The 57,671-nt window shown below is 42.8% G+C and carries 42 protein-coding genes (1 of these 42 running past the window's edge); 16 read left to right on the forward strand and 26 right to left on the reverse strand.

Features of this window, described 5'->3' with window-relative positions:
• Positions 1 to 846: 6-carboxytetrahydropterin synthase (locus EAG18_RS05420; protein WP_125251385.1), on the reverse strand; the 846-nt coding region annotated here is incomplete at its 3' end.
• Positions 847 to 1,085: 239 nt separating this feature from the next.
• On the opposite strand from EAG18_RS05420, the gene fabA reads away from it, so the two are divergent.
• The gene (gene fabA / locus EAG18_RS05425; protein ID WP_125251386.1) at positions 1,086 to 1,601 is read left to right on the forward strand and encodes a 3-hydroxyacyl-[acyl-carrier-protein] dehydratase FabA; all 516 of its coding nucleotides are present in this window, start codon (positions 1,086 to 1,088) and stop codon (positions 1,599 to 1,601) included.
• Between the two features lie 273 nt (positions 1,602 to 1,874).
• On the opposite strand, the gene rmf is transcribed toward fabA, so the two are convergent.
• The 7 genes from rmf to lrp all read right to left on the reverse strand — a co-directional run bounded on the left by rmf (position 1,875) and on the right by lrp (position 9,389).
• The gene (rmf, locus tag EAG18_RS05430; protein WP_010372771.1) at positions 1,875 to 2,045 is read right to left on the reverse strand and encodes a ribosome modulation factor; all 171 of its coding nucleotides are present in this window, start codon (positions 2,043 to 2,045) and stop codon (positions 1,875 to 1,877) included.
• Between the two features lie 489 nt (positions 2,046 to 2,534).
• Positions 2,535 to 3,830 (reverse strand): serine--tRNA ligase, encoded by a 1,296-nt coding sequence (serS, locus tag EAG18_RS05435; RefSeq protein ID WP_125251387.1) that lies wholly within the window; start codon positions 3,828 to 3,830, stop codon positions 2,535 to 2,537.
• Positions 3,831 to 3,837: 7 nt separating this feature from the next.
• Positions 3,838 to 4,218 (reverse strand): fluoride efflux transporter CrcB, encoded by a 381-nt coding sequence (crcB, locus tag EAG18_RS05440; RefSeq protein WP_125251388.1) that lies wholly within the window; start codon positions 4,216 to 4,218, stop codon positions 3,838 to 3,840.
• 2 nt (positions 4,219 to 4,220) lie between these two features.
• On the reverse strand, positions 4,221 to 5,561 hold the full coding sequence (locus EAG18_RS05445) for a replication-associated recombination protein A (RefSeq protein WP_125251389.1): 1,341 nt from the start codon (positions 5,559 to 5,561) through the stop codon (positions 4,221 to 4,223).
• Complete coding sequence (gene lolA / locus EAG18_RS05450; RefSeq protein WP_125251390.1) at positions 5,554 to 6,192, reverse strand: outer membrane lipoprotein chaperone LolA; 639 nt, start codon at positions 6,190 to 6,192, stop codon at positions 5,554 to 5,556. The genes EAG18_RS05445 and lolA overlap by 8 nt, the downstream gene beginning before the upstream one ends.
• Positions 6,192 to 8,795 carry a DNA translocase FtsK 4TM domain-containing protein gene (locus EAG18_RS05455; RefSeq protein WP_125251391.1) on the reverse strand — a complete coding sequence of 868 codons (2,604 nt, stop codon included), beginning with the start codon at positions 8,793 to 8,795 and terminating at the stop codon, positions 6,192 to 6,194. Before EAG18_RS05455 ends, lolA begins: the two co-directional genes overlap by 1 nt.
• Positions 8,796 to 8,909: 114 nt before the next feature.
• Positions 8,910 to 9,389 (reverse strand): leucine-responsive transcriptional regulator Lrp, encoded by a 480-nt coding sequence (gene lrp, locus EAG18_RS05460; RefSeq protein ID WP_125251392.1) that lies wholly within the window; start codon positions 9,387 to 9,389, stop codon positions 8,910 to 8,912.
• Positions 9,390 to 9,528: 139 nt separating this feature from the next.
• Between lrp and ald the strand changes: the two genes are divergently transcribed.
• Entirely contained in the window at positions 9,529 to 10,650 is a 1,122-nt protein-coding gene (gene ald / locus EAG18_RS05465) for an alanine dehydrogenase (protein WP_125251393.1), read from the forward strand.
• A 399-nt stretch (positions 10,651 to 11,049) separates the two neighbouring features.
• Here the strand turns inward: ald and EAG18_RS05470 are convergent, their stop codons facing one another.
• The 5 genes from EAG18_RS05470 to EAG18_RS05490 all read right to left on the reverse strand — a co-directional run bounded on the left by EAG18_RS05470 (position 11,050) and on the right by EAG18_RS05490 (position 24,838).
• Positions 11,050 to 20,238 carry an Ig-like domain-containing protein gene (locus EAG18_RS05470; protein ID WP_125251394.1) on the reverse strand — a complete coding sequence of 3,063 codons (9,189 nt, stop codon included), beginning with the start codon at positions 20,236 to 20,238 and terminating at the stop codon, positions 11,050 to 11,052.
• A 136-nt stretch (positions 20,239 to 20,374) separates the two neighbouring features.
• Entirely contained in the window at positions 20,375 to 21,028 is a 654-nt protein-coding gene (locus tag EAG18_RS05475) for a tail fiber protein (protein WP_125251395.1), read from the reverse strand.
• 17 nt (positions 21,029 to 21,045) lie between these two features.
• Positions 21,046 to 21,948: a hypothetical protein gene (locus EAG18_RS05480; RefSeq protein WP_125251396.1), complete on the reverse strand. Its 903-nt coding sequence runs from the start codon at positions 21,946 to 21,948 to the stop codon at positions 21,046 to 21,048.
• Positions 21,949 to 21,957: 9 nt separating this feature from the next.
• Positions 21,958 to 23,202 (reverse strand): hypothetical protein, encoded by a 1,245-nt coding sequence (locus EAG18_RS05485; RefSeq protein ID WP_125251397.1) that lies wholly within the window; start codon positions 23,200 to 23,202, stop codon positions 21,958 to 21,960.
• A 676-nt stretch (positions 23,203 to 23,878) separates the two neighbouring features.
• The gene (locus EAG18_RS05490; protein WP_125251398.1) at positions 23,879 to 24,838 is read right to left on the reverse strand and encodes a DUF4382 domain-containing protein; all 960 of its coding nucleotides are present in this window, start codon (positions 24,836 to 24,838) and stop codon (positions 23,879 to 23,881) included.
• A 158-nt stretch (positions 24,839 to 24,996) separates the two neighbouring features.
• Between EAG18_RS05490 and EAG18_RS05495 the strand changes: the two genes are divergently transcribed.
• From EAG18_RS05495 to EAG18_RS05525, 7 genes are all read left to right on the forward strand, one after another.
• The gene (locus tag EAG18_RS05495) at positions 24,997 to 26,871 is read left to right on the forward strand and encodes a methyl-accepting chemotaxis protein (protein ID WP_275557237.1); all 1,875 of its coding nucleotides are present in this window, start codon (positions 24,997 to 24,999) and stop codon (positions 26,869 to 26,871) included.
• Between the two features lie 70 nt (positions 26,872 to 26,941).
• Positions 26,942 to 27,505 (forward strand): PilZ domain-containing protein, encoded by a 564-nt coding sequence (locus EAG18_RS05500; RefSeq protein ID WP_125251399.1) that lies wholly within the window; start codon positions 26,942 to 26,944, stop codon positions 27,503 to 27,505.
• 107 nt (positions 27,506 to 27,612) lie between these two features.
• On the forward strand, positions 27,613 to 28,650 hold the full coding sequence (locus tag EAG18_RS05505) for an agmatine deiminase family protein (protein WP_125251400.1): 1,038 nt from the start codon (positions 27,613 to 27,615) through the stop codon (positions 28,648 to 28,650).
• 2 nt (positions 28,651 to 28,652) lie between these two features.
• Positions 28,653 to 29,546 (forward strand): carbon-nitrogen hydrolase, encoded by an 894-nt coding sequence (locus tag EAG18_RS05510; RefSeq protein ID WP_185745560.1) that lies wholly within the window; start codon positions 28,653 to 28,655, stop codon positions 29,544 to 29,546.
• A 16-nt stretch (positions 29,547 to 29,562) separates the two neighbouring features.
• The gene (gene mfd / locus EAG18_RS05515; RefSeq protein ID WP_125251402.1) at positions 29,563 to 33,036 is read left to right on the forward strand and encodes a transcription-repair coupling factor; all 3,474 of its coding nucleotides are present in this window, start codon (positions 29,563 to 29,565) and stop codon (positions 33,034 to 33,036) included.
• Complete coding sequence (locus EAG18_RS05520; RefSeq protein ID WP_125251403.1) at positions 33,033 to 33,857, forward strand: CsiV family protein; 825 nt, start codon at positions 33,033 to 33,035, stop codon at positions 33,855 to 33,857. The genes mfd and EAG18_RS05520 overlap by 4 nt, the downstream gene beginning before the upstream one ends.
• Before the next feature lie 12 nt (positions 33,858 to 33,869).
• Positions 33,870 to 34,118 (forward strand): DUF3862 domain-containing protein, encoded by a 249-nt coding sequence (locus EAG18_RS05525; protein ID WP_125251404.1) that lies wholly within the window; start codon positions 33,870 to 33,872, stop codon positions 34,116 to 34,118.
• A 67-nt stretch (positions 34,119 to 34,185) separates the two neighbouring features.
• Here the strand turns inward: EAG18_RS05525 and EAG18_RS05530 are convergent, their stop codons facing one another.
• The 7 genes from EAG18_RS05530 to seqA all read right to left on the reverse strand — a co-directional run bounded on the left by EAG18_RS05530 (position 34,186) and on the right by seqA (position 45,458).
• Positions 34,186 to 37,134, reverse strand: coding sequence for a TonB-dependent receptor (locus EAG18_RS05530; protein ID WP_125251405.1), 2,949 nt, complete (start codon positions 37,132 to 37,134; stop codon positions 34,186 to 34,188).
• A gap of 862 nt (positions 37,135 to 37,996) precedes the next feature.
• Positions 37,997 to 39,568, reverse strand: a complete 1,572-nt coding sequence (locus EAG18_RS05535) for a dihydrolipoyllysine-residue acetyltransferase (RefSeq protein WP_125251406.1) — start codon at positions 39,566 to 39,568, stop codon at positions 37,997 to 37,999.
• Between the two features lie 9 nt (positions 39,569 to 39,577).
• Positions 39,578 to 40,555: a transketolase C-terminal domain-containing protein gene (locus EAG18_RS05540; protein WP_125251407.1), complete on the reverse strand. Its 978-nt coding sequence runs from the start codon at positions 40,553 to 40,555 to the stop codon at positions 39,578 to 39,580.
• Entirely contained in the window at positions 40,555 to 41,772 is a 1,218-nt protein-coding gene (locus EAG18_RS05545) for a thiamine pyrophosphate-dependent dehydrogenase E1 component subunit alpha (protein WP_125251408.1), read from the reverse strand. The genes EAG18_RS05540 and EAG18_RS05545 overlap by 1 nt, the downstream gene beginning before the upstream one ends.
• A 351-nt stretch (positions 41,773 to 42,123) precedes the next feature.
• Positions 42,124 to 43,158: a succinylglutamate desuccinylase gene (astE, locus tag EAG18_RS05550; protein ID WP_125251409.1), complete on the reverse strand. Its 1,035-nt coding sequence runs from the start codon at positions 43,156 to 43,158 to the stop codon at positions 42,124 to 42,126.
• Positions 43,159 to 43,240: 82 nt separating this feature from the next.
• Entirely contained in the window at positions 43,241 to 44,878 is a 1,638-nt protein-coding gene (gene pgm, locus EAG18_RS05555) for a phosphoglucomutase (alpha-D-glucose-1,6-bisphosphate-dependent) (protein ID WP_125251410.1), read from the reverse strand.
• Positions 44,879 to 44,891: 13 nt separating this feature from the next.
• Positions 44,892 to 45,458, reverse strand: coding sequence for a replication initiation negative regulator SeqA (gene seqA / locus EAG18_RS05560; protein WP_125251411.1), 567 nt, complete (start codon positions 45,456 to 45,458; stop codon positions 44,892 to 44,894).
• A gap of 136 nt (positions 45,459 to 45,594) precedes the next feature.
• On the opposite strand from seqA, the gene EAG18_RS05565 reads away from it, so the two are divergent.
• The 5 genes from EAG18_RS05565 (at position 45,595) to fur (ending at position 48,039) form a co-directional block, all read left to right on the forward strand.
• Positions 45,595 to 46,362 (forward strand): alpha/beta fold hydrolase, encoded by a 768-nt coding sequence (locus EAG18_RS05565; RefSeq protein WP_125251412.1) that lies wholly within the window; start codon positions 45,595 to 45,597, stop codon positions 46,360 to 46,362.
• An 86-nt stretch (positions 46,363 to 46,448) separates the two neighbouring features.
• Positions 46,449 to 46,670 carry a DUF2788 domain-containing protein gene (locus EAG18_RS05570; protein WP_010372701.1) on the forward strand — a complete coding sequence of 74 codons (222 nt, stop codon included), beginning with the start codon at positions 46,449 to 46,451 and terminating at the stop codon, positions 46,668 to 46,670.
• A complete protein-coding gene (gene ybfE, locus EAG18_RS05575; protein ID WP_010372698.1) occupies positions 46,670 to 46,948 on the forward strand; it encodes a LexA regulated protein in 279 nt (92 codons plus the stop codon). Before EAG18_RS05570 ends, ybfE begins: the two co-directional genes overlap by 1 nt.
• 14 nt (positions 46,949 to 46,962) lie before the next feature.
• The gene (fldA, locus tag EAG18_RS05580) at positions 46,963 to 47,490 is read left to right on the forward strand and encodes a flavodoxin FldA (protein ID WP_125251413.1); all 528 of its coding nucleotides are present in this window, start codon (positions 46,963 to 46,965) and stop codon (positions 47,488 to 47,490) included.
• 102 nt (positions 47,491 to 47,592) lie between these two features.
• Positions 47,593 to 48,039: a ferric iron uptake transcriptional regulator gene (gene fur, locus EAG18_RS05585; RefSeq protein ID WP_125251414.1), complete on the forward strand. Its 447-nt coding sequence runs from the start codon at positions 47,593 to 47,595 to the stop codon at positions 48,037 to 48,039.
• 276 nt (positions 48,040 to 48,315) lie between these two features.
• On the opposite strand, the gene EAG18_RS05590 is transcribed toward fur, so the two are convergent.
• Both EAG18_RS05590 and glnS read right to left on the reverse strand, forming a co-directional pair.
• Positions 48,316 to 50,145 (reverse strand): protein kinase, encoded by a 1,830-nt coding sequence (locus tag EAG18_RS05590; RefSeq protein ID WP_125251472.1) that lies wholly within the window; start codon positions 50,143 to 50,145, stop codon positions 48,316 to 48,318.
• 58 nt (positions 50,146 to 50,203) lie between these two features.
• Entirely contained in the window at positions 50,204 to 51,868 is a 1,665-nt protein-coding gene (glnS, locus tag EAG18_RS05595; protein ID WP_125251415.1) for a glutamine--tRNA ligase, read from the reverse strand.
• 247 nt (positions 51,869 to 52,115) lie between these two features.
• Here glnS and EAG18_RS05600 point away from each other — a divergent pair, with 247 nt between their 5' ends.
• Positions 52,116 to 53,186, forward strand: coding sequence for a DUF3083 family protein (locus EAG18_RS05600; protein WP_125251416.1), 1,071 nt, complete (start codon positions 52,116 to 52,118; stop codon positions 53,184 to 53,186).
• Positions 53,187 to 53,229: 43 nt separating this feature from the next.
• On the opposite strand, the gene EAG18_RS05605 is transcribed toward EAG18_RS05600, so the two are convergent.
• From EAG18_RS05605 to EAG18_RS05620, 4 genes are all read right to left on the reverse strand, one after another.
• Positions 53,230 to 54,084: a pirin family protein gene (locus EAG18_RS05605; RefSeq protein WP_125251417.1), complete on the reverse strand. Its 855-nt coding sequence runs from the start codon at positions 54,082 to 54,084 to the stop codon at positions 53,230 to 53,232.
• A gap of 92 nt (positions 54,085 to 54,176) precedes the next feature.
• Complete coding sequence (gene fos / locus EAG18_RS05610) at positions 54,177 to 54,584, reverse strand: fosfomycin resistance glutathione transferase (protein WP_125251418.1); 408 nt, start codon at positions 54,582 to 54,584, stop codon at positions 54,177 to 54,179.
• A gap of 100 nt (positions 54,585 to 54,684) precedes the next feature.
• Entirely contained in the window at positions 54,685 to 55,611 is a 927-nt protein-coding gene (locus tag EAG18_RS05615) for an FAD-binding protein (protein ID WP_125251419.1), read from the reverse strand.
• Positions 55,608 to 56,360: an electron transfer flavoprotein subunit beta/FixA family protein gene (locus EAG18_RS05620; RefSeq protein ID WP_125251420.1), complete on the reverse strand. Its 753-nt coding sequence runs from the start codon at positions 56,358 to 56,360 to the stop codon at positions 55,608 to 55,610. The genes EAG18_RS05615 and EAG18_RS05620 overlap by 4 nt, the downstream gene beginning before the upstream one ends.
• 176 nt (positions 56,361 to 56,536) lie before the next feature.
• On the opposite strand from EAG18_RS05620, the gene EAG18_RS05625 reads away from it, so the two are divergent.
• Positions 56,537 to 57,671: the 5' portion of an electron transfer flavoprotein-ubiquinone oxidoreductase gene (locus tag EAG18_RS05625; protein WP_125251421.1), read on the forward strand. It continues 515 nt past the right edge of the window; 1,135 of the gene's 1,650 nt are visible here — the first part of the coding sequence; its start codon is at positions 56,537 to 56,539; its stop codon lies off the right edge, out of view.

A 57,671-nucleotide genomic window follows, 5' to 3' on the forward strand; every position in this document is an offset into this window, starting at 1 on the left:
CACAATCGCTCCTTTACCCACACCTTCATAGGCGCGCACTTGCACATGATCGTTAGGGTGCTGCACTTTTACCTGACCTGCCAAGTATTCGGCAATGCACTCAACGGTGGTATCGCACGGCAAAATATCACAGCGCGATTTACTTATCGCAAGCTCAAAGTAGCCTTGTGATGACGTATAAGCAAACGCGTAATCTCCCTCTTCCGCTACGATAYGTTTGAGCTCTGCTGAGGATATCAAATCTTCCTCACTTGCGAGATATATATCTTGCCATTTATCTGCCCATTGCTTTTGCAATCTCGGCATACTGACGTCGTTTAGCTTGATACCAATCAGTGAACGGTGACCATGAATAATACGCTGACAGTTACCATCATGTTTTTTAAGACCGTGACTATAGTGATAATAGAAGCCGCTTGTCGCCTCTGGTCGTAAAGTGATATCGAGATCTTTCACATTATCCGGTAAGTGAGGCAAGATCACTGATTTGAGATAGGCAATTGTATTTACTTCGTTGACTTCTTCACCTTCAATCATACACACAGCTTGCTCTGGCGCACTCATTGCTAAATGACTATCACCAATATGAAGATCAAGCTCAAATCGACCATTTGTGTGTTTGGTATTAGCGCTAAGCGCGCTAGGTATTGCTAATTTGTGATCTAGCTTTTCATCGATAATTTGTTTGATTTGTTTTTTGACTTTCGCAAAATCTAGCACCATAGACTCAGCGTTTAAGTCGCCATGTAATACGATATCCGTGATCCAACTTTCCCCTACCGCACCACGACGAGGGCAAAGGTACGAAAAATCAATCACGGTTAAAGAGTCAACAAAAAGGATCATAAATTACCCAAAATAGCCTACAAAAAATCAATGTTGATTATAATGATTTTCCCACTATAAATCGCCCCTAATCAGAACTGATTTGCATTTAATCTCTTCAATTTTTTGAAATTTAATCAAATAGACATATCCTTAGCGCAAAGTTTACAAATCAGCGTACGCTTTTTAACTGTTCGGAGTTGTTTAGCGTACATCTGTACGCTAAAGTAGCGTCAATTTGCAAGCTAAGAAGAAAAGTTATGGAACCTAAGAACAGCTATACAAAAGAAGAACTTATTTTATGTGGTCGCGGCGAAATGTTTGGTGAAGGCAACTGCCGACTGCCAAGTGACAACATGCTCATGATGGATCGCATTGTCCAAATTAACGATGATGGCGGTGAACACGGCAAAGGCCAAATCATAGCAGAGTTAGATATCAATCCAGATTTATGGTTCTTCGATTGCCATTTTAAAGGTGATCCGGTTATGCCTGGTTGTTTAGGTTTAGATGCAATGTGGCAGCTAGTTGGCTTTTTCCTTGGTTGGTCTGGTGRCCCTGGCCTTGGTCGCGCTCTTGGTGTTGGTGAAGTAAAATTCACAGGACAAATATTACCGACAGCAAAAAAAGTGACTTACCGTATTGAAATGAAGCGTGTAATAAAGCGAAAACTATTTATGGGACTTGCTGATGGCATCGTTGAAGTAGATGGTCGTGTTATTTATGAAGCAAAAGACTTAAAAGTTGGCCTTTTCCAAGACACCAGCGCTTTTTAATACCAATTTTCTTATTTAAGTAGTCTATTTTGAGGCGAGAAAATTTTGTCGATAACACCGCTTCCGCGCCCTGCTTACGCCGAGGTACCTAAGGCCTGTAGGCAAGCAAAAATTTTGCTCTTTAGTTGTTCTAAATAAGAGATTTTTAACGCGGTTAGCGTCAGATTTACTCCTTAAAATTGAGCAAGTCTTAAGTCAAATTGGTATAATCTCACGATTTTCTGTAAAACGCACAAAGCCCCTAGCGGGGCTTTGTTCTCCTAAAATTCGGTATCAGGTTTTAAAGATGTTGCGATTGTCCATCGCTTCTCGCCATCCGCCTAACCATTCTGATCTGTGTTCTACTTGTTGATAGGGACAATTTTCTTTCGACCGTCCGGCTAATCCTGCCTTAAATCCTTGTGAATGTGCTCTTTCTAAACGGTCTCTTTTCTGTCTCTTCATAGGTAATATCCTCACCTTTTTCTCTATCAGCTTTTGAGTGTACTGATACTGCGTAGTTCAAACTTGATTAGAACAAAACTCACTTTTCCGTATATCCACGAACGTGGTTTTGCTCATCTAACTAATAAACTAAAACTTAGATTTTATTGAGAAAAGTTAAACACTAGCCACATCATAAAAATACAGATGCGCTACTTACCGATGAGATTTGGCCAAACCCATACCTTCAATAAATCATATCTAGGGGAGTCATGCAATGATCATAATTGTAATTCTTGGGTGTACAGCAGCAAAAAGCATAAATTTGCTTCAGATTAATCATAAGTTGGATAGGCAAGCTAAATTTGCATTTAATCTGGGCTTGTTTTTATTGTAATTCCTGTAAAAAAACATTCATAAGATAGTCATAAAAAAAGGCCAGATAGATCCAGCCTTTTTTCAATAACTTGTATCTCAATGCAAGCATTTGCTCGGTTAAGTGCTTGGCACTTAGCTCGCCTTAATCACTTCCAACCCGCCCATATAAGGCTTTAATGCGTCAGGAACAACAATCGAACCGTCTGCTTGTTGATAGTTTTCAAGGATTGCAACCAAAGTTCTGCCAACCGCTAGCCCTGAACCATTTAATGTATGTAATAGTTCTGGTTTCTTTTCACCACTGCGGCGGAAACGAGCCTGCATACGACGAGCTTGGAAATCCCACATATTTGAACAAGAAGAAATTTCTCTATATGTGTTTTGTGCAGGTAACCACACCTCTAAATCATAAGTCTTAGTTGCACCAAAGCCCATGTCGCCAGTACACAAGACTACTTTTCGATATGGTAGGTCTAATAACTGTAAGATTTGTTCTGCGTGCCCTGTAAGCTCTTCTAATGCTGCCATCGAATCTTCAGGCTTAACTAACTGCACAAGCTCAACTTTATCAAATTGATGTTGACGAATAAGTCCACGAGTATCACGGCCATAGCTACCAGCTTCACTTCTAAAGCATGGTGTGTGGGCTGTCATTTTTACAGGTAGCTCTTTTTCATCAAATATTACATCACGAGCGCAGTTTGTGAGCGGAACTTCCGCAGTCGGGATCAAGCTAAAGCCATCTTGATCTTCAGACAAGGCTTCAGTATGAAATAGATCTTCTGCAAATTTAGGTAGTTGACCCGTACCGAATAAGCTCGCTTTATTTACCAAATATGGTACATACATTTCTGTATAACCATTTTGCTCAGTGTGCGTGTTTAGCATCAGCTGAACAAGCGCTCGATGCATACGCGCAACGCCACCGCGCATCACTGTAAAACGTGAGCCACTTAACTTAACACCCGTTTCAAAATCTAGACCTTTGTCCAACGCTTCACCTAGGTCAACATGATCTTTTACTTCAAAATCAAATTGCTTTGGCTCTCCCCAAATGCTGATCTCTACATTTTCAGATTCATCAGCACCTGCTGGAACATCTTCAGCTGGCAGGTTTGGTAAAGACATAGCGTAATCATTCAGCTCTGCCAATACTTTATCTTGTTCTTCTTTGGCTGCACTTAACTGATCACCAAGATTAGCAACAGCATCTAGTAACGGCTGAACATCTTCACCTTTCGCTTTGGCTTGACCAATTGCTTTGGAAGAACTGTTACGCTCGCTTTGTAATTCCTGAGTTTTGGTTTGTAGCGCCTTGCGCTTTTCTTCTAATTCAGTGATCTTAGCAACATCAAGTTCGAAACCACGCTTTTTCAAACGCGCAGCGGCTTCCTCGATGTCTTGACGAAAGTATTTAGAATCTAACATTGTTTTTTTAACCTTTTTGCATGATGAGGCAGAGACCAACCCAGGCCATAAAGATACACGCCACCACATTTAGGGTGACGTTAAACGCCATTTTCATATATTGCCCTTGTTGGAGTAGCAACAAGGAATCCATTGAGAATGTAGAAAAAGTAGTCAGCGCCCCTAAAAAGCCAATACCTATTAGCGTTTTAGCGGGTGAAACTGCAATTACTTCTTTTTCAATTAAACCGTAAAGCACACCCATCAATAATGAACCAAGAATATTAACGATCAACGTCCCAAAAGGGAATCCCTTACCTAAGAGTTTTATTGATATATCGCTGATAAAAAACCGTAACATGGCTCCCAAAGCACCACCAAGCGCAATTGTAAGGTAATTAATAAACATCCTTACTTGTACCTCTTGTTAGTGCTTTGTAGATCTTGCGCTTTCAAATATTCAAGTTTTTCCGCTATTTGTTTTTCCAAGCCTCTTTGCGTAGGCTGATAGTATTGGCGCTCATGAATGGCTTCAGGAAAGTAGTTCTCTCCTGCTGCAAAGGCACCAGGCTCGTTGTGAGCGTAGCGGTATTCCTCACCAAAGCCCATTTCCTTCATTAATTTTGTCGGTGCGTTTCTAAGGTGTTCCGGCACTGGATAATTAGGGTCGCTCTGAGCGTCGTGTTTTGCTTGATTAAACGCCATATACACAGCATTACTTTTTGGGGCGCTGGCTAGATATAGCGTGGCCTGTGCTATTGCACGCTCACCTTCGCTTGGACCTACACGATGATAAATATCCCACGCATTGAGCGCCACTTGCATGGCTCTTGGGTCAGCATTGCCAATATCTTCCGTGGCAATGGCAAGTAGCCGTCTGGCAACATATAAAGGATCGCCCCCTCCTGCTAATATTTTACAGTACCAATAAAGTGCAGCATCAGGAGCACTGCCGCGAACGGACTTATGAAACGCAGAGATTAGGTCGTAATAGAGGTCGCCTTTGTTGTCATAGTTTGATAGTTGACTTGGCAATACCTGCTGCAATATTGCTTCGTTGACTACATAGCGATTTATATCTGGGTCAAATCCTAAGTCTATCGCCTGCTCCAGTAAATTAAGTGCTTTTCTGGCATCACCTGAGGCAGCTTTGGCTATCAGATTTAGCGCATCATGGTCGATTTCAATTGCGTGTTTGGAAAGTTGCACATCTCTGGCTAGTGCATCTTTTTGTACCTGTATTAATTCGGCTTCATCTAGGGGTTGTAAAGTATATACCCGTGCTCGCGATAAAATAGCATTATTCAGTGCAAAAGATGGGTTTTCAGTGGTGGCGCCAATAAAAGTAAAGGTGCCATCTTCAATATGGGGCAAAAAGCCATCTTGCTGCGACTTATTGAATCGGTGAACCTCATCGACAAACAATAATGTTCGTTTACCAGATTGAGCAAGTCGATTTTTGGCATCAATCACCGCTTCGCGTACTTCCTTTACTCCAGCACTGACCGCTGAGAGTTGAATAAGCTCCGCATCTGCGTAATTAGCAATAATTTGTGCAAGCGTGGTCTTACCAACACCTGGTGGGCCCCAAAGAATAAGACTATGGCAGCGACCTGAGGCGATAGCTCGATACAATACAGAGCCTTTTGATAAAATATGGCTCTGGCCAACATAATGCGCTAACGTGGTTGGCCGCATTCTAGCGGCCAACGGTCTAACATCTGGGGTAAAATCAAAGCCTAAACTAGTCAACGCCTGTTTGGTCGTCCACGACCACTCCCTCAGGGATAACAAATTCAAAAGTGCGCTCAGCGACGGGCACATTAACTTTGCTTTGTCTGAAATTAAATGTAGAGATTTGGCCTGAAATATCGTTCACCGTTAATTGTGCAAGCCCCTCATTGGTAGCATCAAACATCAACGCCAATTGCTCAACTTGAGAGTCAACTCTGTTCTTGGGCGTGATTAAGTACGCGTCGCCTTCGCGTTTTACCGCATACTTAGACCACTGGCTATTATCTTGCGTTGTTAACAGAACAAAAGGTGTTGTATCAATCAGTTTAGTTGTATCTAAAATCGTAACCTGTTCTGCAAAGGCATCATAATAATAGGTCGTTGTGCCACYTGAGACAAAAAGCGTATCGTCTGGCATCTCTTGCTGCCATCGGATCTTCAAAGGCTGTGCAAGTACAATGCTACCTGTGCCTGACTGTAATTCATTGCCCTCTTGATCTTTAACTACTTGCGAAAATTCGCCTTGAAAACTGGTTAAATTAGCAAGCTTGGCCTTTAGGCTCTGCATTGCGGCTTCATCGGCCCAAGCTGGTTGCATCGTTATGCTAGATAGCATCACAAGTAATGCTATTTTATTAAACTTCTTCATTAATTGGCTCCGCCTTTTACCAATACTTCTCGTGCGCCATTATGTCCAGGTGCACTCACGACACCAGACATTTCCATCTGCTCTACCAGTCGAGCAGCACGGTTATAGCCCACTCGTAACTTACGCTGAACACTCGACACTGACACTTTACCTGTTTCTATTACAAAGCCAACCGCTTCATCGTACAGCGGATCAGACTCGTCATCTCCACCTTCTGGTGCCTCTCCTGGTAGCAAGATGTCTTCCGTTGCTTCCCCACATAGGATCTCTTCGACGTAATTAGGTTTACCTCGCGCTTTCCAATCATTAACTACCGCGTGCACTTCATGGTCATCAACAAACGCGCCATGGACACGTATTGGTACACTGGTACCCGGAGGCAAATACAACATATCCCCCATACCAAGTAAATTTTCAGCGCCTTGTTGATCCAAAATAGTTCGTGAATCAATCTTGCTCGATACTTGGAAGGCCATTCGCGTCGGAATATTTGCTTTTATTAGGCCGGTAATTACATCAACCGAAGGGCGCTGTGTTGCCAGCACCAAATGTATCCCAGCAGCTCGTGCTTTTTGAGCGATACGCGCGATTAGCTCTTCCACTTTTTTACCAACAATCATCATCATGTCAGCAAATTCATCGATGACCACTACGATGCTCGGGAGCTTATCTAGCATTTCTGGCTCATCCGCCATACCATCAGTGTCTTTAAAAAGTGGGTCAACTATGGGGTGTCCCGCTTCTTTTGCTTCTTTAATCTTCTGGTTGTAACCCTTTAGATTACGCACACCAAGCGCTGACATCAGCTTATAGCGACGTTCCATTTCCCCAACGCACCAACGTAGCGCATTCGCAGCTTCTTTCATGTCAGTGACAACCTCACACAATAGATGTGGGATCCCTTCATAAACAGAAAGTTCAAGCATTTTTGGGTCTATCATGATCATGCGCACATCTTCTGGAGGAGATTTATATAGCAAGCTTAAGATCATGACATTAACGCCCACTGACTTACCAGAGCCAGTGGTACCTGCAACCAACAGGTGTGGCATTTTTGCTAAGTCTGCCACTACGGGTTGTCCAGCGATATCTTTACCTAGCACCATGGTCAGCGGTGATGGGTTTTGTTCAAACTTAGGCGCGTCTATCACTTCAGATAAACGTACAATTTCACGGTGTTTATTAGGTAACTCCAAACCTACATAAGTCTTACCTGGTATTACCTCTACCACTCGCACACTCACCGCTGACAAAGAGCGAGCGAGATCTTTGGCAAGACCAGTAATTTTTGCAACTTTAATACCTGGTGCTAAATCAAGTTCAAAGCGCGTTACTACAGGACCTGGATAAACCCCCACCACGCTGGCTTGGACATTAAAGTCTAACAGCTTGGTTTCTACCAACCGTGAAACCTGATCAAGCTCTTCTTGTGATATTGGGTTTTTAGCTTTATCTGGCCTGTCTAGAAGTTCCAGTGACGGTAATGGGTCTGCCGGAGGCTGTGCTTCTAATAATGCTTCGAACTGCTCTTTTGCGCTCGGTGGTGGCTGATACCCTTTTGTGCTCGTTGTTTCACTGTTTTTTGTTTTGAGTGGCCGTGCTGGGGATACAACCTTAGTTTCATGAACCGGCGCTTCGTCGAGCGCATTAAGCGCAGCTACGGTATCTAATGGTTCATCCTCAATTGCAGAAAAATTAATCTCTTGCTCCAAGATATCATCAAGCTCATCGAAAACGCATGGCTCTTGCTTAGGTGCCGCCTCTGTAACTGTGTCTGACACTGAGGTTTGAATCGCTGTATCGTTGGTTTTTCTGAACAATTTATCTTTTAATTTGCCAAGACCACTTGGTGTCTCTTCATCATTTGTTGACTCCTGGTGGATAATGTCATCGTTTAAGACAGGCTCCATGGCATCACCAAGACCTTCACTGAATTTCGGTTCATCAACAGGCGCGCTAGCAGTTGATAATTCCGGCTCAGTTTTTACAGTATCCAGTTTATCTGCTGGTTGCTCATCTTTAGTGGTAAGCTTGTTTACCAACCAGCGTAGCCCAGCGACGACTTTTTCTCCAAGATAATCAACAAACTCCACCCAAGAAACACCGGTAAGTAATGTCATACCCGCAAAGAAAAAACATAACAGTAATATAGAGGTCCCCGTAAAATTAAAGGCAGGCATCATGGCGCCGGCGACAACATCCCCTACTACACCGCCAGATGAAAAGTTGTAGATATCATCAAAGTTAATACTGCTAATGGCACTTGCTGAGGTGATGAAGAGTGTCGCACCAATAAGGCGTAGCCCAAGGGTTGTATAATCTAGCTGAAGGAGCTTATGTGGCTTTTTAAACAGTAAATAGCCAAGAAATTGCACTGCTGCGGGGATCAAAAATGCCAGCCACCCAAAACTCAGCAACAAAATATCTGCTAACCATGCACCAGCAGCACCGGTTATATTATTTACTTTTACGTATTCGCCGGATTGAGTCCACGCAGGATCTGCTGGGTCGAAGCTTATCAACGCACACAACATAAATATTGCTGCTGCCGTGCTTACAATCAGACCTGTCTCTAAGAGGCGTTGCACACCATTTAAGCGCATTGTAATTAAACCTTTTTTTTGTTTCTTTTCTGGGCATATCAAGCCCAAAATGTCAGCAAATTAGTGATTTGCGTTAGTATTGCTGTATATACTTACACCTTACCAAGAAATACCTCAAGGTGCACAAGGTTTTATTACTTCTCCTTCCTCTCCTTTTACTTCTTCCATCACTACAAAAGTACGGCTCTCACTTATATTTGGCAATTTAAGGAGTATCTCACCTAATACCCCACGGTATTCAGACATATCGGTTACGCGTGTTTTAAGTAAGTAGTCAAAGCTACCAGAAACCAAATGACATTCTATGATCTCGTCATGTTGCTTCACCGCTTGATTAAATCTATCAAACACATCTGGTGAATTTTTATTCACTGTCACTTCCACGAACACTAAAAGCCCTTGCCCGAGTTTAGCAGGATCAACTACGGCTTTATAACCACGTATAAAACCTTCGCGTTCTAACTTTTTGACCCGCTCTAGGCAAGGTGTTGCGCTTAAACCAATGCGTTTTGCTAATTCTACGTTAGAAATTCTGCCATCTTTTTGAAGTTCGACTAAAATCTTTCTGTCGATTCTGTCTAGTTGTTGGTGCATAAGGTAGTTTTTTATCCTGAATAGTTTGTTATTTTAGAGTATATCACTACCTTAAAATATTAAAACAGTGAGACACACTGGCTATAGGTAAATATAATAGTCAAAAATTTTACTCCGTTCTTATTTTGAGGCGAATATTATGATTATTGGTGTACCTAAAGAGATAAAAAATCACGAATACCGCGTTGGTATGGTTCCTGCGAGCGTTCGTGAACTAATCAATCACGGTCACGAAGTTGTTGTTGAAACCAATGCTGGTATCGGCATTGGTTTTACTGACGAAGATTATGTTCAGGTTGGTGCTAAGATTTTAGGCACTGCAGCTGAAGTATTTGCAACAGCAGATATGATTGTTAAGGTTAAAGAACCTCAAGCTGTTGAGCGTGCGATGTTACGTGAAGACCAAATTCTATTCACTTACCTTCACCTTGCACCAGACCTTCCTCAAACTGAAGATCTAGTTAAGAGCGGTGCAGTCTGTATAGCCTACGAGACAGTAACTGACACACGCGGTGGTCTTCCATTACTAGCACCAATGTCTGAAGTGGCTGGCCGTATGTCTATCCAAGCTGGTGCTCAAGCGCTTGAAAAGTCACGTGAAGGTCGTGGTATGCTACTTGGTGGTGTACCAGGCGTTGAACCCGCTAAAGTTGTTGTGATCGGCGGTGGTATGGTTGGCCGTAACGCAGCACAAATGGCGGTAGGTCTAGGTGCAGACGTTACTATCCTTGACCGTAGCATCGACGTACTACGTTCACTAAATGCACAGTTTGGTAGCCAAGCTAAAGTTATTTATTCTACTGCTGATGCACTAGAGAAGCACGTATTAGAAGCTGACCTTGTCATTGGTGGCGTACTAATTCCTGGCGCAGCAGCTCCTAAGCTTGTGACTGCTGAACACATCAAAGCAATGAAGCCTGGTGCAGCAATTGTTGACGTAGCTATCGACCAAGGCGGTTGTATTGCGACGTCTAAAGCGACAACACACGCAGAGCCTACTTATATTGTTGATGACGTAGTTCACTACTGTGTAGCTAATATGCCTGGTGCAGTACCTCGCACTTCAACATTCGCGCTAAATAACGCAACGCTTCCTTACATCATCAAGCTTGCAAACTTGGGTTACAAAGCAGCGTTACTAAATGACAAGCACTTCATGGACGGCTTAAACGTTCTAAAAGGTCAGATAACGTGTAAAGAAGTAGCTGAAGGCTTCAACATGGAATATGTTGACCCGCGTACGGCACTTGAAAACGCTTAATCGCGATTGATACAACACACCTTAAAACACCACTTATCCTCGGATCTGTGGTGTTTTTTATTGTCATTTTTCCAATCCCCAGTCATTCGTTCCAATTAAAAGAATAAAAACTTTGAAGTAGAAGCTAACCGGCGTCTTGCTCTATGTGCTTATCTGGTTTTTCTATTTTTACTAGTCACAAGAGCACACAATCTTGCACACCTGCTAAATTACCAACCTCCTCTCGCAAAGCTCACTTTTTTAAAAGTCATCACACTACACGCAAGCCCAAGCTCTTTAGATAATGGACGATGGTGATCCGCTACCAATAAAAAAGGCTGCAACCTTAGTTGCAGCCTTTTAGCAGTGAAAGTAACGTTGTTCGATTAACCGATCAAGCTACGTGTCGCGCTGTCTTACTCACCACTTTTGAAAGCGGTTTGTTGAGCGCTTTCTACATACCGCCAGTAGCATGATCAAATATATCCATATCGATACCGCACCAGACGATTTGTTTTGCACTTTAACATTATGGTTGTCCGAAGCTTTTACAGTCACACTAACGGTACCAGCAACAGCGTTACCATAACCATCACTAAGCATGTATGTAATAGTGTCAACACCAACAAATCCAGCTTTTGCAATATAGGTTAACACCCCATCTTGAGAAATGCTGACCGTACCTTGAGCCGCTGACGCTTCGATAATCGTTAGCGTGTCTCCATCAGCATCACTGTCATTTGCTAGCACATCAATGTTAATGCTAGCACCAGCATTAACCTGAGCTAAGTCTGGTTTTGCAACTGGTAGACGATTAGCAATTACCTGAATTTGCACCGTACCGTTGCTACTTGCTCCTTGCGAATCGCTCACTACATACTTAACTGTATCAACCCCAGCGAACCCAAGGTTAGACAAGTAGCTGAGCTTCTCACCCGATATAATTGTTACTTTACCATTAGTCGCTGAAGCTGAGCTAACGGTCAAGCTATCACCATCTGGGTCGCTGTCATTTGCTAATACATCAATCACTGTCGCTTTGTGATGCATGGCTGTCACTAGCTCACCCTGTACAACAGGCGCTCGGTTACCCATTACTTCCACCACTACCTGACTATGCGCAGTACCACCTTGGCCGTCAGTAATACTATAAGTAATGACATCTGTGCCAACAAACTGCTCTGCTGCAACATACATCAGTGTTTGCTGTGCAGTAATTGTCACTTCACCAAACTGAGCAGAAGCTTGAGACAGAGATAAACTATCGTTATCAGCATCACTATCATTCGCTAACACATCAATTTCAATGCTGCTATTCCAAGGTAAGCTTGCGTTGTCTGCATTAGCTACTGGCTTAGCATTATCACTGTGGTAAACCGCAACACCACTTGGATCCACCACGGTACCATTAGCTTCTCCATCTGCGTCATTTGGTCCGCCATCTTGTACGACAATCTGAACACACCAATGACCTTCTGTTAGACCCGGTTGCCACTGCGTAGCCCCCGGTGGAGGACAGTAACCGATAGCACCAGCAGAGCTGAACACTTGGTTGTTTTCGTCTTCAACAAAGTCGCTCCAGCCTTTGGCTTGAGTATACTTACGATAAACTGCATTTGCTGGAATTGGTAACTGCTGCGGTAGCACCAAGCTATAGTTTTGACCTTGCTCAGGTAATCCATAAGCGATGTAGTCATAAATACCACCTACATTAGTCGCTTGTGTATCACTTACAAGACCGGTTTGCGATCCAGATTCAACTTGTAAGCCACCGCTGCTGCTTAGTACCGACACCGCTCCACGACGTAAACAAACACCTGGCTCACCTTCAGCTAAGAACGCAGTTTGATTATTAACTTGTGCAGGTACGACATTACACTCGTTAATCGCATCAAGATAATCGGCAATACCGTCACCATCACTATCTTGGTAGCCCTCTTCGCTATCCGGGATAAGATCACCATCTGTGTCAGTATCATTCAAGGCAGCTAACTGCTCGACAACTTCAACATAGACTGTCTCAGAGGTGTTTAAGCTAGGTGAACCATTGTCAGTTACCATTGATTTCACCGCGTGTACCCCAAGCGTTGTAGCGGTTGGATCAAACACAAATTGCGCAGGCTCGGTACTGAGATTACTTAAATCTGATGACCAACTTACCGTTAATGTATCGGTTTTATTAGCATCTTTAGCCGCTGCTTTAATGGTCACAAGTCCACCAGCTTGACTTACCTTTATTCTCGTTTCGTTTTGTTGCCAAACGTTGAGATCTAACGTTGGTGCCACATTACTTTCACGAATAGTAATCGTAGTTTGATGTTTATTGCCCAAGTTCAATGCAGAAGACAAGCTAACCGTTACCGTCTCGTCTTGCTCCGATGCACCATCGGCTGCCACATCAAAACTGATTTCCGCCTGTGTTCCTTTATCTATGACAACTGTCCCACTTCGTGCAGTATGGTCATCAAAAGATGCAGTACCACCAATGGTATAACCGATTTCTAATGGATAAGTCGGTGAAGTTCCGTTTAACAGTACCTGTACAGTCACCGTTGAACCTTCAGATACAATTTGATCCTTACTCAAAGAGATAAGCGGGTTTACATTCAGCCTTTGAAGTTCAATAGACTCAAGTCCAGAGCTATCCACAGAACGCCAATAGACATCATGTTTACCCGGAGCAAATACCATTTTTGAGTCAACCAAAGCTACTGGCAGTACATTACCCTGTGCATCTTTTGCTGAGGCAACACCTAGGTTTACCTTGGTGTAARGTGCTGTGGCATCTACCGTCAGATCCGCCGGTACTGTAAGGGTTGGTGCTTGAGTATTATCATTGCCCTCTATCACCAAGTTAACTTTCGCACTCGCGCGACCTTTATTGCCATCGGTTACCGAATATGACAGTGACACTGAGCCTGTAAAGTCGTCAGGTGCTTGGTAACTTATTGTTGCACCGCTTACCGTTGCGGTACCAATACTTGCTGTCACCCCTTCAACTTTCAGTACATCACCATCAATATCAGCGTCATTGCCCAATACCGCAATGGTATAGTTGTCATTAGCCGTTTTGTTGAGTGTTAAACTATCGTCTTGTGCAGTCGGTGCGTCATTCACAGGGTTAACTGTAATTGTGACCGTTGCAACATCAGACGTAAGCGCTTCATCACGGGCTACGTATGTAAAACTATCTTGACCATTGAAATTGGCATTAGGAATATAAATCCAGCCATTTTCAACTGCGCTTAATACACCATTTTGAGGCTGCGTTTGCGCCGTTAATGTCAAACTATCGTTTTGTGCATCACTTGCCTTGGCGACAATATTCACACGGCTGTCTTCATTAACCTGTACTGCTTGGTCATCTGCAATTGGCGCTGTATTTCGTACAGTCACTGTGAGGTTAAATGGCGCTAATGAATCTGACAGTGCCCCATCTGATACACTGATCAACACATTAGCTGTCACACCAACATCACTACCCGTAGGCGTGCCTGATAGCTCACCAGTTTGCGGATTAAATGATGCCCATGACGGTCTGTTTGTGATGCTAAACGTTAAGTTCTGGCTATCAATATCCGATGCGCTAGGCGTGAAGCTATAACGGTCTCCTTCAACTACTGAACGTGCAGGCTGACCTGAGATCGTAGGCGCATCATTGACATTGATTACTGTCACAGAGAAGGCCTCAAGGCTTGCTTGTAATGTACCATCAGACACCGTCATCACCATCTCACCGGTCTTACCTACATCGCTTTGCCCTGGCGTACCAGACAATGTACCTGTCGCACTATCAATAGTAAGCCAGCTTGGTTTATTGGTAATGGTGAATGTCAGCTTGTCACCGTCAATATCTACCGCTTCAGGTGTAAAGGTATATAACTGACGCTCATTGATTTGTACTTTTGGCGAGCCTGTAATTGTTGGCGCATCGTTGACATTTGTGACAGTCAAATTGAATGCCGCCAGACTAGCGCTTAGTTCACCATCAGACACAGTAATAACAATGGCGCTATTCTCACCAACATCCGCATTACCTGGAGTACCTGTCAAAGTACCAGTGTTTTTATTGATACTTAGCCATTTAGGGTTGTTAGCAACAGAGTAAGTAAGCTGAGTTGAGTCAACATCTTGTCCGGTAGGAGTAAAGGAATATGCAGCCCCTTGCGCAACCGTCGTCACTGGGGTACCTGTAATCGTCGGCGCGTCGTTCACCGCCTTAATGACAATACTGATTGAATCAGAAACAGTACCTGCGAGTACATCAGTCAGTTCCACGGTAACACTTCTGTTCAATGTGGAAGGATTCTCTGATGTGTTCTCATAGCGAAGTGCTCTAACGAGCGATCGTACGATAGCATTATTCGCTGCGCTTAAGTGCACAGTTAACTTATCGCTCGCAGTCACTATACCGTCATTCGCGGTGCCACTTGTCTCTTCAATAGTGCCGATGATTGTGCTTTGGTAACTAATGTTGCCATTGCTGATGCTAAAGTCGCCATCTGTGGCAATACTTAAGCTATCTTGCGCCAATCCATTCGTTGTCACTGAGGCAACTAGTTTAGCCCCATTGCCTTGCCAGCTATTGTCTCCATCTGCGTCATCCGCAGTTGCTTGAGAGTCAAGTACTGTTGCTGCAGCATTTTCTGTGTATTCTACAGAATCTGCTAAAACCAAAGTAGGCGCTGTGTTCACTGAGACATTAATCGTCACATCAGCGTTAGCAGAAGTACCACCTTCACCGTCAGTTAGGACAAAACGCACGACACGTTCGCCCGCCGTACCCGCAGAGTTTTGGCTGTTATCATACTCTATTGCGTTAATCACGGTTGCAACAATCGCATTGGTCGCATTGTTGTTAAACGTAATGGTCAGCGCGCTGCCGTTACTACCACCTGTGTAGCTACCCACACTTGTTTGGTTGTATTCAACTTGGCCATTGTTAAGCGAGATTTCAGTACTACTATCATCAATTGCTAAGATGTCTTCCGCAGTTTGTGCACCACTGGCAATCGACACGGTTAACATCCCACCATTGAAGGTGTCAGTATCAATGTCAGTAACAGTAACTGCACTATTTTGATTAACAATCACAAAGTTTTGCGCGGAGGCATTGTAATCAAACTGATCACCATTAAGGTTATTGATAACAGGTGCGTCGTTGACATCGGTAATATCAACATTCACGTCTGCAAGTTTTACCGGATCTGCTCCACTATTATCGTTTCCTGTAATAGTGATAAGTGCTTGATCATTACCTTGGCTATTAGCCTCACCTGTGTATGTAAGGTTTGAAGCAGTATTGAGGTAGGTATCAATCGCACTTGGAGAGCCTGAGAGCGTAATAGTTTTCCCATCTGATGATAAGGTAGCAGTTACACCAATCGCTGAACCATCAGCAGGTGTACCAAAAGAGCCTTTATCTACCACGATGGTAAGTGTGACATTATTACTATCCGTATCAATCAGCGTCAAAGCAGATAGATCTAGGTTTGAACTCGCATCCTCTGTTACTGCAACATCTGTTGGCGGTGTAGTTACTGAAATTGCATCGTTTACAGGGGTTACGGTGAAGTTGAAAGTTTGTCCTGTAAGCGGCGCAGCACTATCTTCTCCACCATCTGCAAGGGTAAACACAAAACTATCTGATGTAGTATCGCTGCTATTGTGCGTATACATCAAGTTGCCATTGTCGATATCTTGCTGAGTGAAAGTGCCATTCACACTACGCGCTTCGCCTGCATCTAATGTGTCATTATTATTCGCATCCACAAATAAAGTGCCGTTACTCGGTAGTGTTGTTACGGTATAGGTCAACCCTGTGCCTGAGTCATCCACATCACCCTCATTCAGATGGTCGTTGTAGATAGTTGATGTACCACCTTCAAGGAGTGTAACACCTGTATTTGTCGCAACGGTAGGCGCATCATTGACTGCGGTAATCGTAATAGTTGCGATATCTGATGCACTTGAAAATGCGCTTGTACCACCAGTTGTAGTCGTATTAGCAATACTGCCCGCAGTACCTGATGACTTATCCCAAGCAACAAACGTTATGCTCGATGAGCCATGGTAGTTTTCCTCTGGTACAAAACGGATTTTATGGGTATTCGTGCCGCTAAGCGTACCATCGAGCAACCATGCAGCCGTGCTCATATTCCGCACACCACCAGTTACGCTAGAAAAATTACGCCAGCTATCACCGTTATTAACGCTGAACTGCCAAAAACCATGGGTGTTATCAATACTCACCACCGCAATGGCTTCAACGGCGCTGCCATCAACATCACCGATTGAGTTATCAACCACTAGCGTAGCAATATCAACACCAACGTTATTGGCATCTGATACGTCTTCAATAATTGATGTAAATACAGGCGTTTTGGTATCATCTAATGTTGGTGCATCGTTCACTTCTGTAATACTAACAACCGTTTGGTTTGTACCCGTACTAGTTGCAATACCATCGTTAAATGTCCACACAAGCGTGACTGATGTACCTGGCGCTTCAGAGCTATTTGAATAGGTAATACTTTGCAATACACCTGCAACAATGGACGTTGTGGCACTGCTGTTAAAGGTCAGCTTCAAGGTACCTGCGCTATTAGTGGTAACCGTACCTACGACAACATTACTGTAATCAACATTGTGGCCTTGCACTAATGCCCCTAACGCACCTGTGTTGGCAAAAACATCGCTGGCATTGGCCGCACCGCTTCGTGTGATAGTCAGGCTTGCACCATCATAATTACCACTGTTACTACTCAGTGCATCAAGCTCCGTATCCGATACCGATACATTAGCATCTAAGATCACTGCTGAGCCATTTTCAGTAAAAGTAGGGGTGCCATCAAGATCAGCAAAAACTGGCGCATCGTTTTCATCCAACGTAATAGTCACCGTTTGTGTACCAGACTCAACAGCATTATTTGTTGTGATTGCTGCAATGTCGATGATCACAGTTTCGTTATCATCAACAACACTGTCATCCACCGCAGTTACTTTAAATGTTTTAGAGGCGCTGCCTGCGGCAATTGTCACACTGTTGCTGATATTGTCAGAGACACTGTAATCAGTACCTGAGCCTGTAGCCGTGCCTGTTACATTGATACTGACCGTTACCGCATTAGTTGCGGTTACCGCGTTACCAGCTGAATCTTTCAAAGAAAGCGTTAACGTTGCAATGCCGCCTTTTTCACTGACCGTTGTATTATCAACACTCAACGCTACATTCGGCGCAACCGTAAAGGCAAAACCAGTATTATTACTGAAACCTGCAAAGGCATTACCGCCATTATCGGTTAAAAACCCTGAATCCATACGGATGGCATAGCGCAACCCTGCTGACAGATCAGCACTTGGGTTAATGGTTAAGGTGTCACCTGATAAGGTGATCTTAGGACTATCAACTGCAAAGGTTTCAATTACATTGCCGTTACTATCTACCAAAGTGATAGTGCCGCTAGTGCCAAGTTGCATCGTTTCTGTGAACTTCAGCGTTAAGTCACCAGTTGCTGAAACACCAAAACCACCATTGGCAGTAGAGGAGCCCGCAGTATCAAGGCTCGGTGCTACACCATCAATAACTAATGCTTCATTGGCTGACAGTGAATTGGCAGCCCCAGGTGCTGGTAATGTCAGTATCGCAGGATTACCAGAGGTATCTAGAATGGTGCCGCCATTCAGTGCTAATGCGTTACTTGAAATATACGCTAAATCTGCACTGGTATCACCCGCTTGAATCGTGTAGCTAAACTCAAGTATCGACGACCCAATTGCTGAGGAATAGCTTGCTTGCCTGTCTGTCACACCTGTTTCTAGAGTAAGCGTAGGTGTCCCTGTTACAACAATATCTTCAGAAAATGCGACTCTAATGGCAATCGTCGTACCTGTGCTATATGTGCCAGCCTGTACAAGCGAAGATACGCCAGACACAACTGGAGACGAAGTATCAATAACAATATTGCTATTAGCAGAAAGTGATTGGCTCGCGCCCGGCGTAGGTAGTGTCAACGTAGCATTGTTGCCACTAGAGTCTGAAATTGTACCACCTGCTAAAGAGATAGCAGACGTACTCACGTAAGCCAAGTCACTACTACTATCACCCGCTTGTACCGTATATTGGAAATTTAGGGCGTTCGTGCCTGAGCCACTCACATAACTTGCGACTCTGTCTGTAGTACCGGTTTCTAATCTAATCGTCGGTGTGCCAGTGACTGTCACTGCTTTATCCAACGTCACCGTAATCCCGATACTATCTCCCGCTTTATACGCACCATTCGCGGTCGATGAAGATACGTTAGTCACTGTTGGTACCATACCATCGATAACAATCGCGGCATTTGCAGATAATGAGTTAGCCGCACCCGGAGTCGCTAATGTCAGTGTTGCGTTATTGCCTGCCGAGTCTCTAATTGTACCACCTGATAGCGACAAAGCAGAGGTAGAGGTGTAACTGAGATCAGAACTGCTATCACCAGCTTGAACGGTATAAACAAACGTCGCAGCCTTGTCAGACACACTGCTGAAAACGGCTTCACGGTCAACAGTACCCGTTTCTAATGTTAGTTTTGGTGTACCCGTTACTGTTATTGCTTCATCAAAAGTCACAACTATATCAATTTGGTCATCAACAATAAACGTACCATCTGGAGACGAAGAAACATTAGTCACCGAAGGTTTGTCTCTATCAACGGTATGCGTTACCTGTGATGAGTACGGCGTTGTATATCCGTTATTACCACCGCCATTACCTGCGGCATCCTCTAGTGAGTTAACCGATTTGAGTCGAACACCGACTGTCCCTGTACCTGATTTGACCTTTACCCACACACTCAAAATTTGAGTATTGTCAGAATAAGTTGAAAAATATTCTAGCTCTGCAGTCACCGTACCCGTAGTAACAAGCTCAAAATCACTGAGTGCATACATCACTGGTATTGCGTCATAGGTGTAATCAAAACCAACCGAAGATGCATTCTCACTTGGCGTGCCAGACACGGCAACCGATGAGATGACGGGGGGCGTGGTGTCAGTGTCGGGTTGCGCATTGACATTGTCGACAGTTAAGCTGGTAAAAGTCACATTTATCATCCTAACTAGCGGGGTGGTAACATCTAGAGTTAACTCTATTGAAGTCACCCCACTAATAGGCGAAAAAGCCCCAAACAAGTCACTTAACTTAGCCGAGCTTGATGTCGATAAATCGGTATCTTGTGCCAACGTGAGTGACGAAATCTGATTATCGCTGGCATTTTTAAATACTACTTTTGTCGTCCCCCCCTTAAGTGAAAGAGTTTTATCATTAGCAACTGAGTAAATCCCCAAATTGATGAAGTCAAAATGTGTTACCTCATTACCATTTGCCTTAAATATAAAGGTTTGTAAACTCGAACTATCAGAAGGATAAATTTCATTTGATGCGTATATCAAATTGCTTGATGCCAAGTAACCGACTGTGTTGCTTTGCGTTGTTATTGCCTTAAAACCAGAGCTTGATGTACCTAAACCAGCAAAACGCATCGTTTGCTCGGTGCTTGCAAAGCTAAATTGCGATGCAAAGCCAAATAGCACCCCTACTGCCATGCTGAGCAAGTATCTTATTCTCATCTACTTGATCCCTACTGTGATTGATTTATTATCAAGGTATGCGTTGGCTTGCCTACCTTAATTTGGTTGCAATACATATAAATTACTTTGTGAATTAAAACCAAGAAGGCGCTTTGATTAAAGCGCCAAAATACGACTAACTACGACTTGGATAAGTACCGTCAGCAGAGATAATAAAGTTAGTAACTAAGCTAGGTTGAAGAATCGGTACCGGCAATCCTCCACCAGTAGGAAGATTTGTCACTTTTACTGATGTTGTAGCATCCGCATTTATATTGCCTGACATTTGTATTGCACCGGCAGCCATTGTCGTGTCAGCGGTAGTCGAGTAAGCTTTTTTTACTGAGAAAGTCTCACGGCCACTCACCGTCTCACCGGTTGCCCAATATGCTCCATTTGGATTATCGGTATTTCCCAAACCGTTTTTCGCTCTTGCTGTAAAATTGCCCGTGACCTGACCCACTGTCGTCTGTGCTTCAGCAGTTGCAGTGTGGGTATGTGAAGGTAAATGTAATACACTTAAAGAAACCTCTTCATAGCCAAGAGCCCACCCTACTTGACGGTTTGCCCCAGTGTTGCGTAACTGCCCCGTTCCCATAGGCACAACGCCACGAAAGTCGGGTAGCTGATATGTTGTCCGGCCATTTCCACCATACGATATTCCCAGTAAAGAGTATAAAGCGGGGTTTTCTCCTATATCAGCAATTACACCATGGCAACTATAATAACCACGTGGTACAAAGTTGTACCCTGCCATTTCGATATCACCAAGTAATGGAGCTGCACTCATTGTTTTATCCTTCTTTTTTATTTTAAATTCATTCCGGCTTGTAAGTTGGCCTGCATAGCAAAGCGGTATCCATCAAACACCCCTTCACTGCTGCTCACCACGTCTACTTTTACCGCTTGTTTATTTGTTAGGGCAAGCACTAGGCCGCCAGAGGTTGATAAAGTAATAATGGTGCCCGCTTTTACACCGTAAGTTGGCTGCGGGCTAATAGTCACTTGTAATAACTGACAAACCGCGTGGCCAATACGTAACCGTGCGCCACCAAAATACGGATTTGCAGCACGAACTAAGTTAACGACTTGCTCAGCACTGTCGGTTTGCAAATGAACAAACAAGTCTGCCTCATTCAGAGTGGGCAAACTCTTTGGGGCAAATGGTCGGCAAAGCGCAGTTTGCTTCAAGCTGTCTACATCACTAACTAACTGCTCTAACAGGTTAGGCAATTGCATGATTAGCTTTTTGTGTAGGGTGCCCGCAGTATCGTGGCTATCTATCGTGACATCATGGCTTAATAAAACGGTTTGCTTTTTTACACACACCGCTATCAACGCGCAGCTAGGTTCCTGACTATAAATACTATGAAACACTGCATGTTCAACAGTTGCATTGCTGTTTTGTGCAACTTGAACCTGCACAATATTTTGTGCGCTTTGCAACTTACATAGAGGTTCATAGGGTAAATGGTAACTAATGAATCGACTCCCTTGCCAAGTTTGCTGAGCAGAAGCCAAAATATCTTCATCTAAATTTGTATGATAGGCATGTGGCACATCAAAGTGCTGCGCCGCCGCAGCATGTTGTTGAGCAACTGACTCAGGGCAGTACACGCTTAATATACCAGCAAGAGCATTCATCTGAGCTAAGCATTCAATTGCCGGAGTTGCAGCTGGTGAGCTGGCCAATAAAATCACTTTTTCCATATTAATCCCTTACGCCAAAGTAGGTAAAAAGCCAGGCATGCCACAGAGTTTGTAATAAAACTTGAGCTTATCGCCACCTTTAACGAGTAAATCGTCTGGTTCAGACGCCTTGGGTTTAAAATCAATACACACCGACATATCCGCCAACGGGTGCGTGATCCCAGAGTCGTATTGATCAATCACCTCTTCGTCATCGACAAATAGCTTGGCACTGAGCAATAAAATACGCTTAGACATATCTTCCACATTATGTGGAATGGTCACTTGATTTGCCTCAATCAAATCAAAACCATCGCCCAAAGGCATAATGGCAAGTTGCTTTAAGGTGGTAATATTAAGTGTAAAAATGGTGCCAAGGGAGATACGATCAGCGCGGATCTGTTCGTTTATAAAACTTGAATGACTACGCTCTTGTTCTTTCCATTGATCAACAAATTCCCGTTGAGGCACCGTAAGTAGCGCTTCCACAACTATTTCGTTTGGTAAGAGGTAAGCATCATCAGCTAGAAACGTTGCAAGGTGACGCATAAAGCTCATGTGTCCTTCTTTACTCAAACCATGCTGCATCGCCTCTATCACTAAAATATCAATCGGCTCACTTGGCTTATACTCCATTACATCCATGCAGAGTATCTCAATATTGTCAGTGCCCAGACCCAGACTCTCTACAGTACGCTCCAGCACTTTTTTGGCACCGGGCTGAATGTCTATTAATGTAATCTTTAACGGGCGCTGATAACGATTATGTGCATTGACATAACACAGAAGCGGTAAAACAAGGGGGGCAAATGGACCACAAGCAGGATAAACCAGATGCAGTGGCTCTTGGCTTTGTCCTTCAACCTTTGATAGCACTTTATCAAGCCCACGAATAAACGCTTTGACCCGATAAATATCGTTGACTGTCGACACCGCATCTTTGACAGCCATCACTAATCCTGTGGCATTGACATAGGAATGTGTCACTTCTTCTTCGGGAAGCGCAAGCTCTTGATAAAGTTCTAGTAGAGACTCTGAGAAGTCAGCAAAAACCGCCACCAGCTGATCATGTGTTTGTGTTTTTGCAAGTAAAGTTTCAACAACGCTACAGCAGTGTTTTATCAAGACGCTGCTGCTAGCAAACGCATCGCCTTTTAATTGGCGGGTAAGTTGACTACGCAGTGATTGGTTAAATAGTCGCTCTAAGCTTGGATCAACAGAACTGAGCTGTTGCTTTTCACCCCAAGTTTGAGAAGGTTCGTTGCTTTTTTTCATATTCGCTTTCCTAAGCTTCGTGAAGGTGTGGACACTATATGACAATACACACAGCAGCACACTTGCATTATGATTTAAAGCCAGTTAAACCATATAAACTTTCATGTGCGATAATTCTTTTTAGTAACCTTATTCTAAGTAGCGCGAGCATATCGTATCAACGAGATTCAATGACATTAAAAGCACCCACATTAACCTTATGAATTAGTTGATAAAAATTAGGAATTTTGATTTTCCCATTAAATAGCATTGTTTTGATAATGTCAATTACACCCTATTACACCTCATTGTTTATTATTAAAAAAGCTCAACTTCCCTCTATGACAAATAGCCTCGCTTTTTAGCGATCCATGAGAAGTAATAAATCATTTAGATTGCGTAATAAAATAACTTCCCAACAGCTTAGTATTCCTGTTAGCGAGTGTTTAAAGGTTAGATCACGAGGTATTAAGCGATGCTCAACAAACATCGAAGGTTACAAATAGAGTCAAACCCTTCATTCAAGCGCAATTAGTGAGTATCAAAGTTTTGGATGAAGTAATCACGTACATGCCTGTAATATCAACTGAAGTATTTACCTCCCCTTAAACAATAAAACAGGGCTTCAATGAAGCCCTGTTTTATTAATGCGTAGCAATGCGCCTAAAAAACTAGGCGCCTAAAAGACTAGCTGATACTAGTTTGTCGCAAAATTTATTTCTGTATCTTGCGTTACCGTAACGTCTTTTGTTTGATGCAAACTAAAATCTGTATCTATTGTTTCGGCATCATCTATATGACCCAAGCACGAGTACCCAACTTTGTACTCTCCAGAGCTAATAAATGCAATCTCAAACTCACTCTCGGTATCCACGTTTGCGGTTGCTATCGGCGCTGAATCTTCGTCATTGATGTCGCTTGGCACCGCAACATCCGCTTTATAAAGATAAACAACATGTTTGTACTCTCCTGCTACTGGAGCCAGATCCGCGTTGTCTGCTATACAGGCATTTTTCACAGACTCACTAACCATGCCTTCAAGCTCAAAACTGGTTAATAGATTTTCCAATCGCACAGCTGTTGGTTTTAGATAAACGGTGTCATCATTTCCGCGTTTCAACAAGGCCTTATTTAAGTCAAACTCCAATACGATTTGATTCTCACCTTCATTTAATGAGAAGTTATTAAGTTGAATTTCACCGACACCATCGTTACCTTTACGGGTCACAGCTAACGGTGCTTGGCTACCATCTAAAAAACGCACGCTAGAGGTTAAATCAAAGTTAGACCCCACGCTACCGTTTACAACATCGGCTCTGATCCACTCGTAATCACCAGCATCGATCTCTTGGTCGTTTACCACTAAATAGATATCATCTCCTGTGTATTCTAGCAGGTTGATTTTCATTGGATTACCCTGTGTGTCCAAGGTATCAAATATGACATCTTCTTTTCCAGATGCTCGAAATGTCAGCCGCTGAATAACCAAGTTTACCTCAGCAAGATTATTCACAGCAGCATCTGACACACCAACACTTACGGTGGTTTTTTGGGTTGGCTGCGTAGTGGTGGTGTCGTTTGAGTCGGAACCTGAACCGCCACCGCATGCAGCGAGTATCACTGCTGAGGTTATTGCGGTTAAGAATGGCTTATACATGATGTTTCTCCTCTTCTAAGTTTTAAAGAATAGGAGATGCACAATGAATAAATAATTAATAAAAATGCAATAATTCAAAATACCTTTAAATGTCACGCAGAAGTTTTGGCATTTTCTCATTAACTGTCATAACTTTAATGTATCAATACTGTTGGAGTATGGCTGTGAAGTTTAAACACAAAGTTGTATCCGTCTCTGCGTTTGTACTTTTATTCGCGTTACTCGTTTTATCTGTTATTCAGTACCTATCAGTACGTGCAGCAATAAAAACCCAAACGGCGCAAAGCATCAATGAGATAATTCAAGGGATTGGTAATACCGTCACAGCGCAAATGAAAGGGGCAACAGACTTAGCTGCGCTCACAACCAACCTAGTCGCTGCAACAGATACTTTAGAAGGCGCTTTTCCCATACTTTCTCAACCACAGCTTACCAATGCTTTTCTACTTATCGGGTATGGCGAAGAACAAACGGGTCGATACGTTGCCAGCGACCCCGGCTGGAACCCAGGTGCTAATTGGGATCCCAGAAAACGGCCTTGGTATACCGATGCAAAAAACGCACGTGAACTCATCATTACCTCCCCCTATGCCGATGCGGTCAGCAATGAAATCGTTGTGTCGATAGGCGCGCCCGTTTTTAAACAAGGACAATTTAGCGGTGCTATTTTCTATGATGTGAGTTTAGCTAAACTTGGCGAGATGATTAACTCATTTAACCTGCTCGGTGCAGGATATGCGTTTATGGTGAGCAAAGATGGCTCAACCATCTCACATCCCGATGTCAACCTGAATGGCAAGCCTTCAACAGAATTCCTCGGCCAAATCAAACCATCTGAGTCGTTACAATACGTTAAGGTCGATGGCGAAGATAAGTTGCTGTTATTTAAAGAAGTGACAGACCTAGACTGGTATTTAGGGGTCATGCTAGACGAAAATACTGTATTTGCCGCTCTCTCGCAACTAAGAAGAAATGCAGCCGTGTTTGCGTTTATTTCCGTTGTGCTGGCAACCCTGTTGTTGTCGCTCGTTATAAATTGGCTACTAAAACCTCTTGATGAAATCAACACTGCAATGGCTGCCATTGCAAAAGGCAATGCCGACTTAACGGTACGACTAAACACAAACCATGAACCCGAGTTTTCTGCCTTAGCAACGAACTTTAACGCCTTCACCAACACATTAAGAACACTTATTGTGAATATTCAACGCTCAGGGCATGAAGTGCTGAGCGATGCCCAGCACACATCTCACGTCGCGGCTCAGTCTCGTCAAGCCATAGAAACACAATTAGAAACGATAAAGGTATTAAATAATGCGACGACACATATGTCTGCAACAGAGCATCAAGTAACTAAGTGCGCCCAAGAGGCAGCACAAGCGATAAAAAACACCGGTCAGGTTGCTATTCAGGGTGAGGCTATCGTTGCAGAAACTACCAATACTATTGAAGCATTATCGAATCAAATCAGCTCAGCGATGAATGTTGTCACAGAGCTTGAAAGTTCATCTACTGCCATCGAACAAATCCTTTCTGTGATCAACAGTATCGCAGAGCAAACTAACCTGCTTGCCTTAAATGCAGCAATTGAAGCCGCAAGAGCTGGCGAGTCAGGTAGAGGTTTTGCAGTGGTTGCCGATGAGGTACGTTCGCTTGCTCAGCGCACTCAAGAGGCCACCACCGAGATCAGAGGCATGATAAACCAACTGCAATCAGGGTCTGAGAGCGCAGTTACCGTTATGAAGCAAAGCCAAGATTATGTAGAGAAAACCGTAGATAAAGCTGAGCAAACTCGCCACGCGCTAGAGGATATGAGAAGTGCTATTCGCCATATTGTTGAACTTAACTCTCGTATTGCCGATATGCTACACGAGCAAAATGACATTGTAAGCAACGTTAATAATAGTAGCGCATCAATAAAAGAAATTTCTGAGTCAGTATACAGTGAAGCGAGAAGTGTTGATTCAACCATGCAGTCACAAGTTGATAAAATTACTGGTCAAGAGCAATTACTTGAGCAATTCAAAGTTTGATTATCACTAAACTAAACCGTTACTATAGAGGTAATAGAGGCAGTAAGCGCCGTAGTGCCAAGAGATTAAAATGAAAGCAAATTTGCAGGAATTATTTGAACAGTACTTTCAAGTAGCGGAGCAGGTTCAAATAAACCTATACCCAGTAGACGATAATATGGTACCTGAAAATGAGTACCAATTAGAGGCTGCCATTCCCCCACTATTCAAGCTTGCCAATGAAATCAATGCACTGGACCTTAATGCCCTGAGGCCCCTACGCAACCTAGGCGATACCGCTAATGAACTCGCGGCCTACTTACAAGCACAATCACGTAAAATTGACCTAATCATTAGCCACATTCTTGCCACTGAAGAGCCTGACGACAGCAGCTTATACTGTGACAGCTATGGTGGTGGAGGCTTAACGGTTACATTAGAAGACGAGTATGAAGTAGGTCAGTCGCTGCGAACGAAAGTATTTTTACGCAATGAAGCTAGTGCTATTTTTTGCTACTCCCAAGTATTGGCCAAGCAACAATCAAAGTATACCTTAGTGTTCACCGCTATCAGAGAAGCTGATCAAGAGTTATTGGTTCGCGCCAGTTTACATGCACAAACCAGACAACTAAAACAAAAACAGCAAAAGGAGTAAAAATCACACAATCAAACTCAGCAACCTCAATTAAACGCGTCAAAATTTACTGACACCTCTGAGGTTAATGATAAACTATAGGCTTATTATTCTATGGTGATGATTTAATGAGTTTTACTTTACTCCCTGAATGGGCAGAACAAGATGCCGTGATGCTCACTTGGCCGCATTCGCAAACTGACTGGAGAGATATTCTCAGCGATGTAGAGCCTGTCTATGTCGTACTTTGCCAACATATTACTCAAGTTCAAAAAGTGGTTATTGTGGCGCATGATGAATCGCTAAGAAAACACATTGAACGTTTATTAGCAGACGCCAATGTTGACTTAGCCCAATGCCAGTTTGTCGTTACGCCCTGTAATGACACTTGGGCACGTGATCATGGCCCGCTAACAACACAAAATAGCACCATGGAACTGTGTGTAAAAGACTTCACGTTTACAGGTTGGGGTGATAAGTTTGCCGCTGAACTCGATAACAAAATCAATAAACAGCTTGCCACACAAGTGTTAAACCCCGACTGCACCTTTGAACCTGTGGATATTGTACTTGAAGGCGGCGGTATTGAAATAAACGAGCATAAAGTATTACTGACAACATCTGAGTGCTTGTTGAATCCGAATCGTAACCCACATTTGAGTAAAACAGAGTTAGAGCTGGTATTGCAAAAAGAACTCGGTGCAGAGTCTTTCTTGTGGCTTGATCATGGCTACCTAGCAGGAGATGATACAGATAGCCATATCGATACCCTAGTGCGCTTTGCACCACACAACACTTTAGTGTACGTAAAATGCGACGATAAAAGTGATGAGCACTACGATGCGCTGAATAAAATGGAACATCAGTTACGCTCGTTTCGTACGCCATGCGGCAATCCCTACAAGCTGATTGACCTGCCGTGGCCTAGTGCTAAGTATGATAGTGACGGGGAGCGATTACCTGCCACTTATGCAAATTACCTTATTTTAAATAAAACGGTTTTAGTGCCAATTTATGGTGATGAAAAAGACCAAGAAGCATTGGATAAAATCTCCCTTGCCCACCCTGAAAGAACAGTAATAGGCGTAAACTGTTTACCAATCATTCATCAATTCGGTAGCTTGCATTGTATTACTATGCAGTTACCCAAAGGTTTTTTAAGGTAAGTATCATGGCTGAAAAAAACATAAAAGTCGGTGTTGTGCAGCATAGTAACTCGGCTGATCTAAAAAGCAACTTTGCTAAGACTTGTGATGGAATCAAAGCCGCGGCGGCGCAAGGCGCAAAACTAATTGTATTGCAAGAACTACATCGCAGCTTATACTTTTGCCAAACAGAAGACACCGATCTATTTGATTTGGCAGAAACTATCCCAGGTCCAAGCACTGAAGCTTTGGGTGCATTAGCCAAAGAGTTGAATGTAGTTATTGTTGCCTCGTTGTTTGAAAAGCGTGCAACAGGGCTTTACCACAATACTGCGGTTGTACTTGATTCTGACGGTACTATCGCTGGTAAATACCGTAAGATGCACATTCCCGATGACCCAGGCTTTTATGAAAAGTTTTACTTTACGCCTGGCGACATGGGCTTTACACCGATCCAAACTTCAGTTGGTAAACTTGGCGTCTTAGTCTGCTGGGATCAGTGGTTTCCTGAAGGTGCACGCTTGATGGCGATGGCTGGAGCTGAGTTTCTTATCTACCCAACAGCAATAGGCTGGGATCCAAGAGACGACAAAGCTGAGCAAACACGCCAACGCGATGCCTGGATCATTGCTCAACGCGCTCACGCCGTGTCTAATGGTGTTCCGGTGATCAGTGTTAACCGTGTTGGTCACGAAGCGGATCCTTCAGGACAAAGCGAAGGGATCCAATTCTGGGGTAACTCGTTCGTGGCAGGTCCACAAGGTGAGATGCTATTACATGCCTCGGAACAAGACGAAGCCGTCTGTGTGGTAGACATAGATTTGGCTCGTAGTGAATCGGTTCGTCGGATCTGGCCGTATTTAAGAGACAGACGAATCGATCACTACCAAGATCTTTGTAAAATCTATCGCGATTAATAAATAGGAGTAGTCAATGGCGAACGTGCAGTGGAATAATTTACCATGGGTAAAATCTAATAAGGACAAAATCATTTGGGGTAACCTAGTCGGTAGTAGCCTGTCACTCTGTTTAAGTGAAAGCATTCAAAAACACGATAACCTCGTGGTGCTCATTACTCCTGATACTCCTTCTGCACTTCGTCTTGAGCATGAGCTGGCGTACCTGTTAAACGACACGCCAGTGATGATGTTTCCAGACTGGGAAACTCTGCCCTATGACCACTTTTCACCGCATCAAGATATCATCTCGCAGCGCCTAGCAACACTAAACACGTTAAAGCATGAGAAGCAGTCAGTGCTGATCATTCCTGTGTCAACACTTATGCTGCGCACAGCGCCACCGAGCTTTATTCATGGTATGAGCTTGCAGGTTAAAAAGGGAGATACCGTTGATGCCCAAAGTCTCCGTGAGACGCTTACGCAAGCAGGTTACCGACACGTTCAACAAGTTATGGAGCATGGCGAGTTTGCAGTACGCGGCTCGATTATAGATTTGTACCCTATGGGTAGCCCTCTTCCTTTTCGATTAGACTTTTTTGATGACGAGCTTGACTCAATCAGGCATTTTGACATTGAAAGTCAGCGTTCAAATGACGAAATCGAAGCGATAGATCTGTTGCCAGCTCACGAATTTCCAACCAATGCCGAAGATATTGAGCGATTTAGGATCAGCTATCGTGAAGCTTTTGGTGCAAGCAGTGAAAAAGACAGTATTTATATGCAGGTTAGCAAAGGCAACTGGCCTGCTGGTATAGAATACTACTTGCCGCTGTTTTTTGATTCACTCGCTACTATATTTGATTATTTACCTAACGACGCCGTTATTATGCCATTTGGGGATATTGAGTCTGCGGCTCACACATTTTGGCAAGATGTATCAAAACGTTATGAAAACCGAAAAGTAGATCCGCTTCGTCCACTGTTGGCACCTGCCAAGCTATACCAACCGATAGAAACACTCTTTGAAGGCATAAATCGATTTCCGAGAATAAAGCTAAGTCAAGCAAAACTCGGGACAAAGGCTGGCCATCATAACATCAATGCAGAGTTGATAGATGATGTCCGTATTGAGCACAAGCAGAGTAATCCATATCAAAAAGTGCTTGATTACATCACTCAACAAAAGAAACAAAAATCCAGAGTGCTATTTAGCGTGGAGTCTGAAGGACGACGAGAGTCGTTATTAACTCTACTCAAGCCCACAGGCCTAAAACTAACTCCCTTCAAGCGGATCGGGGATTTTATCGCCTGTGATGCTGATGTTGGCATTATCGTCACCCCACTGGCGACCAGTGTCAGAGTGCAAGAGACTCGCTCCCTTTCTATTATCACCGAGCAAGAGCTGCTTGGTGTAAAAATTTCACAAAAACGCCGCCGAAAGCATAAATATGAACAAGGTCAAGATGCACTGATCCGAAACCTAGCTGAATTAAAAGCAGGCCAGCCGATTGTACATCTAGACCATGGTGTCGGTCGCTACTTGGGGCTAGAAACAATAGATGCCGCCGGTGTTGCTACTGAATTTGTAACAATCACCTATGCCAATGAAGCAAAATTGTACGTGCCAGTGTCATCGCTGCACATGCTCAGTCGCTACTCTGGTGGTGAAGAGGCCTCAGCACCACTGCACAAACTTGGCAATGACACGTGGGAAAAGGCAAAGCGTAAAGCTGCTGAAAAAGTGAGAGACGTGGCTGCTGAACTTCTAGATATTTACGCAAAACGTCAAAGTAAACCCGGTTATGCTTTTAAGGTTGATGCAAACGCCTACCGAGACTTTTCCGACAGCTTTCCATTCGAAGAAACCGACGACCAACGCAACGCCATCACCGCGGTATTGGCTGATATGCAGTCAAGTCTTGCAATGGACAGGCTCGTGTGTGGTGATGTTGGCTTTGGTAAAACGGAAGTTGCGATGCGCGCTGCATTTGTTGCGGTTAATGACAGCAAGCAAGTCGCGGTTTTAGTCCCTACCACTTTGCTTGCTCAGCAGCATTTTGAGAACTTCAAAGATAGGTTTGCAGATTTACCTGTTGAAGTGGGCGTATTATCCCGATTTAACTCAGCTAAAGAGCAAAAAGAGACCCTGCAAAAGCTCGAAGAAGGCAAAATTGACATTGTTATTGGCACGCATAAGCTTATTCAAGAAAATATAAAATTCGCTGATTTAGGCTTATTGATTGTCGATGAAGAGCACCGTTTTGGGGTCAGGCAAAAAGAAAAAATCAAACAACTCAGAGCCGATGTTGATATTCTAACGCTCACAGCAACCCCTATTCCACGTACATTGAATATGGCCATGAGTGGCATGCGAGATTTATCAATTATTGCTACGCCACCGGCAAAGCGGTTAGCGGTGAAAACCTTTGTCCGCGAACGAAATGACGAGTTGATCCGCGAGGCAATATTACGCGAAATCAAGCGCGGTGGCCAAGTGTACTTTTTACACAACAATGTAGAGACTATCGATAAAATAAGTGCTGACATTTCAGCCCTAGTTCCCGAAGCGAATGTAACAACGGCACACGGGCAAATGCGTGAAAAAGAACTAGAACACCTGATGGGAGAGTTTTATCATCAAAAGTACAATGTCCTTGTCTGTACCACCATCATTGAAACTGGCATAGATATTCCATCAGCTAATACTATCATTATGGATAGAGCTGATAGGCTTGGTTTAGCGCAGCTTCACCAGCTACGTGGGCGAGTTGGCCGAAGCCATCATCAAGCCTATGCCTACCTACTAACAAAAAATGCTCAAGCGTTGACCAAAGATGCAGTTAAACGTTTGCAAGCGATAGAGCAGTTAGAAGATCTTGGCGCTGGCTTTGCCCTTGCTACCCATGATTTGGAGATCCGTGGTGCAGGTGAGCTATTGGGTGATGATCAAAGTGGTCAGATCCAAACCGTTGGATTTACACTTTACATGGAAATGTTAGAACAAGCCGTTGAAGCCCTCAAAAACGGTAAAGAGCCAACTCTTGATAACTTACTTCAACAACAAAGTGAGGTTGACCTTAAGTTCCCAGCCCTACTTCCTAATGACTATATTCATGATGTTAATATTCGTTTAAGCATGTATAAGCGGATCGCCAGTGCTAAATCTCTACAAGAATTAGATGAGCTGCAAATAGAGCTAATAGACCGATTTGGCTTACTGCCGGATGCAGCGAAAAATTTATTTGCTGTACAATCTGTTAAGCTAAAAGCAACTCAACTTGGCATCAACAAAGTTGAAGCAAACCCTAAAGGTGGTTTCTTCGAGTTTAGTAGTCATACAAAAGTTAACCCAACATTCATCATTGGCTTGATACAAAGTAGCCCGTCAACCTATAGGATGGAAGGTGCAAATAAACTGAAGTTTATGATTGAAGAAAAGAATGGCCAAGAAAGGTTAAAGCTAATAAAAGCCATGATAGATGACTTTGAGAAAAAGGCGGTAGCATGAAAATAATAAAAAGCATAAGCCTATTGGCGGCGTTAGCTAGCAGCCAGTATGCTCATGCTGTACGCTGGTTTGAGGTTGAACTAATCGCGTTTGAGCAAGCATCAGCCAACGCACTGAAAGAGGACTTTAGTATTGAACTTACGCCTCTGCCACGCAAAAATATTAAACCGCTATTGCTAGAGGGGTTTAATAACACCGGTCATCAATTGTGCTTACAAGGCAGCGAGCAATTTATAGAACCGAACTTGATAAAGGCCCTTACACAGGCCAATTACTCTACTATCTGTAACCCTGATGTAGACTATGTTGCAAAGTTTGACGAGTTACCTCTTACACCCCGTGTTGAACCACAAGAGCATATGAATGCTATCTATTTGCTCGACAAAACTCAGCTAAATTTTACAAACAAGATTAATGAGCTGAAACGCAAAGGGTTAAACCCCATATTACATACAGGGTGGCGCTTTCCAGAACAAAGCAAACGACGCGCACCAAATATTGAAATCATCGCGGGTAAGCAACATAAGCCACCGTTGAGCTATACTGTCACACAAAGCGGCGATAGCTTTTCCGCCCTTACTCGCCCTTTCGATGTTGAAGCGCATAATCCTCAAGCGCATTTTCAACTAGAAGGGCAAATCAAGATCCATGTAAGGCATTACCTTTACGTGACAACGAACTTAGATTTACGATACGAAGAAGGTCAAGATACTCGTACCGCAAGAATGTCTCAATATACTCGCGTGTATAGTGGAGATATACATTACTTAGACCACCCAAAACTTGGTGTGATCTTCCAGATAAGAAAATATAAACATTAGATGGGCAGCATAATGAAAAAAATAGTACTTGCATCGATATTACTCGGCCTTACAGGCTGTTCTAAAGTAACCCTTGAAAACTACAATAAGCTAGAAGTTGGCATGGACAAAACTGAACTAGAGCRAATTCTCGGTTCAGCAGATAACTGTGAAGAAAAAACACTTCACACTAACTGTATTTGGGGAAGTGACGATAAACATATCAAAGTTACACTGCTTTCAGATAAAGTAACGCTGTATTCAAAAAAAGGGATTGAGTAAAGGTAACCCCTTTTCAGTGAAAAAATAAGGCCACATCAAAGTGGCCTTATTTTGTTAATGCTTCAACTTAGAAATTGTAAGTGAAGTTAACAAATGCTCTTCTGCCCCACGGGTCATAAATTGCTGAATTCACACCAGCACCACCAATATATTCAGGTAGAAGTTTATCAAAAATATTACGTACACCAAGCTCAACGGAAAGGTCGTCTGTTGCTAAGTAACGAGCTGATAAATCATGGTATACCATACTCGGTGCATACGGGTATGCAGTATCTTCCGGTGTATCGCCTTCTTTTTTACCATCTACCGTATAGGTTTCTTTCAAGTTAATATTGGCAGATCTGTCAATAAAGCGGCTGCTCCAAGTCACTGATAAATCATCGAGACTATATGTTGCTCTGAAGGTTGCTTGCCATGATGGATCGCCTACCTCTCCATCTTGACGGTCTGGCTTATCGGGGTTATTTTGGAACGCGTAGGTATCATACTCGAACACATGGTTTACAAAGAAGTTAATCTTTGTAGTACCAGGTAACGAGAAATCAGCAAGGTCTAGATTGTAGTTAAAATCAGCCTCTACCCCTGATAACGTTCGCCTTGCGGTATTTTGGTAACCAGACTCAACAAACGTCACAGAGTTGTTATTAGGATCTCGTGTAATTTGCGAGCAGTAGATTGGGTCAAGCGCAGGACCGTCAACACAGTTGTTCACAACTGTTTGAGGTGCAATTGATTGAATCGCATCTTCAATTTCAATATCATAATAATCGATACTAAATGAGAAATCCTCAAAGGCTGTTGTAACAAAACCAAGCGTGAACGAGGTAGACTCTTCTGATTTCAAGTTTGGATTTCCGCCAATGATTACCCGCTTACTAGCATTATCCTGACCCACATGGTCCGCAGGTATACCCAGTGCCGCACAGTTTGCCGCACGATTTGGGTTATTTCCTAGTCTTGATTTATCGCATGGATCCCAAACTTGTCTAAACCCTGGTGTACGAGGTGAGAATGCTTCGGTTACGTTTGGTGCTCGTACCGCTTCACTATAGGTACCACGAAGACTATACCCTTCAATAGGTGACCACATAAAGCCAACTTTCCACGCATCTACTTCTCCCGCATGCGAGTAGTCAGCTCGTCTAAATGCACCATCAATACTTAAGTCATGCGCTAAGAAAGCATCTGATAAAATTGGTAAGTTTACTTCCATAAACCACTCAGACACATCATATTCACCATATGTATCTGGTGTTGGTGATTGGCTTAAAGCACCTGATTGAGTTAACTCATCAGTAACTGAGCCTGATGACTCCCAGCGTTTTTCATAGCCAAGTGCCATACCCATCGCACCACCAGGCAACTCAAACCACTCAGCACTATCAAATGACAATGAACCGCCAAAGTATCTTTGTTTTATGGTGTCCTGCCGAGTTACATCAGCACTCACCCAAGCTTTCGCTTCTTCCGATGCAACATCATAACCAAATGGATTATATGGTACACAGTTATTTGTATCGACAGTTGCAGGGTTTACATAGTCTTCGCCCTGCATAGATGGGACGTTTGCACGACAATCTGCTTGACCAGTCTCTGGATTAATTACGGCATCCAGCGCAGCTACCCAGTTATTTTCAATGAAGTCATTGACAATAACACGATCATTTTCTGTACGGCCGTAAGAATAATAGATGTCATAATCAAATAAAGTATCGCTGATAGTAAAGTCGCCTTTAATACCAGATAATAGCCTAAAGGTCTCACGCTTATTGTGTGCTGCACGGTTACCTATTTCATCAAAAAACTTGTTTATGTATATGCTCTCAAGGTTCACACTGTCATCTTGTGCAGCTTTAGCCGTGAAGAAGTCGAGGGTTTCTTGTGATACAAAAGGATTTTCTAATAAGTTAACAGTATCACCTTCATTAAAGCGATATGCAGGCTGCCCTTGTTGAGTGATATCAGAGCGTACGTATTTTACATCTGAATAAAACTTAACGTTATCATTGATTTCGTAGTTGAAGAACGAGCCTACTGTGACCTTATCACGCTCTGGAAGGAAGTTTTCATATCTCGTTGTTGAAAAACATAGCTCACAACCATCAGGAAAACTACCAAATGCCGCTGAGTTGGACAAACCTCTCGTTGGCATCAATTGGCCATTACCCGCATTATCAAAAGTGTAATTCGTTCTGTTGTAATCTAAAACCGAAGTCTGACTGATCCACTCTGATAGAACATTTGGTGCCCAGACCTTATCAGGAATACCATCATCTTCTCCAGTATCTGCTGGATTATCAGCAATGCTACTTTCAGTATAATGGCGCATATCACGCTCCATTACTTCAGCAACAGAATCCTTAGTAATATATACTGTAGCGTTACCTCTACCGTCTGCTGTAGATGCGCCGCCCACCAAGCTAAATGTCTTGTTTTTATTACCAATACCGTGCAGTGAATCACTATAGCCAACTTTTAGTTCAAGCCCTTCAAAGTCATCTCTGGTAATAATGTTTACTACCCCAGATACCGCATCAGAACCATAAATCGCTGAAGCACCACCTGTGATTACCTCAACACGTTTAATCATTGATGTTGGGATTGTAGATAAGTCAACAACGGCTGAACCTTGCTGACCTGCAACGTGACGCTTACCATTTACAAGTACTAGTGTTCTATCTGTACCTAAACGACGTAAGTCGATTGTACTTGAACCCGCATTTTCACTGCTACCAGTGTTAGCTCTTAACGTACCTGTCGCACCAATTGCTGGTAGCTCTGAAAGCACTTGTGCTAAATCAGGTATACCCGCTTGTTCTATTTGCTCACCGGTTAAGGTAATAGTAGGTGAAGGCTGAGAAAGCTCATATCGTGCGATACGAGAACCAGTGATCTGAATTCTTTCAAGCTCCTTGGCTTCGTTATCATTCTGCTCGGCTAATGCCGTTCCAGACAACGTTGCCGCAGCAAGAAAAGACATTTGAATGGAGCTAAGAATTTTATTTTTAGCAAACATCGAATTTCCCTTTGTTGATATTAATTATTATTTTAAATAATGTTTTTGCGATGTTTAGACTTGGTAACAACCAAACTAACCCTTTCTTTTTACCTGTTTTAAAAACAAAATAAAAGCACACTTTCTCACATTTTGTGTCATATACGCTCACTTCCGTAAACTTATCAAAACAAAACCACCAAAATGGGAGCTATTTCTAATCACATGAAATAGATGGATATTTTTAAAAACACCACAGAGCCTGTAGTAAAAATGTAAAAATTAACAAACTGTCAAATATGTAGAGCTAGCTATAGAAGTGCTTATTTATGAATGATAATTTTGGCTGATTAAGACATAGCCAGACCTTAAACCTATTCGGTAAAATCTAAACAAGTTGAAATATGGATTAAACTCTATTTGATGAGATATAGAAATTGTTTTATTTTTAGGAACAATCTGCTTCACACTGTTCTCGATAAAAAGTTTTCAATGGATCACTAAAAATTTTCTACTGCAAATTTTTCACTCGAACTAAACTGCTAGTGAACGATTGATTAACGGGCTGAGATATATAATCGCGCTCGGGGTGACTCTCTCTGATATAATTCATGAGTATTGAACCTGCACAGACTGCCAGCCAACTTGGGACTATCTTAGAGTCCAAGAAGGCAGTTATAACTGACAGAAGCATCTATACTGCGGGCGCTTATGGAGGTTAATATCCGCTTGTTTTTATGGCTTACCTTTTATGACGTGAGAATTGCTTACCGGTATATGATGACAATTTATACTTTCTAGAACTACAAATGATCAACTGACAGCCAATAAAAAAGGGTCATAATGACCCTTTGCAACAAGTAGAAACTAGCAAAAACAACGATCAGCGCATTGCCATCATCATTTTAGCTGGCTCCTCTAAGAAGGACTTCCATAAATTATTGAATCGCGCAATTGTGCCACCATCAATAATACGGTGGTCGCCAGACCAACTTACCTGCATGATAGAGCGTGCAACTACATTCCCTTGGGCATCAAAACGTGGTAGCTGCTGAACCTTACCAAGTGCAACAATAGCAACTTCGGGTTTATTAATAATCGGTGTTGCGACCGTACCACCAATTGCGCCTATGTTAGAGATAGAGATAGTACCGCCTTTAAGTGAATCAGGAGATACTCGCCCTTCCCTCGCCGCCTCAGTTAACTCAGTAACTGATTGGGCGACATCTACAATAGACTTGTTTTGGCAGGATTTAATATTCGGCACCAATAAACCCAGCTTACTGTCTACTGCCATACCAATATTGTGATCATCGAAGTAAGTCACTTCAGTGCAATCATCATTTACTTTTGCATTTAAGATAGGGAACTCATTGATTGCAAGTGATAACGCCTTGATAAAAAATGGCATCATCGTCAGCTTGATACCTTGTTTGGCATATTGCTCTTTTAAGGTGCCACGCAGTGCAATTAAATCTGTCAGATCAATCTCATCACAATATGTAAAATGTGGGATAGTCGATACCGAAGCCACCATCTGCTTTGCCATTGCGGCTTTCATACCGCGCAAAGGTTCAACCCTTGTTCCACCTTCCGAGGTAGAAAGCGGCTTTGGTGTTTCAACTGATGCTGCTTTACTTGACTCAGACTTGACCGTATCGCGATTAACACCGTGTTCAAGGAAATGCTCGATGTCCTCTTTGTATACACGACCATTTTTACCAGAACCGGGCACTTCACACAGGTCAATGCCTACTTCACGTGCCTTTCGACGCACAGCTGGTGAAGCAATTGCTTTACCATTTTTTGGAAGACTTCGCGTAGCATTACCAGTCGCCGTTGCAGATTGCTCTTTGCTTTCTGTAGGCTTATGAATGTCAGCCACCGGATCATCTGATTTTCCAGCATGTGATGATGCCAACTTCATCTGAAATAATGGGCTATGTACCTGTGCAATTTCACCTTTTTGATAATATAGCTTTTCAACTATGCCATCGTATTTTGCGGGGATTTGCACTAGTGCCTTGTCAGTCATCACGTCGCAAACGGCTTGGTCTTCTTTGATTTCATCGCCCTCGGCGACAAGCCATTCAACAATCTCGCACTCAACGATTCCCTCACCAATATCTGGTAGAATAAAATCCTCTAATACTGAGTTTGTTGAAGTGCCTGATGAAGACTGAGGTGCCGACTGCTCCGCTGGTGATGTTTGCTCGCCAGCAACGTCCATTGCAAACAAAGGTTCGTGCACTTTCGCAATTTCGCCTTTTTCGTAATGTAGCTTAGTGATCACACCATCATGTACCGCAGGGATCTGCACTAGTGCCTTGTCAGTCATGACATCACAAATCGGTTGATCTTCTTTTACCTCGTCACCAACAGCCACTAACCATTCAACGATTTCGCACTCTACAATGCCTTCACCAATATCGGGTAAGATAAATTCTTTAGCCATAACTTATCCTTAAAACTCCATAGAACGTTTAATAGCAGCAAACACTTTAAGTGCATCTGGCACATATTCTTTTTCCAGTGCTAAAGGATATGGCGTATCTAATCCACAAACCCGCTCAATTGGCGACTCTAAATGTAAAAAACACTCTTTTTGAATGGTAGCCGCGATTTCTGCACCAAAACCATTAGTAATCGGCGCTTCGTGGCTCACAACTAAACGGCCGGTTTTGATTACTGATTTTGCTACCGTCTCAACATCCCAAGGAAGAATGCTTCTTAAGTCGATTATTTCACAGCTAATACCTGCCTCTGCTGCTTTTTGCGCTGCTTGTTCGATGATCTCCATTTGCGCACCCCAAGCAAGAAGCGTAATATCCGAGCCTTCCTCGATGACTTCCGCCTTGCCAAGCTCAATGCTGTAATCTTCTTCTGGTACTTCACCAACAGACGCTCGATACAAGCGCTTCGGCTCAAAGAAAATAACCGGGTTATCGTCTTTAATTGCAGCACGTAGTAAGCCTTTAGCTTGGTAAGGGTTACGAGGCACGACAATCTTAAGACCAGGTGTATGGGCAAAATAAGCTTCTGGTGATTGTGAGTGATATAAGCCACCTGCAATTCCGCCACCGTATGGCGTGCGAACCGTTAGGTTACCTACATTGAACTCATTACCTGAGCGGTAACGGAATTTTGCAGACTCGTTTACTATCTGATCAAACGCAGGAAAGATATAATCAGCAAACTGGATCTCAGCAAGTGCAGGAGCACCAAATGCCGCTAGGCCATTGGCAAAGCCCAAAATACCTTGTTCGGTCAACGGCGTATTAAAAACACGGTGCTTACCATACTTTTCTTGTAGACCAGAAGTTGCACGGAATACACCGCCAAAGTAGCCAACATCTTCACCAAAAATACAAGCCTGTGGGTGCTCTGCCATGGTGATATCTAACGCCGAATTAATGGCGTGTAACATGTTCATTTTAGCCATTATTTTATTCTCCCTGCGGTAACTGGATATGCGTCAGGATAGGTTTTAATATGTGCCTTCAATTCTTCATATTGTTTTTGTAATGATGGAATTGGGGTGTCATAGACATCAGAAACCAAATCTTCTAGCGCAGGTTTTTGTACTTTTTCTGCTACCTTTAACGCTGCTAGGATATCTTCGCGGATCTTTTCTTTTTCGAGATCATCCTGCGCTTCATCCAGCCAGTCTTGCTTTAGGAGCCATTGCTTAAATCGATTTACCGGACAGCTGTTTTTAAACTCAGCTTCTTCATCTTTTGTACGATAACCAGAAGGGTCATCAGAAGTAGAATGAGCACCCAAACGATATGCGATAGATTCGATCATCACAGGCTCACCATTTTCTACAGCAATTTTACGCGCGGCTTGTGTCGCAGCATATACTGCAAGAGCGTCAGCACCATCTACACGAATCGTTTTAATTCCATATCCAACACCTCGAGCAGCGATACCGTCGCCTTTAAATTGTTCATCCGCTGGTGTGGAGATAGCATAACCGTTGTTGCGAGCATAAAAAATGACGGGTGAGCCATGCACAGCCGCCATATTTAGACCTGCGTGAAAATCGCCTTCAGACGCGGCTCCTTCGCCAAAGTAGCAAATAGTAACGTTTTCTATTTCAGACGTTAACTCCCCGGTCTCTTTATCAATATGCTTCAGCTTTTGGCCATAAGCATAACCAGTAGCCTGCGGGATTTGGGTGCCTAAAGGCGATGAGATTGTCAAATAATGCAATGCCTTGGATCCGTAGTGCACAGGCATTTGACGACCTTTACCTAAATCTTTCTCATTGGAGAATAGCTGATTCATGAACTCCTCTAATGAAAAACCACGATAATGGATTGCGGCTTGTTCACGGTATTGAGCCATGATCATGTCATCTTCTTTTAGCGCTGCGGCACTTGCCGTAACGGCTGCTTCTTCGCCAAGACACTGCATATAGAAGCTAATACGCCCTTGACGCTGAGCACCTTGCATGCGCTCGTCAAGTAAACGAATAAAACGCATTGTGGAATATATTCTTAATGCCGTTTCTTTATCAATTTCTGGTGCTGTTGCACCGTCTAAAACATCGCCTTGGTCACTTAAAATCTTTAATGTAGGGATATTGAGTGCATGACCATCTATAAATTCCAGCGCATGGCTGATATTTAAGGATATATTATTGGGGTTAGTCATAACCTACCTTCTCTTGTTGTCATAACAAACTTACTGAGCTAAACCCCTGCCCCCTCACATACAACCTGAGTACAGCTGATGTAAGACGAAAAGAGCCATAACTCACCTCGCATTTATGATTGTGTTAATTGGTCTTAATGACTTTTGTAGTTAGCGTGAGTAACTGGTCTAACAACTTATCAAAGACTGAATAATATTTGCGATTTAAGTAAGTAAATTAAATTAAAGCTATTCAACTTTACGTTAACGTAAACGGTTATTCAACTAATCCTAGATGAATAACCGCTAAAATACATCAATGTTTTTGGAAAGATTTCGATACGATGGAAGGCTTATTTTTACATTGTTGATTTATATAAAGTTTTCATCCACTTCTAATGGTACTACCGTTAATAATGCACGTTGACCTAGTGCAACATTGGCATTAGGGAAGATAATAGCCTCACCGTCGACCTCTGCGAAGTATTGTTGATCTCCGTCAGTAGCCAATAGTTCGCCTTTCGCAAATCCAGTAAAATTCACCGCAGAATCAGAGAATGGGAAAGAAAATTCAGGCTGTGTCCGATTGATAGTACGGTGTACCATAAATAACTCGAACTCATCTGCATTAAATTCTTTATATTCTACATTTTTTTGGCTAATTAATGCTTTTAGCGTTTCTTTGGTTTTTGCAAAGCTCGCCATATTATTTTCACCAAATGGTTTTACCTGCCCAAGTTCGATGGTAAATGCGTCGGCCCCAAACTGGTAAGAAGAAAAGTAACTAAATGTCGTTGCCGCCGAGCGCATCATTAACACGGTGTTGACACCGCATGACAATAAAAATTGCAGCTGTGATTTCTTCCACGGCTTACCATGTAAGAAGGGGTATACTGCAAACTTTTCGTTTTTCGAACCCCGAATAGCAGTATGAAGGTCGTAATGACATCGGTAGCGCTCGCTTCCACCTTTTTCAAAGAAGGCTCGAACGTACCCCTCTAGTTTCTGCGCTCTAACCTTTTCGGGGTTATCTGTTTCTTGATTATGTGCGCCGTTAAATAGGCGGTTTAAATTCTCATCGACAAAGCGCTGGCCAATGTTTATGGATTTCGGGTTACCGAAAATAAACAGCACACGCTGCGCTAACGTCAGCTTACCAGTGATAATATGTTGGATAAGCTCGTCACATATCTCTATCGGTGCTGTTTCGTTTCCATGCACAGCGCTCGACAATACGATGTCTTTTGTCGTTTCATCCACTGGAGAAAATTGGATCACACCGGTATCTAACACTTCAACTAAGGTACCATTGTTTAATGTGAAACTGACAGGTTCAAGAGTAAATTCGTTATTTCTTGTGAGTGTAAGAAAGTCACCGTTTTGTTTTAATTCTGCTAAGTACGTCATAATTCCAAATTGATCTTGTTGAGTAACCCATATTGGGATACAAAAAAGCCATACAAAATGTATGGCTTTAGAAGTTTTATTACTAACTAATTACCGAATCCACAAGCGCTTTTGCCGCTTGCTCCAACTCAGCTAGGTGTGCATCACCTTTAAATGATTCAAGATAAATCTTGTAAATATCTTCTGTGCCCGACGGTCGCGCTGCAAACCAGCCGTTTTCGGTGACGACTTTTAGACCACCAATCGCGGCGCCGTTACCAGGTGCATTGGTTAATACCTGAGTAATTTTATCACCTGCTAACGTATCTGCTTTGATGTTATCTGCGCTCAATCCCTTTAACTTTGCTTTTTGCTCACTGCTCGCTGGTGCATCAATGCGTTTATACACCGGCGCGCCAAATGCTTGCTCAAATGCCAAGTAATGCTCAGATGGTGATTTTCCGGTTACGGCTAAAATTTCCGCCGCGAGTAACCCCATGATAAAGCCATCTTTGTCTGTACACCAAGTAGTACCATCTTTTCTCAGAAAAGCAGCGCCTGCACTCTCTTCACCACCAAACGCTAGTTCCCCTGTTGCAAGTCCACTTACAAACCACTTGAACCCAACAGGCACTTCGTAAACCTCACGATCATTCGCACCACACACTTTGTCAATCATGGCGCTAGATACCAAAGTTTTGCCAATTTTTATCGAGCTGTTCCAAGTTCTGTGCTTGATCAGATAATCAATTGCCACCGCTAAAAAGTGGTTTGGGTTCATCAGACCATCTGGCGTGACAATACCATGCCTGTCGAAGTCTGGATCGTTACCAATACCAATATCATAGTCATCTTTTAACGCTATCAAATTGGCCATCGCATAGGGTGATGAGCAGTCCATACGCACTTTGCCGTCTTTATCAAGAGGCATAAATGCGAAACTGGGGTCAACCACATTATTTACTACGCTAAGATTCAACCCGTAGTGTTYAGCAATCACTGGCCAAAAGTTAATGCCTGAGCCGCCAAGTGGGTCTACACCTATATTGACTCCTGCCTTGGCTATCGCCTCCATATCAATAATATTGCCTAAGTCCGCAACATAGGGGGTGATCAGATCTTCATATTTTATAAACCCTGAACGCTTGGCCTTTGCAAACGGAAATAACTCAACTTCAACCAGGTCTTCTTGTAATAATTGATTTGCTCTATCTTCAATCCACTTTGTGACATCGGTGTCCGCTGGACCACCATTCGGTGGATTGTACTTAAAGCCTCCATCTTCTGGCGGATTATGTGATGGCGTCACGACAATACCATCAGAAAGCTCATGAGGGTGTGTTAAGTTGTGCGATACAATTGCATGGCTGATAACAGGAGTCGGCGTATAATCATCATTTTCTTGCGTGATCACCTGCACTTCATTTGCCACTAACACTTCGATAGCCGAATTAAAAGCAGCTTCCGATAAAGCATGCGTGTCTTTACCTAAAAACAGTGGGCCAAAGATATTGTTATTTTTACGGTAGTCACAAATAGCTTGAGTCACGGCTAGAATGTGTGACTCATTAAATTTGAAATGAAGTGAACAACCTCGGTGGCCACTGGTGCCAAAAGCAACACAATGCTCGGGATGTGCTTCTAAATCCGGTTCATTCAAATAGTATGAAGAAACCAGCTTAGGAATATTAACTAATTGCTCTTGCGTTACCTTCTTACCAGCTTGCGGATGGATCGCCATAAGATTTCCTTACTTATAGGTAGTCTCTGATTTTTTCGGCAGCTTCATCTGTGTAACCTAACACCTTAGCTACTTCATGAAGCATCATTTTCTTTCTCGTTGTATTCGAGTTTGTCATTACCCAGTATTCACTATCAACAATATTTTTTGGATTCATACTGCTGCCACTTTCAAGCAAAGCTTCTTTACTGGTTGCAAAATAAATCCGATCTCGACCTTTAATTTCGAGCACGTTGTTAAACTCAGATTTGTGGGTGCGATGTAGCGCTGAAAGTATAAATAAAAAGCGTCCTACAACTCCCTTTTGCATCGCTAATTCTTCTTTGTTTAAAATATTAAAGACATTTGCAGCTGGCTTTGCAGGCTGGCTTTGCACTTTTGGTTGAGCCTCTTTTTCTGCTGTTTGAGCCGTTTGAGCCGTTTGAGCCTGCTCTTCTTCCTGCTGTAAGTCGGGTTTGGATTCTGTCCCAGAATTAAGTTTTAATAAACGACGTAAGATTTGCGAAGCACTTTCTCCAATACTTTGAGTATTACTTGCAATGTATTGATATAGCTCGTCATCTATTTCTATCTTTTTCATGCGTTTCCTGTCATCTATGCTAATTAGGAGCAACTCATTTCAATTGTCACGTAGTATATCCAAATTTAGCTTATTACTCTATGGCTTTGCATTTTTCCTCTTCAATGTCACAATTACCCGCAAATTTGGAGGAAGCATGCTGGTAAACTACCAACAAACTGGTGACGCAACAAACCCTGCCGTTATCATTATACATGGGCTGTTTGGGTCCCTTGAAAATTTAAACGTCGTCGCAAGAGCACTCGCATCGAATTTTAATGTGATCAATGTCGATTTGCGAAATCATGGCCGGTCATTTCACGATGTTGATATGTCCTATCCTGTGATGGCCAATGACATCAAAATACTGCTTGACGAGTTAAAGCTAGACAAAGTACATCTCGTTGGTCACTCTATGGGGGGAAAAGTCGCCATGCAGTTTGCACAGTTATTTGCTGAGCAAGTTGATAAATTGGTTGTTTTAGACATCGCCCCTGTAGCTTATCACTCTCGACATGATGCAATTATTGCCGCATTAAATGAAGTACAACAACGCCAAGTATCTAGCCGCAGCGAAGCAGATGGCATTATGTCTACCTATATAGGTACCCCTGGCGTACGTCAGTTCTTGCTCAAAAGCTTAGCTAAAAATGAAGCTGGACAGCTTGCCTGGCGCTTTAATTTAGATGTAATTACCGAAAAGTACGACACAATAACAGACAACATTAATGAATCTCATTCTTGTTTGTGCGATACTTTGTTTATCAAAGGGAATAATTCAGATTATATCCTTCCAGAACATAAAGATAACATCGCGCGTCTATTTCCAAACGCCCGAGCAAAAATAATACAAGGTGCAGGCCACTGGCTACATGCAGAAAAACCAGATGCGGTAAATCGTTCAATTATTGATTTTATTCAATAAAACAAGTCGATTTGCCGTTATAAACTTAATTTATGCATGTAGATTGTGATATAGTAGCCGCCGTTTAAATATTGAGTAGAGCTCAGATGGTCAGTCAATTTATAAATGAATTTGAAACGCTAGGGCTATGGTTTGCGCTAGCAGGTATCTTCTTTTTCATCGGTATGGCGATTCAAGACGTACTGAAAAAAGGCGATGTACCAAAGTTCGGACGTTATATTGTATGGCTCGTATTGTTTCTAGGCTGTTCAGGTTTTATCGCTAAAGGTCTGATCCAAGTATTTTGGCAAGGCGCAGGTGTGGGATAATGGCCAAAGCGGAGACAGATAGAACGACCATTGACTTATTTGAAAATGAAAAACGTCCCGGGCGTCCGAAGACAAACCCGCTTCCTCGAGAAGTGCAGTTAAAGGTTAACAAGCGCAATCAAATAAAAAGAGATCGTGCTCGTGGTCTAAAAAGAGTAGAATTTAAGGTTTCATCAGAGTTATATCAAGCGCTAAGTGATATGGCTGAGTCGCAAAACATTAGTCGAAGTGCACTCATAGAGACCATCTTACAAGAAAAGTTAGCGGTTAATAGATAGAAGGTAAGCAATTAATGGCAAGCGTAGGTATTTTTTTCGGCAGCGATACTGGTAACACTGAACACGTTGCTAAAATGATTCAAAAAGAGCTGGGCAAAAAACTGGTAGACGTAAAGGACATTGCAAAGAGCAGTAAAGAGGAAATTGCTGAATTTGATTTACTCCTTTTTGGGATCCCGACTTGGTACTACGGTGAAGCACAGTGTGACTGGGATGACTTTTTCCCAGAGTTAGAAGAAATTGATTTTGAAGGTAAGCTAGTCGCTATCTTCGGTTGTGGTGATCAGGAAGATTATGCCGAGTACTTCCTTGATGCAATGGGTATGATCAACGACATCGTTTCCGAGCGTGGCGCTATTGTGATTGGCCATTGGTCAACTGACGGCTACGATTTTGAAGCGTCTAAAGCTGTTGTAGAAGACGGTAAATTTGTTGGCCTTGGTATTGATGAAGATCGTCAGCCTGAGTTGACAGAGCAGCGTGTTAAACAATGGTGTGCGCAAGTATACGATGAAATGTGCCTAAGCGAGTTGGAAGATTAATCCATTTGCTTTGCACTTGTTGCCCTAGCAAGTTATTCTTAGGTTTAGCGTCGTGAATATTGACCTAAGACAAATTATAACCAACAGATTGAGACAGATTTAATGACTGATCACAACTTAGAGCTTAAAAAGGCTGGTTTAAAAGTAACACTGCCACGTATCAAGATTTTAGAAATCCTTCAATCTCCTGATAATCAACATATCAGTGCAGAGGATGTATATAAAATCCTTTTAGATAAAGGTGAAGAAATTGGACTCGCTACAGTATATCGAGTATTAAACCAATTTGATGATGCTGGGATTGTCACACGCCACCACTTTGAAGGCGGTAAATCTGTATTCGAACTTTCTGGTAGCACACACCATGACCATTTGGTATGTTTAAAATGCGGCAAAGTTGTTGAGTTTGAAGATGACGTCATCGAAACAAGACAAGAAGAAATTGCCAGCGATAATGGTATTAAACTTACCAACCACTCACTTTATTTGTATGGTGAATGTGAAGATAAAGAAGCTTGTAAGAAATACGCAGAAGAAAATGGTAATTAACCAAATCTTTTGCCTCTTTAAGCAATAGGCCAGCGTCAAGCTGGCTTTTTTGTATTCAAAATTGATTTTCTTGTGTAGAGGAAATTAATACCAATTCTCTTAATTGAGTGGTCTATATTGAGGCGAGAAAACCTTGTCGATAACTCCGCTAACGCGACCTGCTCTCGCTAAGGGACCTAAATCCTGTAGGCAAAGCGAATTTACGAACCAATAGCAGGCTATTGGAAGTGAATTCAACACAGTTAGCGCTAAAACTGGCTGCTAGAAAGGCATTAATTATCCGAAGTTCAGGTTAAATGCTTTTGGGTTTTTTGGAAAAAAACTATCAGGTTGGCGCTCGCATAAGTCAAACTCACGTGTGTTCTTGTAAGGCAGTTTCATAAAGCCCGCTACACCATAATCTTGAATGCTAACAGCGTACTGCATGATCCGAGTCAATAACGATTTAAACTGTGCTTCTTTATTGGCGTCAAGTAGTCGGTAGTAATAATGAATTTTCATCCTATCTTGTAAAGATTCAAAAATGATGCAACCAGTATGGTGAATTTGATTGAGTTCGAACACACATTGGATGATCTGTTTTGGCAGCTGAAGCTGCTCATCAGGGTCTTTACCGTCTTCAAAATAGGAGTGTGGCCGTGTAATTTCATTACTTGATGTGTCACTGACACTATATTCGAGCTCAGGAAGTTGTTCAAATTGAAAAGCACTAGTGCCGTCACGAGTCAATTGAATAGTTTGACGCGCGTCGAACAAGCAGCATTTAAACAAACCTTTTTGTTTTATCCCCTGTGCAATCATTACGGCGGCGTTCAACGCGTCTTTAAATGCCAGATTCAATGTTTCATCGTGTAAAATCAGGCTTGACTCGACAAATACTTGAGTATCTTTCCAGTGAAAACTCAAGCCACCTACTACAGGATATTTTGCCAAACGGCTGATAGACGCCAAAAACGCTTTCTCGGTGTCGCCGGTATCAAATAAAAACTCTTTATAGTATCTGTCGAGCTGCGCATCATTTACATCTCTTAGATTGTGCTTATCGTCAGCACGGCGCAAAAACTGCTTTCGGGAGCTATATACTACCGTTTCTGGCTTTACTTCAGTCTCATGTGTCCAAAATGGGATGCGAGATTTTTTTTCTGAAAGGATTAACTCTGGCAGATACATTTTCGCCATTGCAGGCATGTTACGCACAAAGTAATCCCCTGCACTGTCTCTCGTTGCTTTGTCTTTGCTAAGCATGCCATCCAGCACTTGGGCAAATACCTTGGGAAGCCCCAGAGCGCTGGCTGGGAGTACCTTTGCGCCAAACCGACATGATTGTGCACTTGCCAGCGCATAAATTGTTGATGCTACTCCTTGCTCATCAAAGCGTGGCGAAGACTGCGCCCCTGACATTTGCTCATCACCAATAAAATACACATCTCCCATCCTAGCATTGGTTGTGCTCACATCAGATGACATCAAGTCCATGATATTACTCGCGATAGGCTCACCGAAAATATCGACTTGCGCATAAACCGAGCTACCCCAATCAACTAAGGAGAAATTATCTGTCGCCTCATCCCAGACAATATTAGATGGTTTTATATCTCCGTGTACAATAGGCTGAGGAGACATGCCATTGCGGCGCTCACGTAGGTCAACCAATACGTTTCTCAGTTTCAAAGCAAGACTTACTAATTCATGCGCTTGAAAGCGACCTTTCCTGAGCGAGATTTTCTCTAAATCTTCTCCTGGCGCACGCTCCATCATTAAAATACCTTGCTTTTTTGCTCGCTCAAACGCATAAAACTTAGGGATCATTGGATTGTCAAGTTGCGACAACATGTAACCTTCGTCTTCAAGCCTGTCGCGAACACTTTGGGCAAGTGTGATCCGAGAAAATTTAAACACCCACTCCTTGCCAATATCACTTGTACCTGCGAATACAAAACCAAATGCACCAGATCCAATCACCTCAACGTTTTTATAGCCAAGTAGACTCAGTTGCTTTTTACAAATATTAAGCCACTGACGGTGTTTTTTTGCGTCAATATGAGACAGTAGATAAATAGACTGTTGCTCATTGATATAGAAGTGCTGGATGGATTTTTCAGACATAATATCGGATAACGAAAAGGCTATAAAAAAGGCCGACATAAGTCGACCTCATCAAGAGTTAACCTTGCTGTTCTATCTTAGCCCACGAATCACGCAGACCAACAGTTTGGTTAAACATCAGCGCTTCTGACTTATTGTCACGGCAGAAGTAACCTAAGCGCTCAAACTGATAACCTTGCTCTGGTTTTGCGTTGGCAAGTGCAGGCTCAAGTTTAGCATTAGCAATAGTTACCAAAGAGTCTGGGTTTAACACTTCCGTGAAATCATCAGCTGCAGCAGGGTTTGGTACCGTAAACAAACGGTCATACTGACGCACTGGCGCTTCGATACAATGCGAAGCAGATACCCAGTGAATTACGCCTTTCACCTTACGACCATCTTCCGGGTTTTTACCTAAAGTATCAGGGTCATAGCTACAGTAAATTGTCGTAATATTACCGTTTTCGTCTTCTTCTATGCGTTCAGCTTTAATCACATAAGCGTTACGAAGACGTACTTCTTTACCTAGCACCAAACGTTTGAACTTTTTATTCGCTTCTACGCGGAAATCTTCTTGTTCAATATAGATTTCGCGCGTAAACGGCAACTCACGCTCGCCCATCTCTAATGTAGGATGATTAGGCGCTCGAAGCATTTCAACTTTATCTGCGTCAAAATTTTCAATCACTAACTTAACAGGGTAAAGTACCGCCATAGCACGTGGTGCATTTTCGTTTAGGTCGTCACGAATACACGCTTCAAGCATACCCATTTCAACCATGTTGTCCATTTTGGTTACACCAATACGCTTACAAAATTCACGAATAGCGGCAGGTGTATAACCACGACGACGAAGCCCTGCAATCGTCGGCATACGTGGGTCATCCCACCCTTCAACATGACTATTTACAACTAGATCATTAAGCTTACGCTTTGACATTACTGTATATTCGAGGTTTAAGCGAGAAAACTCAATTTGCTGCGGGTGACACTCGATGCTGATGTTATCCAATACCCAGTCGTACAAACGGCGGTTATCTTGGAATTCTAGTGTACATAGTGAATGCGTGATCCCTTCAAGCGCATCGGAAATACAGTGCGTAAAGTCATACATTGGATAAATGCACCACTTATCACCAGTTTGATGGTGGTGGGCAAAACGTACTCGGTAAATAATCGGGTCGCGAAGCACCATGAATGAGCTTGCCATGTCAATTTTAGCGCGCAGTACACATTCACCCTCTTTAAACTCGCCATTTCTCATTTTTTCAAATAAGGCTAAGTTTTCTTCCGGTGACGTATCACGATAAGGGCTATTTTTGCCCGGCTCAGTTAACGTTCCACGATATTCACGCGCTTGCTCGGGAGATAAAAAACAAACATACGCTTTACCGTTTTCAATTAGCTCTACGGCGTAGCTATACAACTTGTCGAAATAGTTTGATGAATAACAAATCTCACCATCCCACTCAAAGCCAAGCCACTGAACATCCTCTTGAATAGATTTAACGTAGTTGATGTCTTCTTTTTCTGGATTGGTATCATCAAAACGTAGGTTACACTTACCTTGATAATCTTGGGCAATACCAAAATTTAAGCAAATTGATTTTGCATGACCAATATGCAAAAAGCCATTTGGCTCAGGTGGAAAACGTGTGTGCGTAGACGCATGTTTGCCACTGGCAAGATCCGCATCAATAATGTTGCGAATAAAGTTTGATGGGCGATTTTCAGTTTCCGCCATAGGAAATCTTTCCTCTGAATTATGCTCTAAGTTAACCTCGGCATTATTACAAAAACTTAGCCGAACTTACAGCAATTATCTGCGCTGTATCAGGATTTATTCATTAGGTTAAGTATTAATCAGCTTTTTGTGACAAATTTTGTTCTAGCGCAATATTTCCTTCACAACTTCATCCTATAGTTGCGCCATTAAAGTACTCAACCACCGAGTATTGCTTAAATTACGTTACCTAGGAAAGGACAAAGTAATGGCTTCAATGAATTTAAATCGTGTTTACATCTCAACTAAAGCTAGAAACAACCAATATATTCTTGCCGAGTTTAAGCCGGACGATAAATTTTATGCGTGTTTTGACTCTGTTGCAGCATGTTACGAGCGCTTATCTCGCCAATTATTTGCACTGTGTGATGAATATGAATTACATAATGTTCATGTTATCGCCAATGATAAGTTACCAGTCGTTCGATATCATGATGAAGCCTACACCATGCAAACCGACAAACAAATTTTGTTTTTTTATAACCCTAAATTTCATGAAGCGCACCAAACCTATCTCGGTGATGGTTATCAAGCACGCAAAATTCGCTTGCTATTTTTAGCCACAGGTAATGAATTACGTGCCAATGCAGCACACTTTCATAACAAAGTAAAAAAAGTACTGGATGCGCTAAAAGACGGCTTCTCTTCTGTAGAGCCACAGTTTAGAGTGCGAGACCATCAACACTTGACCTACGACGTATTTGCAAAAGCAAAGGGTGACAAGGAGTCTTATGGCTATAAGCTAAGAGCCTTGTATCCACGTTATCAAGCTCGGCACTGTGCCTTGCCTGATGTACACAGTGAAATGACTTATGTAACATTTAATATTCCTGTGTCTCGTGCAATCAAAACTGAATTTCAAAGCCAAATGCGCTCAGGTGATTACGGACAATTCTACCGCACACTTGAAGATGCGTTTTTATCTTCCTGCGCGGACAAACAGCTCAATATGGTAGCCATGGTAGCAGATGGGCGTTTACCGATTGTTAGAAGTGCAAAAATCGATAAGTCCGATACTAATCGAGAACTGCAAAAGTTAAGTTTTAATACCAGCTCAGATGATCACCAAATTTATTCACTATTTGATGAAACACACCTGGTAGATACTCTGCGTTTTGTTATTGTCGCCAATGACAAGGATAAAAAAGACATGGGCTATGGCCGTTTTATGAATCACGTAGAGACTGCAATAAAACGCTTCGTCGCTCAGCTACCCATCAATATCGAGAAACAAGATGTCAATGTGCGTTTCTTTCAACATATAAGTTACGACTACTAAGTGCAACGTTCGGGCGCTCACCTTCTTGGTGCTGCGCTCCTAGCTAAGGCAGTGAAATATGTTCGAGCTTATCTTCAGGGATCGTAGCAAATCTCCCTCCTCGCCAATCTTGTTTGGCTTGCTCGATACGCGCTTTGCTAAATGATACAAAATTCCAATCTATATACGGCGTTTTCGAAAAAGCTTGTCCTCCGAGTAATATCACACGACTGTTTTTACTAAAGTGTAATTTTATATCGTCCTCTTCAAGTAATATAAACGATTGTGATCCATAAGATGTATTTGACACCTCTACTTCACCATAGATCACATATATGCCGATTTCTTGTGATTGATTTGGTCTTTCAAGATAGCTGCCAGCCTTTGCCATCACATCTACGTAAAACATTGGAGAAAACGTTGGTACAGGCGCATGCAATCCATAAGCACTCCCTATAATGACTCTTGTCATCACTCCATCGAGTTGTCTTGTTGGTAGCTGCATTCGATTGACATGTGAAAAACTCGGCTCAATTTCAGCATAATCTTCAGGAAGCGCGACCCAACATTGTAAACCATGGATAGCATGGGGTTGCGCTTTGGTTTCAAACGACTCTCTCTCCGAGTGCACAATGCCACGCCCTGCCACCATCCAATTTACATCCCCAGGATGGATCTCAAGTTGATTCCCAAGAGAGTCACGATGGAGCAAGTTACCTTCAAACAAATAAGTGAGGGTTGCAAGCCCAATATGCGGATGCGGCCTGACATCGATACCATCACCAATACTGAATTTGCCGGGTCCCATTTGATCAAAAAAGATAAAAGGACCCACCATGCGTTTGGCGCGCTGCGGAAGTACGCGGTTTACTGCAAGACCACCGATATCATGTGCTTTGCCATTTAGTTGAATTGCCATTACTTTGCTCCATCATGTTTTGTTTTATTATGGAGCTCAGTAACCAGAAGTAAAATGCGCAATTAAAGATACAAGCATTCTAGAAAATAGAATCACACCGCTTTATGCCAAGTGAGGCCTGAATATGGTTGCTGCTGCAAACTTTTTAACCGACTTTGCAAACTACCACTATGGATCTCAAGTTTGTGATGATCTGGGTCTAAAAAATACAAAGAATCTCCCTCACTGCTGTTTTCTTTCCACACCCCAACCCCTTTTTCTAATATCGTTTTAGAAAAAGCCGTAAAGTCTTCAGCGGTAATGTTAAACGCTATATGGCTATAATCTGAGCTCGGAGCGGGCTCTCCCAAAGATAAACAAAGCCATACATCACCGAGACTTAAATACGCGCCTTTATCCCAAGATACCCATAGTTCAAACCCTAACAAGCCAGAATAAAAATCTACTGATGTCTTGAGGTTAGATACAGCTATTGTTATGTGATTTAAGCCTGTTAGCATGTTCATCTCCCTACAAATGAAAAAAGCCGCGACCAAAGGTACAACGGCTTTAACAACCAGAATTATTTTTCTTGATGTAGGCTAGCTACAAAAAGAAGCGTTACAGCGCCTGCTCAAGCTCAGGTAACGCATCAAAAAGATCCGCAACCAGACCGTAGTCAGCCACTTGAAAAATCGGGGCTTCTGGATCTTTGTTGATAGCAACAATGACCTTAGAATCTTTCATACCAGCAAGATGCTGAATTGCGCCACTGATCCCAACTGCAATATATAAGTTAGGCGCCACAATCTTACCGGTTTGGCCAACTTGCATATCATTAGGCACAAAGCCCGCATCAACAGCAGCACGCGATGCACCAATCGCAGCCCCTAGTTTGTCAGCAACACCATTTAGCAAAGCAAAGTTTTCACCGTTTTGCATACCACGGCCGCCTGAAATAACAACCGGTGCCGCAGTTAATTCAGGGCGCTCAGATTCAGTTTGTTCAATGCTCACAAACTCACTCACTTGAGAGGCAATACTTTGCGAGCGCGCTTCAATATCACATGCAGCTTGCGTATCAGCGGCATCAAATGCTGATGCGCGTACAGTAATGACTTTTTGCGGGTCTAGTGATTTCACGGTCGCAATTGCATTACCCGCATAAATTGGACGCTTAAAAGTATCAGCATCAATTACATCGATAATTTCAGAGATCTGCGATTTGTCTAATAACGCCGCAACACGTGGCGCGATATTTTTACCTGTGGTAGAAGCTGAAAACAAAATGTGCGAAAAGTCACTTGCTAACTCAACAACCAACTCAGATGTATTTTCTGCCAATTGGTGTGCGAATGACGCATCGTCAACTGCTACTACTTTCTGTACACCTGCAATCTGAGCTGAGTGATCCGCAGCCTCGGCAATGTTGTGACCTGCAACTAATACGGTAACGTCGCTTGCGATTTTTGTTGCAGCAGCAACCACCTTAGCGGTTTCCGGTTTTAGTACACCACTTTCGTGCTCAGCAATAACTAATACGCTCATGAGATCACCTTTGCTTCTGTTTTTAACTTGTTTACTAGCTCTTCAACACTCTCAACCATCACGCCACCAGAGCGCTTGGCTGGCTCTTCAACTTTTACCAGCTCAATACGAGGAGCTAAATCAACGCCTAATGAATCCGCAGTGATTACATCTAGTGGTTTACGTTTAGCTTTCATAATATTTGGCAGTGAAGCATAACGCGGTTCATTCAAACGCAAGTCTGTTGTCACCACAGCTGGAAGTGATAGCGACACTGTTTGCAACCCGCCATCAACTTCACGCGTCACTTGCACTTTATTGCCGTCAACTACAACTTTAGAGGCAAAAGTGCCCTGAGCACGCTTAGTTAACGCCGCAAGCATTTGTCCCGTTTGATTGTTGTCTGAATCAATAGACTGTTTGCCTAGAATAACCAGTTCTGGGCTCTCTTGTTCGACGATTTTGGCTAGCAGTTTTGCGACGTGCAAAGATTCAAGTTTTGCATCTGACTCAATATGAATTGCTTTATCCGCACCGAGTGCAAGTGCAGTTCTTAGCTGTTCTTGGCAAGCTTTGTCACCGATAGATACCGCTATAACTTCAGTTGCGGTTCCTGCTTCTTTTAGGCGCACTGCTTCTTCAACTGCAATTTCACAAAACGGGTTGATTGCCATTTTTACGTTGCTCAAATCAACATCACTGTTGTCAGGTTTGACTCTTGCCTTTACGTTGTAATCAATCACGCGTTTGATTGGCACAAGTACTTTCATGGTTACTCCATCATCTGGTTATTCTCTAAGCTGACGTCTACGTCAACAAATTATTTTGCTGGATTCAGACTACTTCCTGTTGACGTAAACGTCAACCTCAAATAACCTTAGTTTAACGAAATTCAAACTAAAGCCTCTCTTTAGTTAATCTACCGTCAAATAGTGTGAGGTTAATTATGGTCGAACGAGAAACCATGGAGTTTGATGTTGTGATAGTAGGTGCAGGCCCCGCGGGCTTATCCTGCGCTATCCGACTCGCTCAACAGGCCCAGGAAAAACAAAAAGAATTAATGATTTGTGTAGTCGAGAAAGGTTCTGAAGTCGGCGCGCACATTTTGTCCGGTGCCGTATTTGAGACTAAAGCACTAGACGAACTGATCCCTGATTGGGCTGAAAAAGGTGCACCAATAACCACTAAAGTCACCGGTGATGATATTTATTTATTCAAAGATGAGCACAGCGCCACCAAATTGCCACATTTACTTGTGCCTAAAACATTTAAGAATGAAGGTAATTATATTGTTTCAATGGGGAATGTATGCCGTTGGCTCGCTGAACAAGCCGAACAGCTTGGAATTGAAATATTCCCAGGCTTTAGTGCCCATTCATTGATCATTGAGGACAAGCAAGTAAAAGGTATAGTTACCGGAGATATGGGCCTTGATAGGGAGGGTAAGCCAAAAGATAGTTACATGCCAGGTATGGAACTCAGAGCAAAGTACACGATTTTTGCAGAGGGTTGCCGAGGCCACTTAGGTAAATCACTCATCTCAGAATTTGAGCTTGATAAAGAGGCTTCTCCTCAACACTTTGGCATCGGTTTCAAGGAAATTTGGCAAGTTGACCCAAGCAAACATAAAGAAGGCCTTGTGGTTCATGGCACAGGTTGGCCACTTGACAACAGCACCCATGGCGGCTCCTTTATGTATCATGGAGAAAATAACCAAGTCGTAGTCGGACTCATTATTGACCTTAATTACTCAAATCCCCACTTGAGTCCATTTGATGAATTCCAGCGTATGAAACATCACGACACTTTTGCCCAAGTTCTTGAGGGTGCTGAGCGCGTTGCATATGGTGCTCGTGCCATCGCAAAAGGTGGCTTCCACAGCTTGCCTAAAATGCACTTCCCAGGCGGATTACTTATCGGTTGTGATGCAGGCACTCTCAATTTTGCTAAAATAAAGGGTAACCACACCGCAATGAAATCTGGCATGCTGGCTGCTGATGCTATCATTGACGCCCTAGAGCAAGAGCATGCCCCATCAGATCTCGCAAGCTTTGCTGATCTGTTCAAAGCGAGTTGGCTTT

It is taken from the genome of Pseudoalteromonas sp. J010, assembly GCF_003934235.1.
Classification (GTDB): domain Bacteria; phylum Pseudomonadota; class Gammaproteobacteria; order Enterobacterales; family Alteromonadaceae; genus Pseudoalteromonas; species Pseudoalteromonas peptidolytica.

What these genes read in the sequence shown, in the direction of transcription:
- seqA (WP_125251411.1), bottom strand. Translation starts at nt 45,458, where the DNA reads ATGAAAAAGATAGAAATAGATGACGAGCTATATCAATACATTGCAAGT.
- crcB (WP_125251388.1), bottom strand. Translation starts at nt 4,218, where the DNA reads ATGTTTATTAATTACCTTACAATTGCGCTTGGTGGTGCTTTGGGAGCC.
- EAG18_RS05485 (WP_125251397.1), bottom strand. Translation starts at nt 23,202, where the DNA reads ATGAAAAAAAGCAACGAACCTTCTCAAACTTGGGGTGAAAAGCAACAG.
- EAG18_RS05570 (WP_010372701.1), top strand. Translation starts at nt 46,449, where the DNA reads ATGGTCAGTCAATTTATAAATGAATTTGAAACGCTAGGGCTATGGTTT.
- lrp (WP_125251392.1), bottom strand. Translation starts at nt 9,389, where the DNA reads ATGCACCAACAACTAGACAGAATCGACAGAAAGATTTTAGTCGAACTT.
- EAG18_RS05530 (WP_125251405.1), bottom strand. Translation starts at nt 37,134, where the DNA reads ATGTTTGCTAAAAATAAAATTCTTAGCTCCATTCAAATGTCTTTTCTT.
- rmf (WP_010372771.1), bottom strand. Translation starts at nt 2,045, where the DNA reads ATGAAGAGACAGAAAAGAGACCGTTTAGAAAGAGCACATTCACAAGGA.
- EAG18_RS05520 (WP_125251403.1), top strand. Translation starts at nt 33,033, where the DNA reads ATGAAAATAATAAAAAGCATAAGCCTATTGGCGGCGTTAGCTAGCAGC.
- EAG18_RS05455 (WP_125251391.1), bottom strand. Translation starts at nt 8,795, where the DNA reads ATGCGCTTAAATGGTGTGCAACGCCTCTTAGAGACAGGTCTGATTGTA.
- fos (WP_125251418.1), bottom strand. Translation starts at nt 54,584, where the DNA reads ATGCTAACAGGCTTAAATCACATAACAATAGCTGTATCTAACCTCAAG.
- EAG18_RS05600 (WP_125251416.1), top strand. Translation starts at nt 52,116, where the DNA reads ATGGCTTCAATGAATTTAAATCGTGTTTACATCTCAACTAAAGCTAGA.
- astE (WP_125251409.1), bottom strand. Translation starts at nt 43,158, where the DNA reads ATGACGTACTTAGCAGAATTAAAACAAAACGGTGACTTTCTTACACTC.
- ybfE (WP_010372698.1), top strand. Translation starts at nt 46,670, where the DNA reads ATGGCCAAAGCGGAGACAGATAGAACGACCATTGACTTATTTGAAAAT.
- EAG18_RS05605 (WP_125251417.1), bottom strand. Translation starts at nt 54,084, where the DNA reads ATGGCAATTCAACTAAATGGCAAAGCACATGATATCGGTGGTCTTGCA.
- EAG18_RS05505 (WP_125251400.1), top strand. Translation starts at nt 27,613, where the DNA reads ATGAGTTTTACTTTACTCCCTGAATGGGCAGAACAAGATGCCGTGATG.
- EAG18_RS05545 (WP_125251408.1), bottom strand. Translation starts at nt 41,772, where the DNA reads ATGACTAACCCCAATAATATATCCTTAAATATCAGCCATGCGCTGGAA.
- EAG18_RS05475 (WP_125251395.1), bottom strand. Translation starts at nt 21,028, where the DNA reads ATGAGTGCAGCTCCATTACTTGGTGATATCGAAATGGCAGGGTACAAC.
- EAG18_RS05500 (WP_125251399.1), top strand. Translation starts at nt 26,942, where the DNA reads ATGAAAGCAAATTTGCAGGAATTATTTGAACAGTACTTTCAAGTAGCG.
- EAG18_RS05615 (WP_125251419.1), bottom strand. Translation starts at nt 55,611, where the DNA reads ATGAGCGTATTAGTTATTGCTGAGCACGAAAGTGGTGTACTAAAACCG.
- serS (WP_125251387.1), bottom strand. Translation starts at nt 3,830, where the DNA reads ATGTTAGATTCTAAATACTTTCGTCAAGACATCGAGGAAGCCGCTGCG.
- EAG18_RS05590 (WP_125251472.1), bottom strand. Translation starts at nt 50,145, where the DNA reads ATGTCTGAAAAATCCATCCAGCACTTCTATATCAATGAGCAACAGTCT.
- mfd (WP_125251402.1), top strand. Translation starts at nt 29,563, where the DNA reads ATGGCGAACGTGCAGTGGAATAATTTACCATGGGTAAAATCTAATAAG.
- EAG18_RS05565 (WP_125251412.1), top strand. Translation starts at nt 45,595, where the DNA reads ATGCTGGTAAACTACCAACAAACTGGTGACGCAACAAACCCTGCCGTT.
- EAG18_RS05495 (WP_275557237.1), top strand. Translation starts at nt 24,997, where the DNA reads ATGGCTGTGAAGTTTAAACACAAAGTTGTATCCGTCTCTGCGTTTGTA.
- EAG18_RS05535 (WP_125251406.1), bottom strand. Translation starts at nt 39,568, where the DNA reads ATGGCTAAAGAATTTATCTTACCCGATATTGGTGAAGGCATTGTAGAG.
- ald (WP_125251393.1), top strand. Translation starts at nt 9,529, where the DNA reads ATGATTATTGGTGTACCTAAAGAGATAAAAAATCACGAATACCGCGTT.
- fldA (WP_125251413.1), top strand. Translation starts at nt 46,963, where the DNA reads ATGGCAAGCGTAGGTATTTTTTTCGGCAGCGATACTGGTAACACTGAA.
- glnS (WP_125251415.1), bottom strand. Translation starts at nt 51,868, where the DNA reads ATGGCGGAAACTGAAAATCGCCCATCAAACTTTATTCGCAACATTATT.
- EAG18_RS05490 (WP_125251398.1), bottom strand. Translation starts at nt 24,838, where the DNA reads ATGTATAAGCCATTCTTAACCGCAATAACCTCAGCAGTGATACTCGCT.
- EAG18_RS05480 (WP_125251396.1), bottom strand. Translation starts at nt 21,948, where the DNA reads ATGGAAAAAGTGATTTTATTGGCCAGCTCACCAGCTGCAACTCCGGCA.
- fur (WP_125251414.1), top strand. Translation starts at nt 47,593, where the DNA reads ATGACTGATCACAACTTAGAGCTTAAAAAGGCTGGTTTAAAAGTAACA.
- EAG18_RS05620 (WP_125251420.1), bottom strand. Translation starts at nt 56,360, where the DNA reads ATGAAAGTACTTGTGCCAATCAAACGCGTGATTGATTACAACGTAAAG.
- EAG18_RS05540 (WP_125251407.1), bottom strand. Translation starts at nt 40,555, where the DNA reads ATGGCTAAAATGAACATGTTACACGCCATTAATTCGGCGTTAGATATC.